The sequence below is a fragment of the Metabacillus litoralis genome (assembly GCF_007994985.1).
GTDB lineage: Bacteria > Bacillota > Bacilli > Bacillales > Bacillaceae > Metabacillus > Metabacillus litoralis.
Genome location: NZ_VOQF01000005.1, coordinates 230,687 through 288,357 on the forward strand (window position 1 = coordinate 230,687; position 57,671 = coordinate 288,357).

At 34.1% G+C, this 57,671-nt stretch carries 48 protein-coding genes, 1 other RNA gene and 1 pseudogene (2 of these 50 running past the window's edge); 35 read left to right on the forward strand and 15 right to left on the reverse strand.

Annotated features, from left to right (window positions below; genetic code table 11):
* The 5 genes from eno to rnr form a co-directional block, all read left to right on the forward strand.
* Positions 1-622: the final stretch of a phosphopyruvate hydratase gene (gene eno, locus FS935_RS09220; protein WP_146947811.1), read on the forward strand. 671 nt of this gene lie to the left of the window's left edge; only the last 622 of its 1,293 coding nucleotides appear in the window; the start codon falls outside the window, past its left edge; the stop codon is at positions 620-622.
* A 288-nt stretch (positions 623-910) separates the two neighbouring features.
* On the forward strand, positions 911-1,903 hold the full coding sequence (locus FS935_RS09225; RefSeq protein ID WP_146947813.1) for a nuclease-related domain-containing protein: 993 nt from the start codon (positions 911-913) through the stop codon (positions 1,901-1,903).
* A 456-nt stretch (positions 1,904-2,359) separates the two neighbouring features.
* Positions 2,360-2,593: a preprotein translocase subunit SecG gene (gene secG / locus FS935_RS09230; RefSeq protein WP_146947814.1), complete on the forward strand. Its 234-nt coding sequence runs from the start codon at positions 2,360-2,362 to the stop codon at positions 2,591-2,593.
* 231 nt (positions 2,594-2,824) lie between these two features.
* Positions 2,825-3,565 carry an alpha/beta hydrolase gene (locus FS935_RS09235; protein WP_146947816.1) on the forward strand — a complete coding sequence of 247 codons (741 nt, stop codon included), beginning with the start codon at positions 2,825-2,827 and terminating at the stop codon, positions 3,563-3,565.
* Between the two features lie 15 nt (positions 3,566-3,580).
* Positions 3,581-5,920, forward strand: a complete 2,340-nt coding sequence (rnr, locus tag FS935_RS09240) for a ribonuclease R (RefSeq protein WP_146947818.1) — start codon at positions 3,581-3,583, stop codon at positions 5,918-5,920.
* Positions 5,921-6,166: 246 nt separating this feature from the next.
* On the opposite strand, the gene FS935_RS09245 is transcribed toward rnr, so the two are convergent.
* Complete coding sequence (locus FS935_RS09245) at positions 6,167-6,619, reverse strand: DUF2383 domain-containing protein (RefSeq protein ID WP_240050865.1); 453 nt, start codon at positions 6,617-6,619, stop codon at positions 6,167-6,169.
* Positions 6,620-7,126: 507 nt separating this feature from the next.
* Between FS935_RS09245 and smpB the strand changes: the two genes are divergently transcribed.
* Both smpB and ssrA read left to right on the forward strand, forming a co-directional pair.
* Positions 7,127-7,594 (forward strand): SsrA-binding protein SmpB, encoded by a 468-nt coding sequence (smpB, locus tag FS935_RS09250; protein ID WP_146947820.1) that lies wholly within the window; start codon positions 7,127-7,129, stop codon positions 7,592-7,594.
* Between the two features lie 282 nt (positions 7,595-7,876).
* Positions 7,877-8,217: a transfer-messenger RNA gene (gene ssrA, locus FS935_RS09255) on the forward strand.
* Between the two features lie 594 nt (positions 8,218-8,811).
* Here ssrA and FS935_RS23870 read toward each other — a convergent pair.
* A complete protein-coding gene (locus FS935_RS23870) occupies positions 8,812-9,027 on the reverse strand; it encodes a hypothetical protein (RefSeq protein ID WP_240050867.1) in 216 nt (71 codons plus the stop codon).
* Positions 9,028-9,626: 599 nt separating this feature from the next.
* Positions 9,627-10,433 (reverse strand): zinc transporter ZupT, encoded by an 807-nt coding sequence (gene zupT / locus FS935_RS09265; RefSeq protein WP_146947822.1) that lies wholly within the window; start codon positions 10,431-10,433, stop codon positions 9,627-9,629.
* An 890-nt stretch (positions 10,434-11,323) separates the two neighbouring features.
* On the opposite strand from zupT, the gene FS935_RS09270 reads away from it, so the two are divergent.
* From FS935_RS09270 to FS935_RS09305, 9 genes and pseudogenes are all read left to right on the forward strand, one after another.
* Positions 11,324-12,343: a LacI family DNA-binding transcriptional regulator gene (locus FS935_RS09270; RefSeq protein WP_146947824.1), complete on the forward strand. Its 1,020-nt coding sequence runs from the start codon at positions 11,324-11,326 to the stop codon at positions 12,341-12,343.
* A 542-nt stretch (positions 12,344-12,885) separates the two neighbouring features.
* Positions 12,886-16,920 (forward strand): carbohydrate binding domain-containing protein, encoded by a 4,035-nt coding sequence (locus tag FS935_RS09275; protein WP_240050869.1) that lies wholly within the window; start codon positions 12,886-12,888, stop codon positions 16,918-16,920.
* A gap of 56 nt (positions 16,921-16,976) precedes the next feature.
* Positions 16,977-17,189 (forward strand): hypothetical protein, encoded by a 213-nt coding sequence (locus tag FS935_RS23875; RefSeq protein ID WP_240050870.1) that lies wholly within the window; start codon positions 16,977-16,979, stop codon positions 17,187-17,189.
* Positions 17,190-17,203: 14 nt separating this feature from the next.
* Positions 17,204-17,317: pseudogene (locus FS935_RS24465) on the forward strand (LPxTATN C-terminal sorting signal domain); the annotation flags it as partial.
* A 178-nt stretch (positions 17,318-17,495) separates the two neighbouring features.
* Positions 17,496-18,788 carry an ABC transporter substrate-binding protein gene (locus tag FS935_RS09285; RefSeq protein WP_146947826.1) on the forward strand — a complete coding sequence of 431 codons (1,293 nt, stop codon included), beginning with the start codon at positions 17,496-17,498 and terminating at the stop codon, positions 18,786-18,788.
* A 74-nt stretch (positions 18,789-18,862) separates the two neighbouring features.
* A complete protein-coding gene (locus FS935_RS09290; RefSeq protein ID WP_146947828.1) occupies positions 18,863-19,807 on the forward strand; it encodes a carbohydrate ABC transporter permease in 945 nt (314 codons plus the stop codon).
* Positions 19,804-20,646, forward strand: a complete 843-nt coding sequence (locus tag FS935_RS09295) for a carbohydrate ABC transporter permease (protein ID WP_146947830.1) — start codon at positions 19,804-19,806, stop codon at positions 20,644-20,646. Before FS935_RS09290 ends, FS935_RS09295 begins: the two co-directional genes overlap by 4 nt.
* Before the next feature lie 203 nt (positions 20,647-20,849).
* Positions 20,850-22,193, forward strand: a complete 1,344-nt coding sequence (locus FS935_RS09300; protein WP_146947832.1) for a GH1 family beta-glucosidase — start codon at positions 20,850-20,852, stop codon at positions 22,191-22,193.
* A gap of 323 nt (positions 22,194-22,516) precedes the next feature.
* On the forward strand, positions 22,517-25,726 hold the full coding sequence (locus tag FS935_RS09305) for a cellobiose phosphorylase (RefSeq protein ID WP_146947834.1): 3,210 nt from the start codon (positions 22,517-22,519) through the stop codon (positions 25,724-25,726).
* 225 nt (positions 25,727-25,951) lie between these two features.
* On the opposite strand, the gene FS935_RS09310 is transcribed toward FS935_RS09305, so the two are convergent.
* From FS935_RS09310 to FS935_RS09330, 5 genes are all read right to left on the reverse strand, one after another.
* Complete coding sequence (locus tag FS935_RS09310; protein ID WP_146947836.1) at positions 25,952-26,098, reverse strand: YjcZ family sporulation protein; 147 nt, start codon at positions 26,096-26,098, stop codon at positions 25,952-25,954.
* Between the two features lie 508 nt (positions 26,099-26,606).
* A complete protein-coding gene (locus FS935_RS09315; RefSeq protein ID WP_146947838.1) occupies positions 26,607-26,861 on the reverse strand; it encodes a YnfE family protein in 255 nt (84 codons plus the stop codon).
* Between the two features lie 222 nt (positions 26,862-27,083).
* Positions 27,084-27,665: a hypothetical protein gene (locus FS935_RS09320; RefSeq protein ID WP_146947840.1), complete on the reverse strand. Its 582-nt coding sequence runs from the start codon at positions 27,663-27,665 to the stop codon at positions 27,084-27,086.
* Positions 27,666-27,685: 20 nt separating this feature from the next.
* The gene (locus FS935_RS09325) at positions 27,686-28,312 is read right to left on the reverse strand and encodes a TetR/AcrR family transcriptional regulator (protein ID WP_146947842.1); all 627 of its coding nucleotides are present in this window, start codon (positions 28,310-28,312) and stop codon (positions 27,686-27,688) included.
* 191 nt (positions 28,313-28,503) lie between these two features.
* Entirely contained in the window at positions 28,504-30,195 is a 1,692-nt protein-coding gene (locus FS935_RS09330; protein ID WP_146947844.1) for a methyl-accepting chemotaxis protein, read from the reverse strand.
* Between the two features lie 356 nt (positions 30,196-30,551).
* On the opposite strand from FS935_RS09330, the gene FS935_RS09335 reads away from it, so the two are divergent.
* On the forward strand, positions 30,552-32,432 hold the full coding sequence (locus FS935_RS09335; RefSeq protein ID WP_146947846.1) for an LTA synthase family protein: 1,881 nt from the start codon (positions 30,552-30,554) through the stop codon (positions 32,430-32,432).
* 171 nt (positions 32,433-32,603) lie between these two features.
* Here the strand turns inward: FS935_RS09335 and FS935_RS09340 are convergent, their stop codons facing one another.
* Together FS935_RS09340 and FS935_RS09345 are read right to left on the reverse strand one after the other, a co-directional pair.
* Entirely contained in the window at positions 32,604-33,023 is a 420-nt protein-coding gene (locus tag FS935_RS09340) for a universal stress protein (RefSeq protein WP_146947848.1), read from the reverse strand.
* A 15-nt stretch (positions 33,024-33,038) separates the two neighbouring features.
* Positions 33,039-34,487 (reverse strand): SulP family inorganic anion transporter, encoded by a 1,449-nt coding sequence (locus FS935_RS09345; protein WP_146947849.1) that lies wholly within the window; start codon positions 34,485-34,487, stop codon positions 33,039-33,041.
* Between the two features lie 360 nt (positions 34,488-34,847).
* On the opposite strand from FS935_RS09345, the gene FS935_RS09350 reads away from it, so the two are divergent.
* Entirely contained in the window at positions 34,848-36,326 is a 1,479-nt protein-coding gene (locus FS935_RS09350; RefSeq protein ID WP_193559357.1) for a SulP family inorganic anion transporter, read from the forward strand.
* 30 nt (positions 36,327-36,356) lie between these two features.
* On the opposite strand, the gene FS935_RS09355 is transcribed toward FS935_RS09350, so the two are convergent.
* Positions 36,357-36,944 (reverse strand): cysteine hydrolase family protein, encoded by a 588-nt coding sequence (locus tag FS935_RS09355; RefSeq protein WP_146947852.1) that lies wholly within the window; start codon positions 36,942-36,944, stop codon positions 36,357-36,359.
* Between the two features lie 17 nt (positions 36,945-36,961).
* The gene (locus FS935_RS09360; protein ID WP_338036913.1) at positions 36,962-37,129 is read right to left on the reverse strand and encodes a DUF1272 domain-containing protein; all 168 of its coding nucleotides are present in this window, start codon (positions 37,127-37,129) and stop codon (positions 36,962-36,964) included.
* Between the two features lie 156 nt (positions 37,130-37,285).
* On the opposite strand from FS935_RS09360, the gene FS935_RS09365 reads away from it, so the two are divergent.
* Positions 37,286-37,705, forward strand: a complete 420-nt coding sequence (locus tag FS935_RS09365; RefSeq protein WP_146947856.1) for an Lrp/AsnC family transcriptional regulator — start codon at positions 37,286-37,288, stop codon at positions 37,703-37,705.
* A gap of 185 nt (positions 37,706-37,890) precedes the next feature.
* Here the strand turns inward: FS935_RS09365 and FS935_RS09370 are convergent, their stop codons facing one another.
* Positions 37,891-38,286 (reverse strand): hypothetical protein, encoded by a 396-nt coding sequence (locus tag FS935_RS09370; RefSeq protein WP_240050871.1) that lies wholly within the window; start codon positions 38,284-38,286, stop codon positions 37,891-37,893.
* Between the two features lie 267 nt (positions 38,287-38,553).
* Between FS935_RS09370 and FS935_RS09375 the strand changes: the two genes are divergently transcribed.
* The 5 genes from FS935_RS09375 to FS935_RS09395 are packed head-to-tail and all read left to right on the forward strand — an operon-like array spanning position 38,554 to position 42,709.
* Positions 38,554-39,753: a PP2C family protein-serine/threonine phosphatase gene (locus tag FS935_RS09375; protein WP_146947858.1), complete on the forward strand. Its 1,200-nt coding sequence runs from the start codon at positions 38,554-38,556 to the stop codon at positions 39,751-39,753.
* Between the two features lie 12 nt (positions 39,754-39,765).
* A complete protein-coding gene (locus FS935_RS09380) occupies positions 39,766-40,185 on the forward strand; it encodes an ATP-binding protein (RefSeq protein WP_146947860.1) in 420 nt (139 codons plus the stop codon).
* A 2-nt stretch (positions 40,186-40,187) separates the two neighbouring features.
* Positions 40,188-40,526: an STAS domain-containing protein gene (locus FS935_RS09385; RefSeq protein ID WP_158638579.1), complete on the forward strand. Its 339-nt coding sequence runs from the start codon at positions 40,188-40,190 to the stop codon at positions 40,524-40,526.
* Positions 40,523-42,217 (forward strand): methyl-accepting chemotaxis protein, encoded by a 1,695-nt coding sequence (locus FS935_RS09390; protein ID WP_146947864.1) that lies wholly within the window; start codon positions 40,523-40,525, stop codon positions 42,215-42,217. The genes FS935_RS09385 and FS935_RS09390 overlap by 4 nt, the downstream gene beginning before the upstream one ends.
* A gap of 39 nt (positions 42,218-42,256) precedes the next feature.
* Positions 42,257-42,709, forward strand: coding sequence for a chemotaxis protein CheX (locus tag FS935_RS09395; RefSeq protein ID WP_146947866.1), 453 nt, complete (start codon positions 42,257-42,259; stop codon positions 42,707-42,709).
* 764 nt (positions 42,710-43,473) lie between these two features.
* Here the strand turns inward: FS935_RS09395 and FS935_RS23880 are convergent.
* Complete coding sequence (locus FS935_RS23880; RefSeq protein WP_239589583.1) at positions 43,474-43,707, reverse strand: aspartyl-phosphate phosphatase Spo0E family protein; 234 nt, start codon at positions 43,705-43,707, stop codon at positions 43,474-43,476.
* A 416-nt stretch (positions 43,708-44,123) separates the two neighbouring features.
* Here FS935_RS23880 and FS935_RS09405 point away from each other — a divergent pair, with 416 nt between their 5' ends.
* Positions 44,124-44,663 carry a GNAT family N-acetyltransferase gene (locus tag FS935_RS09405; protein WP_146947868.1) on the forward strand — a complete coding sequence of 180 codons (540 nt, stop codon included), beginning with the start codon at positions 44,124-44,126 and terminating at the stop codon, positions 44,661-44,663.
* A 67-nt stretch (positions 44,664-44,730) separates the two neighbouring features.
* Here the strand turns inward: FS935_RS09405 and FS935_RS09410 are convergent, their stop codons facing one another.
* The gene (locus FS935_RS09410; RefSeq protein ID WP_146947870.1) at positions 44,731-45,093 is read right to left on the reverse strand and encodes a hypothetical protein; all 363 of its coding nucleotides are present in this window, start codon (positions 45,091-45,093) and stop codon (positions 44,731-44,733) included.
* A gap of 244 nt (positions 45,094-45,337) precedes the next feature.
* Here FS935_RS09410 and FS935_RS09415 point away from each other — a divergent pair, with 244 nt between their 5' ends.
* The 10 genes from FS935_RS09415 to FS935_RS09460 form a co-directional block, all read left to right on the forward strand.
* Positions 45,338-46,180, forward strand: coding sequence for an undecaprenyl-diphosphate phosphatase (locus tag FS935_RS09415; RefSeq protein WP_146947872.1), 843 nt, complete (start codon positions 45,338-45,340; stop codon positions 46,178-46,180).
* Between the two features lie 509 nt (positions 46,181-46,689).
* The gene (locus FS935_RS09420) at positions 46,690-46,992 is read left to right on the forward strand and encodes an ArsR/SmtB family transcription factor (protein WP_146948431.1); all 303 of its coding nucleotides are present in this window, start codon (positions 46,690-46,692) and stop codon (positions 46,990-46,992) included.
* Between the two features lie 238 nt (positions 46,993-47,230).
* A complete protein-coding gene (locus tag FS935_RS09425; RefSeq protein WP_146947874.1) occupies positions 47,231-48,625 on the forward strand; it encodes an aldehyde dehydrogenase in 1,395 nt (464 codons plus the stop codon).
* A gap of 57 nt (positions 48,626-48,682) precedes the next feature.
* Entirely contained in the window at positions 48,683-49,225 is a 543-nt protein-coding gene (locus tag FS935_RS09430) for a glycerol-3-phosphate responsive antiterminator (RefSeq protein WP_146947876.1), read from the forward strand.
* A 498-nt stretch (positions 49,226-49,723) separates the two neighbouring features.
* On the forward strand, positions 49,724-51,388 hold the full coding sequence (locus FS935_RS09435) for a glycerol-3-phosphate dehydrogenase/oxidase (protein ID WP_146947878.1): 1,665 nt from the start codon (positions 49,724-49,726) through the stop codon (positions 51,386-51,388).
* A 180-nt stretch (positions 51,389-51,568) separates the two neighbouring features.
* Entirely contained in the window at positions 51,569-52,501 is a 933-nt protein-coding gene (locus tag FS935_RS09440; protein WP_146947880.1) for an alpha/beta hydrolase, read from the forward strand.
* A gap of 42 nt (positions 52,502-52,543) precedes the next feature.
* Complete coding sequence (locus FS935_RS09445) at positions 52,544-53,632, forward strand: DNA alkylation repair protein (protein WP_146947882.1); 1,089 nt, start codon at positions 52,544-52,546, stop codon at positions 53,630-53,632.
* Between the two features lie 539 nt (positions 53,633-54,171).
* Positions 54,172-55,389: a coiled-coil domain-containing protein gene (locus FS935_RS09450; RefSeq protein ID WP_146947884.1), complete on the forward strand. Its 1,218-nt coding sequence runs from the start codon at positions 54,172-54,174 to the stop codon at positions 55,387-55,389.
* A 332-nt stretch (positions 55,390-55,721) separates the two neighbouring features.
* Positions 55,722-56,876 (forward strand): FAD/NAD(P)-binding protein, encoded by a 1,155-nt coding sequence (locus FS935_RS09455; protein ID WP_146947886.1) that lies wholly within the window; start codon positions 55,722-55,724, stop codon positions 56,874-56,876.
* Between the two features lie 35 nt (positions 56,877-56,911).
* Positions 56,912-57,671 carry the 5' portion of a GTP-binding protein gene (locus FS935_RS09460; RefSeq protein ID WP_146947888.1) on the forward strand. 431 nt of this gene lie beyond the right edge of the window, so 760 of the gene's 1,191 nt are visible here — the first part of the coding sequence; the start codon lies at positions 56,912-56,914; the stop codon falls past the right edge of the window.

The following is a 57,671-nucleotide window of genomic DNA, read 5'->3' on the forward strand; positions in this document are numbered from 1 at the left end:
AGCAATCGAAAAAGCTGGTTACAAACCAGGTGAGCAAGTTATGCTTGCTATGGATGCTGCTTCTTCTGAGTTCTATAACAAAGAAGACGGTAAATACCATCTTTCAGGTGAAGGTGTTGTTAAAACATCTGCAGAAATGGTTGACTGGTATGCTGAAATGGCTTCTAAATACCCAATCATCTCAATTGAAGATGGATTAGACGAAAACGACTGGGATGGTCACAAGCTATTAACTGAGCGCCTTGGCGACAAAGTTCAACTTGTTGGTGATGACTTATTCGTTACAAACACGAAAAAGCTTTCTGAAGGTATCGAAAAAGGAATTGCTAACTCAATTCTTATCAAAGTTAACCAAATCGGTACACTTACTGAAACATTCGATGCTATCGAAATGGCAAAACGCGCTGGTTACACAGCAGTAATCTCTCACCGTTCTGGTGAAACAGAAGACAGCACAATTGCTGACATCGCTGTAGCTACAAACGCTGGCCAAATCAAAACAGGTGCTCCATCACGTACTGACCGTGTTGCAAAATACAACCAACTTCTTCGTATCGAAGATCAACTTGTTGACGCAGCAAAATATGATGGAATTAAAACTTTCTATAACTTAAGTAAGTAATTTGAGTTAAGGGACTGCCACACTGGGTGTGGCAGTTTTTTTGTTTTGTTTTGGTTTGCGGCTAGTATGGCTAGAGGAGCGAAGTGGGGGGCGATTTTTGTCGAAAATAGTCTAATCGAAGATAAATCCGGAAAATCGAAGATAAATTTACAGAATCGATGATAAATCAGAAAAATCGAAGATAAATCGGCAGAATCGCCGATAAAGTTAAAATTCTCTCAACGAGTAGCAGGATATCCACCCTGAGATAGCGTATATTAAAGCGACAAAACAAAATGGAGTGAGAAAATGATCAAAAAAGACCATCAAACACCAGATATCATCCCCAAATTAACAGCTTTGCTTCAAAGAATCCCGAAAACTCATCAACATAAAATCCCTACTATTACCGAAGACCTCAGAATCAGAACCGCAGGCTTTCAGGGCGAAAAAGCAATCGATTATCCACTAAGTTTTCTAAACGAAAAGGACTATTATATCTTCCATGGTTTAAGACTACAGACAAAATCACACCATTTTCAAATTGACACCCTTATTTTCACCAAAAAGCTTGTCATTCTTATAGAGGTTAAAAATATCTCAGGAACCATTTACTTCGATCAGGAATTCAAGCAACTGATTCAAACAAAAGACGGCGTCGAAAAAGGTTACTCCTATCCACTAACACAGCTAGACAGACAAGTGGCCCTTTTTCAAGAATGGTTAAAACTCAATAAACTCCCAAAACTAAAGCTTGCCACATTAGTAGTCATTAGCAATTCTCAAAGTATTATCCGCACAGCCCCTAACAGTAACTCCATCAATCAAAGAGTTATCCACAAAGAAGATCTTCCAATGAAAATCAGACAAATCGAAAAATCTCACTCTCACATATCTGAAACTCTTGATGAGAAAGATATGAAAAAAATCTTCAAATGTCTCATCAAGCAGCATTCATCGTTAGAAACAAATGTATTAGAACGATATCAAATAAACGAGCATGAACTAAGAAAAGGGGTGTTTTGTCCGCGCTGTGAGTATTTTCCTCTAGAAAGGATTAAGGCAAATTGGTACTGCCCTCAATGTAAACATAAAGACAAATTTGCCCATATCCAGGCCTTGAAGGATTACTCACTTTTAATAAAACCAACCATTAAAAATTCTGAAGCTAGGGAAGCTAGGGAGTTTCTTGTTTTAAACTCATCTAGCACAGCTAATCGATTATTACATGGCATGAATCTTCAATCCTCAGGAGGAAATAAGAATCGGCAATATGATTTAACTCCTCTTAAATATTTGTGATATAGAAGGTGTTGCTTTGTGAGAGTTTTGTCGAAAATAGTCTAATCGAAGATAAATGCTGAAAATCGATGATAAATTTGCATAATCGATGATAAATTAGAAAAATCGTTGATATTTTTCAAGAATCGATGATAAATCTACTTTTTTACTCATGATAGAGTCCGAAATTAGTTGAGGAAGTATAAAATGTAAGGGCAAGACCCGAAAACTGTACTAGAAATGCTCAAAATGTAATTAAATGACCTCGAAACAGCTTTAAATCCTGAAACAAATTCCTAGGCACCCCAAGTCAGAGCACAAAGAGTATGAAAACATCCACCAATTCTATTCCAAAGCGCCAATATTTGAGAATATCAACCTCACTTCAACAATTAAGACAAATGTGTATTGTGATAATTCGTCAATTGTGATACATTAAAATTATCTATTTGTGCGCATTTCAGGAGGTGTGTTTTCATGCATACAGTATTAATTATCCTACTTGTTTTAGTTTCAATCGCTCTAATTACAGTTGTATTATTACAATCTGGAAAAAGCGCAGGTTTATCTGGTGCGATTTCTGGTGGCGCCGAGCAACTTTTTGGAAAGCAAAAAGCACGTGGTCTTGATTTAGTTTTACATCGAGCTACTGTTATTTTGTCTGTTTTATTCTTTATTCTTACAATTTTAGTATCATATGTTGTTCAATAATGGGTGAAAGCAAAGGGTCTGTACTTAACTACAGGCTCTTTTTTTGTTTTAAGATGTGGTTTTACTAAAGATTTTTGAAGTCACGATAAAAAAACATACATAGACAAGTAAACATCTTTGTAAGTAGTAACAGTGTTTGTTTTAATGGTAGTAAGGGATAACCAAACAGATTTGTAATACTACAAGAACATGTCGGACAAACTATACGAAAGATATTAAAGGAGTATAAAAATGAAAAGAGTTTTACCGAAGCCATTTACATTTGAGGGTGGAGACAGAGCTGTACTTTTATTACATGGATTTACAGGAAATACTGCTGATGTCAGGATGCTTGCGCGTTTTTTAAGTGAACGAGGATATACTTGTCATGCACCACAATATAAGGGACATGGAGTTCCTCCTGAGGAGCTTGTTTCGACAGGGCCTGAGGACTGGTGGAAAGATGTTGAAGAAGGATATCAGCATTTGAAGGATATGGGGTTTGAAGATATTGCCGTTGGCGGATTGTCACTAGGTGGAGTGTTTTCCTTGAAATTAGGTTACACTGTACCTGTAAAGGGTATTATCCCAATGTGTGCACCTATGTATATAAAAAGTGAAGAAGTCATGTATGAAGGTGTTCTCGAATATGCTAGGAATTATAAAAAATTCGAGGGGAAAACTCCTGAAGAGATTGAAGCTGAAATGAGAGAGTTTGAAAAATCTCCTATGAATACATTAAAAGCTTTACAAGAGTTGATTGCTTCTGTTCGAGATAATGTGGATATGATTTACTCTCCAACCTTTGTTGCACAGGGAAGACATGATCACATGATTAATACTGATAGTGCAAATATTATCTACAATGAAGTAGAAAATGATCATAAGAAGATTAAGTGGTACGAAGAATCTGGACATGTGTTAACTCTTGATAAAGAACGAGATCAACTTCATGAAGATGTTTATGAATTTTTAGAAAGTCTTGATTGGTAAAAAGGAGGATGTTAAATGGATCAAGAAATACAAGTACATATAAATAAGCTACTTGGTTTTATGAAGGAAGAAGCATATAAACCACTTACAGTACAAGAACTTGAAGAAGCATTTGGAATTGAAGATTCAGCAGAATTTAAAGAATTTGTTAAAGCATTAGTTGTGATGGAAGAAGAGGGATTGGTTGTTCGAACACGAAGTAACCGCTACGGTCTTCCTGAAAAAATGAATTTATTAAAAGGTAAACTGATTGGACATGCAAAAGGGTTTGCTTTTGTTGATCCTGATGACACAAGCTTAGATGATATTTTTATCCCACCAACTGAGCTAAAAACAGCGATGCATGGTGACATTGTTCTTGTTCGAGTAAGCCCGAAATCTGCGAATGGCTCACGCCAAGAAGGTTCGATTATTCGAATTCTAGAACGTGGAGTAAAAGAGGTTGTTGGAACATATACAGAAAGTAAAAACTTTGGATTTGTCATTCCAGATGATAAAAAAATTGCAAATGATATTTTTATCCCGAAGAATGCATCAAAGGGTGCTATTGAAGGACATAAGGTTGTTGTGAAATTAACGACGTATCCTGAAGGCCGTATGAGTGCTGAAGGTGAGATAATCGACATATTAGGTCATAAAAATGATCCTGGTGTTGATATTTTATCTGTTATTCATAAACACGGGTTACCAGGTCCGTTTCCTGTAGAAGCTCTAGAACAAGCAAATGATGTACCAGATGAAATTAAAGAAGAAGATCTAAAGGATCGCCGTGATCTTCGTAACGAAACGATTGTGACAATAGATGGAGCAGACGCAAAGGATTTAGATGATGCTGTTACTGTTAAAAAGCTTGATAATGGCAACTATAAGCTTGGTGTTCATATTGCAGATGTTAGTCATTATGTAACAGAGCAATCTCCAATTGATCGTGAAGCGGTTGAACGTGGAACAAGTGTTTATTTAGTTGACCGAGTTATTCCAATGATTCCACATCGTCTTTCTAATGGCATTTGTTCATTAAATCCAAAGGTTGATCGATTAACATTATCTTGTGAAATGGAAATCGATGCTGAAGGCCAAGTTGTTAAGCATGAGATTTTCCAAAGTGTGATTAAAACAACAGAGCGTATGACATATACAGATGTGAAAAAAATTCTTGAAGACAAAGACGAAGCTCTTCTTAAAAAATATGAAAACCTTGTTCCGATGTTTGAAGAAATGGCGGATTTAGCACAAATTCTTCGTAAAAAACGTATGGATCGTGGCGCGATTGACTTTGATTTTAAAGAAGCGAAGGTGTTAGTTGATCCAAAGGGGCACCCAACAGATGTTGTTATTCGCGAACGTTCAGTAGCGGAACGTCTTATTGAGGAGTTCATGCTGCTTGCAAATGAAACAGTAGCAGAGCATTTTCATTGGATGAATGTACCGTTCATTTATCGTATCCATGAAGATCCTAATGCTGAGAAGCTTCAACGTTTCTTAGAATTCATTACGAATTTCGGCTATTCTGTAAAAGGAACAGCAAATGAAATTCATCCAAGAGCACTACAAAACATTATTGAGGAAGTTGCCGGTAAACCAGAAGAAACGGTTATTTCAACGGTTATGTTACGCTCAATGAAGCAAGCAAAATATGATCCAGAAAGCCTTGGACATTTCGGTTTATCAACAGAATATTATACACATTTCACCTCACCGATTCGTCGTTACCCAGATTTAATTGTACATCGCTTAATCCGTACGTATTTAATTGAAGGTAAAGTTGATGAAGATACTCGTTCTAAATGGGCAGAAAGCTTACCTGTTATAGCAGAGCATTCTTCTAATATGGAAAGACGAGCGGTTGAAGCTGAGCGTGAAACAGATGAACTGAAAAAAGCAGAATATATGCTTGATAAAATTGGCGAGGAATACGACGGAATGATTAGCTCTGTGACAAACTTTGGGATGTTTGTTGAGCTTCCTAACACAATCGAGGGTCTAATCCATGTTAGCTATTTAACAGATGACTATTACCGTTATGATGAACGTCATTACGCAATGATCGGTGAACGTACAGGTAATGTTTATCGAATTGGTGATGAAATCACGGTTCGTGTAGTAAATGTTAATAAAGATGAACGTTCTATTGATTTTGAAGTTGTTGGGATGAAGGGTACGAGAAAACGACCTGATAAAGATGCTCCTAAAAAAGTCATCATTGCAGGTAAAGGAAGAAAGCCTGACAACTTAAAATATGGTAAGAAAAAAGAAGACGAAAAATCAGGAGACTGGTCAACTCGTCCTCCACGTAAAAAGAAAAAGCATTTCGAAAATGCACCAAAAGCAAAGCGTAAAAAGAAAAAACGATAATTTCCCTTGAGATTTGTACAACTTCATGTAGCTCAGTTAACATGGAGAAGCATGTTGAATATCTCTGTAATTAGCAGACCAAATCGCATTTGATTTGGTCTTTCCTTGTTCAAGGCTTAAGAGACCACATTGTCACAGCAGACAAAAATCAACTTGTCTTTTATGTTGCATTTGATTAGAACTGTAGAAAAAAGACTAGGAACTAGTCTTTAAAAGGTCGCTTCACTCATTTATCAATTCTATGTATCAGTGCAACTCAGATTTTAAATAATCGACATGCTCTCTTTGTTTATCTAAGATACGATCAACAAGGTTCAAACTTTTCTCATCAAGTTTATCACGAACCAATTTCTCAGTCATTTTTATTCCATAGAGATTTTCTCCCTTAATTGCATGTTTTAGAATTTCCTTTTCACTGTTTGAGTGATCAAATATTTGGCTAATATAAAGTTCGATCTTACCAACAACCCCTTCACTAGTAGCTGGTGTTCCTTTAAGCTCTTGAATTCGTTCTGAAAGTAGGTCTGAATGGTGTTTTAAGTCCTTTTGGATAGTAATAAAATTATTACGAAGTGGGGAAGAGTCATCAAGGTTTTTTATAAATTCTTCATAAGAATGTATTCCCATGTATTGTCCTTGCAGTAGCTGGTTCAAGGTTTTTACAACATTATGATTTTCTATTGAAATCATTCCTTTCATAATTTAATTCATGACATTCATAGTTTAAGCGTAAAAAATGAATTCATACAAAAGCTGCTTAATATTAGAGCGGGGAACATGTATCACTTGTATAAGTAGTAAATAACTTTCTCATCCGAGGAGTTAGTGAAGATAAAAAGACCCAAACCTTATCGAGTTAAGTGGTAAAGGAACAAATTCATAGGAATTCTTATGCTGATAGTGAGAAAAGTGCTAAATGAACAGAAGGATAGGATAATTAAAATGATCAAGCAAATCTTGAAACAGAACTGCAATGTGGTGCCGTCATCATTGTTTTTGGGATGGATGTTATTTCGTTTGTATTTTTCCCACGCGTATAAGTTATCTGCCCTTTATTGTCAGCTCTTGTTTTTCTAGGTGCTTAAAATCTCTAAGCAAATACCCTTTGAAAATCTTTAAAGTGCAATTCATTGAGTTTGCGTCCATTTTTTGTTAAAATATAAGTTACCGCTATAATGATAGGTACACCCGAGAGGAGGCAACACAATGCCTAAAGGAATGGGAAAAGTAGTTGCTCAAAACAAAAAGGCAAACCACGATTTTTCAATCGAAGAAACGTTTGAAGCCGGCATTGTTCTTCAAGGAACGGAAATCAAATCAATTCGAAATGGTCGTGCAAATTTAAAGGATTCTTATGCACGTATTGAACGTGGTGAAGTTTTTTTACTCAATATGCATGTTAGTCCTTATGAGCAGGGAAATCGCTATAACCATGATCCATTGCGTACAAGAAAACTACTTCTTCACAAAAAGGAAATTGTTAAATTAATTGGTGCAACAAAAGAAGATGGCTATGCACTTGTTCCATTGAAAATGTATTTAAAAAATGGATATGCGAAAGTGTTAATAGGTCTTGGTAAGGGTAAAAAGAAATACGATAAGCGTGAAGATTTGAAGAAAAAAGAAGCGAAACGTGATATCGAGCGTGCCTTTAGAGAACGCCAAAAGATATAAAAGGTAGGCTGTTTTCACAAACTTTGTTACTATTAGCAACTTGAAGGATAGTACCTTCTATACGTAAAACATTGTTTTTAAAAGATAATAAGGTTATGAACATCAATCTTTTAAAAATGAACCAATAGGTAAAAACTTACAATTGCATTCTTGTCTCAGTCTGTTATAATAGATTTTGTAAGACAGTCACTTACACACAATTTCATAAGCAATTAAGCTTATTCTACTTTTTTAATATCTCCCGTATTCCCAAGCTGGTATATACGGCTATCATGGGGACGTTACGGATTCGACAGGGGTAGTTCGAGCTTAGGTTGCGGGCCGAAGGGATCGTCTTCGTTAAAACGTCACGCCAATAATAACTGGCAAATCTAACAATAACTTAGCTTTAGCAGCTTAATAACTGCATAGCTAGTTCCTCCCTCCATCGTCCATGTGGTAGGGTAAGGGACTCACTCTTAGTGGACTACGCCTAATTCCTCCGTCTGGGGATGATGGAAGAGACCAATCAGACTAGCTGCTCTGACGCCTGTCGATAGGCATAGGAGTTAGCGAAACTGCGAATTTATCGACTACGCTCGTAGACGCTTAAGTGCCGATATGTCTGGACGTGGGTTCGATTAGTAATTAGTCGCCTTATGTGGTAACACATAAGTGAAAATTCGGCTTTATCGGTGAAACCTAAGTCACTTAAATGTGATAGGGCAATGCCGAGCGGTATGTAGAGCAATCTAACAGCCGTGTATCGACTTATAGGCTGCCAACTTGGTAGTACTAGGATACGAAAATCTGCCTTTTCTAAAGGTAAAACTACTTTTCGTATAAGACGCCGAAGGACCTAACAAGGTTCAAGATATAGTCAGTGCCATGACGAAAGCATGGAATAGCACGTCCCACCGTCTCCACCAAATACATATTTGGTGGTTTTTGTTTGTTTAATTTTTATACAATCTTTAATATCTATGTCATTAATTTATATAATGCGTTTCATAAAAAACCTGTCTATATTACTAAAGGTAGAGAGATTAAATTTCAAAAAAAGCGTCTTCAAATGCTAACTTTCTCTTTATTAAGTCTTGATTATACTTCCCATTCCGCATAGTTACCTTATCGTAGTTTTCAATAATCCATAATGCGCGTTTTCTTTTTTGAGGAACCCTTAGATATGGTTCTATTTTGGATAAAAGACTAATGACAGTTTCCTTTTTCTTGATATTTTATGTGAAGGAATCTTTATGTTTATCAGGATTATAATTCTTCTTACTACTAATTACTCCTCCAGTGAGGGAATGCGTGTAAGATAATAATTCTATATCAGTAGAAGCAATTGTAATACATGGTCTTCGATTTTCATTTTTATGTATTTTGGTTAAAGTAATAGAGCCTTCTCCATCGATAATACCAGCTAAATAAGCTACTTCCCAAATTTCCATATCTATCACCTCACATGTTGATGGGAACGCATGTTCTTGTTGGTGACTTAATTATACAAAAAATTCCCTTATTGTTCAATAAAAATATGTTTGGAAAATTGAGAAATAATTAAAGGTTAAATACTAAAAATGTCAGCAGGGTTTCTCAAAAACTTTACATAATGCAATTATCCAAGAAACGGTTATATTTATATTTTTCTTTAAGGCTGTTTTCGCAAACTTTGTTGCTTTTAAATACTCGAAGCAAATCAGCTCTGCATTACGTCTAGTGGCATCTTTTCTTCATATAATGGTATTTTTTATAGTGGAAAACACGTTTTCACTCCAAATTTTGGTTAAATAGCAACAATCGTTCAGAAAAGAGCCTTCTTTAAAGTCTTTTCATAGTTACTTCTAGCCCCTAACATATCTCTACTAACATCGTGTACAGATTTGAAAAACGCTAATTTAATCCTTTAGTATCAAGGGGTGGAAAGTTTATGTTTTACGTTACATTTTTGAAGCAAAACATTGTCACTCAGGCAATGCTTTGCTTCAAAAAAATACCGACATCAGCTTACATAGTTTGCAACAACATTAACCATAAATTTTAGATGCTCCTATATAAATAACAAAAGACTAATGGCCATCACAGCCATCCCCCCCACGAGGCCATAAATGGAAAGATGTGCTTCATCATATTTCTGTGCAGCTGGAAGTAATTCATCTAGTGAAATAAACACCATAATACCTGCTACTGCTGCAAATATAAACCCAAACAACATGTCACTTAAATAAGGCATTAAAACTAAATAAGCTACTATTGCACCTAAGGGTTCGGACATTCCAGACAAGAATGATAATTTAAATGCTTTTTTCTTACTACCTGTAGCAAAATAGACAGGGATAGAAACAGCAATACCTTCTGGAATATTGTGTATGGCAATTGCGACCGCTATCGCTATCCCTAAAGAGGGATCCTGTAGTGCAGAAGTGAATGTAGCTATACCTTCTGGAAAGTTATGAATCGCAATGGCTAGTGCTGTAAATGTTCCCATTTTTAACAAATCTGGATTTTTTGTCGCTTCTTTCTCATTCATTTCTTCTACTCTTTTTAGCTCATGGGGATTCCCTTGCTTAGGGATAAATTTATCGATTAAGGCGATGATTAAGATTCCTGTGAAAAATCCGCCAACTGTCATCCAATTCCCCAACACGTTACCCATGGATTCCACTAATGCATCCTGTGCTTTTACAATAATCTCCATAAAGGAAACATAAATCATCACACCAGCAGAAAATCCTAGTGAAATAGAAAGAAACTTTGTATTCGTAGTTGTTGTAAAGAAAGCCAAAACACTTCCTATTCCAGTAGCAAGCCCAGCCATTAACGTTAAACCAAAAGCTAACAATAAACCCTCAGTCATTAGGTTTACCTCCTCATTGCGTAATCAAATTATAATGGACTAAATTGTACTTATGACAGATAGTTTCCCCAAGGAAACTATTGTTCGAAAAAAAGAGATGATACATTTTATCGATCTCTTGTAGTGGCATTATTCTATAAAAAGAGTATGAATTTTTTTGCGTTTGTGTGACCAAATTTATGAAAAATATCCATTCTGATTGTGAACACGCTAGACTTTTCTTAATGCATTTATTTATCAGTTTTTATAAAATAACTAGTAGCTAATTATCACAAATCCTGGCCATTTAGATTTTCTAAGCATCAAAATAAAAAATTTGAAGATATAAATGAATTAGTAAATAATGTTGTTACAATAATAACACCTTTGGCAAATATGAAAAGCGTAACAATAATTACTGATTTTAGTGGGGGGATTTTAATAGGTGATAAGGATAAACTTTATCAAGCCTTTTTAAATCTTATTAAAAAGGCAGTTGAATCTATCTAGAATGTGGTATTTTATTGGGGATTTGTCATTTTCAATAATAAGTGATAAGAAATAATAACCGTTAGAACAATTGTCATTTTATGAGATGTCAAGTTCAATATCGTAGATGGGGGAGGTAGCATAAACAATGTAATGCTTAGTAATCTCTGAATTAGTTTTATTTTCTTTCCAAGCCTCATCTTTATTGATGATGTTACTATTTGCCTGTTTTACATTCTCAACCATATCAAAGTATTCTTATCAACCTTGTTTATGGAGTCAACATATTCAAGGGAAAAATTCACATACCAATAAATTTATTGGTATAATATACTTACATAGGTGATAATTGAAACTTAATGAGTAAATTATTTTATTTAATGTTCAGACATAGCCTTTAATGGATAAACAGGAGAGAATGTATGCAGCCTACAATATATGATATAGCCAAAAAGACAGGGTTTTCTATAACGACTGTTTCAAAAGTTCTTAATAATTATCCAGATGTAAGTGATAAAACTAGAGCAAAAATATTGAAGACAATAGAAGAGATAGGCTATCATCCTAATTCACATGCAAGAGCCTTAATGACTAAAAAATATTGGACAATTGGTGTAGTCTTTATCGAACAATTAGATATTGGTATAAAGCATCCTTTTTTTAATGCAGTCATTGAAAGCTTTCGCAAAAGAGTTGGTGGATTTGGATATGACCTTCTGCTCGTTTCTAAAAATATTGAAAATGAAAGAAGAAGTTATTTGGAGAGGTTTCAGCATCGAGGAGTAGATGGAGTTATTGTTGTGTCTCCGCAAAATTACGATGAAGAGGTAAAAGAGTTAGTTGAACATGAAATGCCTAGTGTATTTATTGATATTAATAGCAAGGATGTAAGTGTAGTTAATAGCGATAATCATTATGGAAGTATATTGGTAGTTGATTATTTATACTCACTTGGTCATCGTAAGATTGCACACATTGCTGGAGCCGAAGAAACACTTGCAGGTAAGGATCGACTCAAGGGATACCGAGATGCAATAGCAAAATATCAATTGAATCTTCCTGAGTCGTATATTGAAAATGGTGGTTACTTTGATAGTGTAGGTGGCCAAAAGGCTATGGATAAATTACTATTATTAAAAAACAGACCAACAGCTGTTTATGTTGCTGGAGATTTAATGGCACTTGGAGCAATGAAATCAATTAGGAAGCATGGTTTAAAGATTCCAGAAGACATATCGATAGTTGGATATGATGATATTGAATTGGCGGTTCATTCAACCCCTAGCTTAACGACGATAAGACAAAATACAGATTTAATTGGTGCTCAAGCAGCTGATTTACTATTACAACAAATTAATGCGAAGAAAAAAATTCCTATTGGTATGACTGTACCAGTAGAATTAATTATTCGTGAATCTACTATAGATATTAAGAAGTGCTAATTATGCACTTCTTTTTTTTGTGTAAATAATAACTTGTGTTCACAAATAATGAAATTGGTTCAGGTTTTTATTGAGCATAAAGATAAAGTACTATATATAATCATGTCTATTAAGTTTTTAGTAAGAAAATGACTAGTTTTCTCGCAAATTATCACCACTTGCTCTAATTCTCCAAATTATAAGTACTTCTGTTAAAACCACATACTATCCTAGATACATCATTATAAATGTATCAATTTATAATGATGTAACGAAAGGGAAATTCTCTAAATAATAGGTTAAATAAAAAGCGCTTTCGTAAATCTTAGTAAATTATTTGGCTTTTAAGTTTGTTTTATGGTGTTTTTCACAATTAAACTGGTAAAAATATAGTTATTTCATAAAAAAAAACAAAAAAATAATCGCATTGACAATTGATAGCGGTTTCTTATATAATTACTTTCGAAAGCGCTTTAGGTATTCTGGATCGATCTATACTTATAAAAAAGGTAGATTATCAGATTCTAAAATTAGTCATGTGCAAGGGGAGGGGATCTTTTAAATTGGTAACTCAATTAAGGAAAATGCAGATGGTGAAAAAATCGTTTTACGGATTTTTAGTACTCTTACTATTCATTTCGAATGTTGCATTTATACCAAATGTAAAAGCAACAGAGGTTGAATGGACGGAGACGGGTGATAATTTGTTGGTTGAAGGCGATTTTACTTCAACAACCGAATTTGGAAACCCTGATCAACTGATTAATGGATGGAATGTATATAGCCAGGGAGCTAACGAACAATGGGCAGGTTTAGCAAATTTCACAGTCAATGAGGGAGTATTACAAACTAGTATCCAACAAGTTGGCTGGGAGTGGTGGCATATTCAACTATTCCAAGATGTTGCTCTTCAAGCTGGTAAATATAAACTCCAGTTTGATATGAGCTCTGAGGTAGAAAGACCCGTTTATGTTCAATTAGATGATCAAGTGGCAGAGAAACAATTTACTGTTACTGAAGACACACAAACATATGAAATGCTACTAGATGTAACTTCTGAAGGAGACCACCGTTTTATGTTTGGTTTTGGAAGAACAGCTAGTGATATTGAGCCTTCAGTACCTTATAACATAACATTAGATAACGTTAAATTAGTTAAAGTTGAACAAGCAGTACTGGTACAACCAGAACAACAACCAGAACAACAACCTGCTACACCTACTGAAGGTGATACAGAAAGTGAAACAGCTGATTCCCAGTGGAACTTAGTTTGGGAAGATACATTTGATGGAAACGAGCTAGATACAACGAAATGGAACTATGATTTAGGAAATGGCTTTACAGGTTCAGATGGAACGTATGTATCTGGATGGGGAAATGAAGAGCTAGAGTTCTATCAAGAAGAAAACGTAAATGTTGAAGATGGAAAACTAGTGATTGAGGCTCGTGAAGAACCAGTTTCTGATACCCATGGAACGTATGACTATACATCAGGGAAAATACACACAAAGGGTAAGTTTTCTCAAAAATATGGAAAGTTTGAAGCAAAAATTAAGTTGCCAGAAGGACAAGGTTACTGGCCAGCATTTTGGATGATGCCTCAAGATGATGTGTATGGAGGATGGGCTGCTTCAGGTGAGATTGATATTATGGAAGCTGGCGGATCAGATATTAGCGCAATAGGTGGAGCGATTCACTATGGTAGCCAATGGCCGAATAATACGTACACAGCAAAAGACTACCATTTTCCAGAGGGACAAGATATTACGGGATATAACGTGTACAGTGTTGAGTGGGAGCCAGGTGAAATTCGTTGGTATGTAAATGGAGAGCTTTTCCAGACATTAAATAACTGGAATAGTACGAACAGTGCTAATAGCACAAAATATTCATATCCAGCACCATTTGATCAAGAATTTTATCTCATATTAAACCTTGCTATTGGAGGTTGGTATGATGGAAAACCAGGTTCTGAGACAGTATTCCCAGGCAAGATGGAAGTGGAATATGTAAAAGCTTACGAAAAGGATGCTTATGCTGAACCTGTTGAACCTTCATTTGATGCAGAAGAATTACCTGAAGGTTCAAAAGAAGCAATTAATGGAAACTATGTTTACGATCGTAACTTCCAAGAAGGTATAACAAGCATTACAAACGGAGAAGATGTAGCGAATAAATGGAGCCAAGATTATTGGAACTTAGTTTATTTGGATAACTTTAACGGCAGTGCAAAAGCTTCTGTTGAACAGATTGGAGATAGCAGTTTTGCTAAAGTTGATATCGCAAATGCTGGAAGTCAGCCATATTCTGTTCAATTAATACAAAACGTTACAATTGGAAAAGGAAGATGGTACAAACTAAGTTTTGATGCTAAATCTACTGCAAATAGAAACTTAAATGTGAAAATTGGTGGAGGAGAAGCTAGAGGTTATTCAGCATATTCACCAAGTAAAGACTTTGAGTTATCGAAAGAAATGGAAACGTATGAGATAACATTCCAGATGCAAGACGAAACAGATCCTCTTGCACGTTTAGAGTTAAATATGGGACTTGACCCGAACTCTGTATGGGTTGGAAATGTTGTTTTAGAAGAAACTGAAGCACAAGATCCTTACAATGAAAATGCACCAAAGACACCATTAGCTAATGGAAATCACATTTACAATGGTACTTTTGATCAAGGTCGTATGGATCGTATGACATATTGGAATGTAGAAACGACTGGTGCTGAAGCAACTGCAGCGGTTCCTGAGAATAATAGAATGCTCGCTGTTGATATATCCAATGGTGGTGAATCAACAGACTCAATTAAGGTTATTCAAAAAGGAATAAATCTCCTTTCAAATGATGAATACAAGCTAACCTTTAACTCCAAATCTGATGTTGAAAGAACGATCAACGTTGGAGTAGTAAGTGAAGATGGAACGGTAAAATTTGCAGAAGAACAAATAGCATTGACTAATACAATGGACGAAAAAGAAATGACGTTTACAATGGCAAATGTATCTGATGCAGCAGGACAATTAGTTTTCTATCTAGGTAATGATGATTCTAATGTCTATTTAGATGATGTGAAATTAGTTCGCCTAACAAATAACAATGCTGGTTTATCATTTGATGAGATTTTCCCACTTAAAAATGGTGACTTTTCAAATGGTTTAACGAAGTGGGTTAAGCACGTACAAGGTGAACATGACGGATCAAATTCAAATGCAAAACTTGAAGATGTGGATGGTGCAGCAAAATTAACTGTAAATGCTGTAGGGACTAATCCATGGGATGTTCAACTATTCCAACCGGAACTATCTTTAAAACAAGGTGAAACGTATATTGTTGAGTTTGATGCAAAATCAACAATTGATCGAAAATTAGAAGTAGCTTTAGATAATGGAGCGCCAGAATACAAACGCTTCTTTAATGAGATTGTTAACTTAACAGATTCGTATGGAACGTACTCGTTTGAATTTGAAATGACACAAGATGATAGTACGAACTTACAATTTATGTTAGGTAACGTTGAAGGTCAAGCGATTGAGGGATCACATGAAGTATTTATTGATAATGTTCGCCTGGAAGTAAAGGATCAAGGGAAAAAATACTTTCCATTACAAAATGGAGATTTTTCAACAGGATTATCTAACTGGGGCAAACACGTTCAAGGAGAGCATGATGGATCAAGCTCAAGTGCATCGTTGGAAGAAGAGAATGGTGCAGCGAAATTATCCATTGCAAATGTAGGACAAAACCCTTGGGATGTACAACTATTCCAATCAGAGCTTTCATTAGATCAGGGTCAAACTTATGTTGTAGAGTTTGATGCTAAATCATCTATCGATCGAAAGCTGGAAGTGGTGGTCGATAACGGAGCTCCTAGCTATCAGAGATTCTTCCAGAAGATTGTCTCGTTAACGGACACTTTTAAAACTTATTCTTTTGAATTTACTATGACGGCAGAAGATGTTACGAACCTGCAGTTCTTAGTAGGAAATGTTGATGCTCAAGGTATTTCTAGTGCGCATGATGTTGTGATTGATAATGTAAAACTAGAGGTGAAAGGTTCAAGAGAAGAGTTATCTGGACCGATAAATCCTGAAGAACCACCGGTAGATCCAAAAGACCCGGTAGATGAGAGTGTCGTACCAGAAAATAAAGATTCATTTGAATACAAAGCAGATAAAAAGCTATACGTGTTAAAACAATCTGCTAAAGCGATAACATTTACTAAAGATCTATTAAAACAATTGGAAGAAGGCTCTTCTATTGAAATTTCTAATGAAAAAATTAGAGCAGTAATTCCAACAAACCTTTTAGTAGGAAATACAGACTTAACATTTAACTTTGGTGATGTATCTGAAGACATCAAGAGTAAAAATGGAGACGCAGTTTCTGAAATGTATAACTTTACAATCACAGGTGAGGATGGAACTAAAATAACAAACTTTGGTAACAATAAAGTTGAACTTATCTTCTCTGTGAATTTGGATGATGTAAAAAATGTGAAAGATTTACAAGTAATATTTATCGATTCAGATGGAAACAAATCTGATGAACAGATTGAAACAACTTTTGATGAAGTAAAAAAAAGAAGCATCAGCTAAAGTTTCTCACTTTAGTACGTATGGAGTATTTGAAATTGCTTCGGATGGACCAGGAGATGGAAGTGAGCAACCAGGAGATGGAAGTGAGCAACCAGGAGATGGAAGTGAGCAACCAGGAGATGGAAGTGAGCAACCAGGAGACGGAAGCGAGCAACCAGGAGACGGAAGTGAGCAACCAGGAAACGGAAGCGATCAACCAGGAGATGGAAGTGAGCAACCAGGAGATGGAAGCGAGCAATCAGAAGATGGTACTAAGACTCCAACTGTAAGTAAAGAAAAAAATAATAAAAACCAATTACCAGAAACAGCAACTGCATCTTATAATGCACTTCTAGTAGGATCACTACTACTGTTAATTGGTGGAACGATTTACCTTAAAAGAAGAAGAGTAGAGTAGGGGAATTGATTCCGCAAGATTATCGTTTCGTATTTTTGAATGTACAGTATCTGTATCTTGTCGGAATCACCTTGCAACTCATTTTAAGTATTTTTACGAGTGATATTTTATCTATCAACATTTAAGTAGATAGATAAAATTTACTAATAGATTTATAAAAAAATTAGGGGGAACAACAATGAGTAAGATGAAAAAAATATTTTCAATAGGTTTACTTTTCACTCTAGTATTTACATTAGTTGCTTGTAATGGAAAAGAAGACAAAGCAGGAACAACAGATGCTGGAGATGAAAAAGTTACGTTAAATTTTTGGGGCTTTGGTGCAACTGGATATGAAGAGCTAGTAAAAGAATATATGGAAGAAAATCCAAATGTAACAATTAAATTCAAAACATCTGAGAATGCTGAGCATCATGATGCATTGTTTACAGCTCTTTCAGCAGGTAGCGGTGCTCCTGATATTGCGATGTTAGAAGTTGATCAGTTAGATCGTTTTAAGAAAGCAGAAGATCGTTTTGTAAACTTGTATGATGTAGGTGCAAAAGATGTTCAAGATCAATATTTAGATTGGAAATGGAATGGTGGACAAAACACAGCTGGAGATTTCTTAATTGGATTACCAACTGATATTGGTCCTAAAGCGTTATATTATCGTACAGATGTGTTTGAAGCAGCTGGATTACCAACTGATCCTGCTGAAGTTGAAGCATTAATTAATTCTCCTGAAGCCTTTAAGGATGCGGGTATTCAAGTGAAAGAAAAAACTGGAAAACCATTTGTGGATAGCATGGAAATGGCGTACAGAGCTTACTTGGATGCTGCTAATGAATCACATTTAAACCCTGAAGGTGAACTTTTACTTGAGAATGAAGGAAATGCAGTTAAGCAAGCGTATGATTTCGCTGTTGATTTAAATGCAGCAGGTTTAGTTGGAAAGTTTGAAATGTGGACACCTGAGTGGGCAAATGCAGTAAATAATGGTGATTTTGCAGTTGAATTAGGTGCTGGCTGGTTAAAAGGCTGGATGGAAGGAAATGCTCCAGATGCTTCTGGTAACTTTAAAGTTGCAACATTACCAACTGAGTTTGCTGCAAACTGGGGAGGATCATATTTAGCTATTCCAGCTGAAACTGAAAATTCTCAAGCTGCGTTTGATTTTATTAAGTGGTTAACATCACCTGAAAATCAATTATCATCATTCCAAACGAATGGTTTATTCCCATCTGCTCCTGCAGTATATGAGATGGAAGAATTCAAAACAAGTGAAGATAAATTCTTTGGCGGTCAAGTAACTTCTGTTGTATTTGCTGAAGCAGCTAAAGATATTAATGGTGCTGTGTACAAAGGTGAAAAATATGTTCCTGTAAATAACGAGATTTTAAATGCATTAAGGAATGTACAAGAAGGTGCTGACCCTAAAGAAGAATGGGAAGCAGCAGTTAAGCGTGCGAAAGACTTAGTAAGTCGTTAATAATGGTAACAGCTTGAATATGGTGTTCTTTTAGAACACCATATTCAGTTTTTACTTAGAAACGGGGAGTAGAAATGATTTCTCTTAAACAAAGCAAAAACAGTAAGAAAACGGCTATATCTGAAGAAAAAAAGGATATGATTTCAGGTTATGTTTACATCGCTCCATTTTTCATTATCTTTGCATTAGTAGGTCTATATCCTGCTCTTTATAGTATATTTTTAGCTTTCCAAAAGTGGGATGGCTTAAGTCCGAAGGTGTTCGTAGGGTTGGATAACTTTAGAGTAGTTTTGCAAGATCCACTGTTTTGGAAGTCGCTTTATAACACGATTATTATGGGTTTAATGGGAACTGCACCACAACTAGTGATTGGGATCATCTTAGCCTTCTTATTGAATCTATCGTTTCTCCGTTTTAAACAATTCTTCAGAGTAACGATCTTCATGCCATATATTACGTCAATGGTTGCGGTAGCACTTATCTTCAGTGTGCTTTTTAGCAATCACGAATCTTCATTGGCAAACTATGTATTAGGCTTATTTGGTATCGATCCGGTTAACTGGGCTTCCTCAGAATGGGGAACTAAAATTGCGATATCATTTATGGTGTTTTGGAGATGGGTAGGGTATAACACAATCATTTACCTTGCTGGAATTCAAAGCATTTCTAATGATTTATATGAAGCAGCAACAATTGACGGGGCTAACAAATTCCAACAATTAATGTACATTACTATGCCACTTCTTAAACCATTTATTTTATTAACTGTATTTTTCTCAACAGTGGGTGCACTCCAATTATTTGCTGAACCAACTGTGTTTTTAGGGGCAAGTGCATTTACTCGAGATGAAGCAATGACAGTTGTTATGTATTTATATCGTGATGCTTTTAGATTACAGTCCTTTGGAACAGCTTCAGCTACAGCGATTATTTTATTATTCATCATCATTGCCGCTGCAGCAATCAATGTATTCCTAACTTCTGGTATGAAACTAAAGAAAAGGGGTGTTAGTAAATGAATCGTGCAGCAGGAGCAAAAAAACTTTCGTTAAGTAAAATATCGATCTATCTATTTTTAGGACTAGCATCACTTTTATCTTTATTTCCGTTTTACTGGATGTTTGTTATGGCAACAAGTCCAAGTGCGGCTTATAATTCAATACCGCCAACTTTGACACCAGGTAACATGTTGGTGGAGAATTTCCAAAAAGTGTTAGGACAAATAAATTTCTTCCAATCTATGTGGAATACGATTATTCTTTGCACAGTTGTTACACTTGTTGTGTTAATTATTAGTTCTTTAGCGGGCTTTGCATTTGCTAAATTTAAGTTTCCGGGAAAAAATGCATTCTTTATTGCGATCCTTTTGACGATGGTAATTCCGCCGCAACTGGGATTGATTCCACAATACTATTTAATAGCTAATGCAGGTTTGCTTGATACACTTCAAGGGGTTATGATTCTGTTTTTCCTTAATCCTTTAGGTATTTTCTTGATGAGACAATATATAAGTGAGTCAGTGCCTGATGAGTTAATTGAGGCTGCAAAATTGGATGGTTGTTCGAACTTTAGAATTTACAGAAGTATTGTTTTGCCAATTATTCTCCCTGCGTTTGCAACTCTAGGTATTATTGTATTTACAGCTGTATGGGGTGAATTTCTATGGCAATTTACAGTTCTTCGTGATCCAGAAATGTATACGATTCAAGTTGCATTAGCATCATTAAGTAACACATTTAAAGTAGACTTTGGAATGCTACTATCTGGTGTATTCTGGGCAACTGTACCGTTAATCATCATCTTCTTATTCTTTAATCGCTTATTCATATCTAGTATTACAGATGGTGCTGTTAAGTAATAGATATTGATTCGGATAAAAAGGAAAGAACCTCGATGTAAATTTTAGTAACTTAAATTAGAAGTAAAAAGTTGAAAGAAAGCTATTACCTAATTTTTTTACATGAGTGTAATAGTTTTCATAAAGATTAATAGATTCCGGTGAAAGTAAGGTCATATATATAAAACCTATATTCGCTAGGTAGAAAAGTGGAGGACGAAAAAGTGGCTAACATAACATTTCCAAAAGATTTAAGGTGGGGGGCAGCAACTGCAGCTTATCAAATAGAAGGTGCTTCAACAAAAGGTGGAAGAGGATTATCTATATGGGATACGTTTTCTCATACACCTGGTAAAGTTCGGAATGGGGATAATGGGGATATCGCTTGTGATAGCTATCATCGTTACAAAGAAGATATTCAGATTATGAAAGAACTTGGAATTGATATTTACAGATTTTCTGTATCTTGGCCAAGAATTTTCCCAGAGGGTACTGGTGAGATCAATCAAGAAGGCCTACAATATTATCATAATTTTGTAGATGAGTTGCTTGCAAATGGTATTGAACCGATGTGTACACTATACCATTGGGATTTACCTCAGGCTCTACAAGAAAAAGGTGGTTGGAATAATAGAGAAGTAGTAGATGCCTTTGCTCACTATTCAAAGGTGATGTTTCAAGAGTTTCATGGAAAAATTAAAAAATGGATTACGATCAACGAACCTTGGTGTGTATCCTTTCTTTCAAATTATTTAGGTGACCATGCTCCTGGAAACACGGATCTACAATTAGCTGTCAATATTTCACATAATTTGATGCTTGCACACGGAAAAGCAGTAACAGAATTTAGAAATTTATCTATTGATGGGGAAATTGGGTATGCTCCTAATGTAGAGTGGATAGAAGCTTTTAGTAGAAAACAAGAAGACATTGATGCATGTAATCGTGGTATGGGCTATTTTATGGAATGGTTCTTTGACCCTGTGTTTGAGGGGAATTATCCGACATTCATGTTAAATTGGTTTGAGAAAAAGGGAGTTACCTTAGAAATTGCTGATGGAGATATGGACATCATCAAACAACCAATTGATTTCCTTGGAATCAATTTTTACACAGGAAGTGTGGGAAGATATAAAGAGGGAGAAGGATTATTCGATTTAGAAAGAATTGATATCGGTTATGAGAAAACTGATTTTGATTGGAATATTTATCCTGAAGGGTTTTATAAAGTTCTATTGAAAATAAAGGATCAGTACGGTGATGTGCCAATTTATATCACTGAAAATGGTGCTTGTTATAATGATGGAGTAGAGCATGACCGAGTGAAAGATGAAAGACGTATTGAATATCTTAAACAACATCTTGTATCAATTAAGAGAAGTATAGATTCAGGCGTGAACTTAAAAGGATACTTAACATGGTCGCTTTTAGATAATTTTGAATGGGCAGAAGGATATAATAAACGTTTCGGTCTTGTACATGTTGATTTTGATACGTTGAAACGAACTAAAAAAGATAGTTATTTTTGGTATGAAAAAGTAATACGAAATGGTGGTTATGAAATTTAATCATTTCGTTGTTTTCATAAAATTTATTTAAAAAACAACCTATAGATAAGAATTTACAATTTTAACCCTGATGGATGAGTAATCTGCTCTTCCGTCAGGGTTAAAACAGGATATGATAACGTTTTCAATAGAATGGAAAGAAAAACTAAATGAACTGGCTACGGAATGAAGAATCTGAATAATTGATTTAAGGTTTAAGGAATCTTAACTTACTTAATAAAAGGCTGTGTTAAAGATTGTTATTGAATTTGAGTACTTTGTTATATGTCTGCAACGGTCCTCAACAACCAACTATAACTTGGCCTAATTAAAAGGAGATGCCAATGAAAAACTACTACTTTGATGAAAAAAAGAGAATGGTAATTGAAGACTATGATAAGGCAAAAACATTTTCCAGCTTTCTCCCTGGGGTAGCAGGAATAAAAGGGGTGCCAATGTGGACTTTTTACGTGAATAGAGGTCAGGGTATCTCAAGCTTTGGAGTGAGAGACAAACATTCACCGATCATGGAATTTTCACCAGCCAATATTGCCTATAAAAATGTATCTACAACTGGTTTTAGAACATTTATTAAACTCAATGATCGTAAAATGGTGTATGAACCGTTTCAACCGACTTTAAATAAAAAAATTAAAAGAAAAATGTATATAGAAGCGAACCAAATAAGTATAGAAGAAGTAAATGAAGAACTTGGATTGAGTACTGTGATTGAGTACTTTAATATGCCAGAAGAAAGCTTTGCTGGATTAGTTAGAAAAGTTCAAATAAGAAACTTAACGAAGAAACAGTTGAATATTGAGGTATTAGATGGAATGCCGGAAGTTCTACCATACGGTGTAGAAAATCAACTATACAAAGAAATGGGAAATTTACTTAGAAGCTGGATGGAAGTTTATAACCTTAATAATAAAATACCGTATTATCATGTTCGTGCAAGTATCGGGGATGAAGCAGAAGTAAATGAAGTAAAAGAGGGACACTTTTTCCTTACGTTCTCAAATGATGAAAAAATAATATCTCCTATTGTGGATACAGAAATCATCTTTGGCAGTGATCATTCGCTTTTAAATCCAGAGAACTTTGTAAAAAAACCACTAGAAGATTTAGTTGAAAAACTACAAGTAACAGCAAATAAAGTGCCATGTGCTTTTACTCCGATTCAAAAAAGCATAGGAGAAGAAGAAGCGATTGAAATCTTCAGTATTATTGGACATGTATCTAACATAGATCTTATTAATAATAGAGTGAATGATTTAGTGAATGTAGATTATATTAACCAAAAACAACTTTTAGCAAACAGACTGATTAGACAGTTAACAGATAAGATAAATACTAAAACAGGTTCAGAAATGTTTGATGAATATGCTAGACAAAGTTATTTAGATAATTTCTTACGTGGTGGATATCCATATCTTTTAGATAATAAAAAAGACGGTTTTGTTTATCATCTTTTTTCACGGAAACATGGAGATCAGGAAAGAGATTATAATTTCTTCTCAATAGCACCAGAGTACTTCTCTCAAGGAAACGGGAATTTCAGAGACATGAATCAAAATAGAAGAAATGACATCTATTTTGAACCAGCTGTTGGTAGTTTCAATACAAAAATGTTCATGAGCCTTATACAAGCTGATGGATACAATCCTTTACTCGTAAAGGGATGTTCTTTTGAAATCGCAGCTAATCAACAAGCTCAGTTAAAAGAGTTAATAAAAGAGCATGTTCAAAGCCATCAAGAACAAATAATAAACCTCTTGGATAGTAAATTTACTCCAGGACAATTGATCAACTATATAGCAAATGAAAATGTGCAGCTAACAATAGATGACCAAGCTTTTTTAACAGATATTTTAAGCATATCGCAACAAAATATTGAAGCAGGTTTTGGAGAAGGCTTTTGGGTTGACCATTGGACATATAATCTAGATTTAGTCGAAAGTTATCTTGATGTTTACCCAGATCACTTTGTAGACTTTATGTTTAAGGATAAGAGCTACAAGTATTTTGATAGCCCTGCCTATGTTCTTCCTAGAAGCGAAAAATTTGTCTTATCAAAAGGAAATGTAAGGCAATTTGGCTCTGTTATTGAAGACAAAGAAAAAATGTCTAAACTTGGAATCGCAATTAATGATACGAACTGGTTAAGAATAGAAAATGGCTCTGGTGAAGTTTATCACACAACTTTATTTGTTAAGCTACTTTCTCTTTCATTAATGAAATTCGTCACACTTGATCCACTAGGTATTGGTGTTGAAATGGAGGCGAATAAACCAGGTTGGAATGATGCGATGAACGGCCTACCTGGTCTTATAGGTTCTGGAATAAGTGAAACATTTGAATTGAGAAGAATCGTCGAGTTTTTACTTACAACAACTGAAGAGTATAAAAACAACCAAGTAGATGTACCGGTAGAATATGCTGAACTTTTAGAGGGAACCAGTGGTTTAGTAGATCAATACTTTAAAGGAAATGTAGATGATTTTCACTACTGGGATCAAGTTGCTTCAATGAGAGAATCTTTCCGTGAAAAAATTCGTTTCGGTATAAACGGTGAAGAATCAAGGCTTTCACTTAGTGAATTAAAAGGTGTGTACAAGAATTTCTTAAATAAGATTGATTTAGGAATAAAAAGAGCTGAGGAGCTTGGAGAAGGCTTATACCCAACATATCTTTCATACGAAGTGAATGAATTTGACGTTTTAGAAAATAATCTTAGTCAATATGGACTGCCTAAGGTCAAAATATATGGGTTTTCCAACCCAACTGTTCTCCCTTATTTCTTAGAAGGACCAGCCAGAGCGCTAAAAGCGATTTCAGATCAAGATAAGGCGAAAACAATTTATCAAAAAGTAAAAAAATCAGATCTGTTTGATAAGAATATTAAGATGTATAAAACATCTGTGAGCCTTGATAACGAATCTTTTGAAATCGGAAGAATAAAAGCATTTACACCTGGGTGGCTGGAAAGAGAGTCAGTGTTTCTTCATATGTCTTACAAATACCTTCTAGAGGTATTAAAATCAGGTTTATATGATGAGTATTTTAATGATATTCAAACATCACTCATACCATTCTTGGATCCAGAGACATACGGAAGAAGCACATTAGAAAATTCATCATTTATTGCAAGCTCTGTAAATCCTGATCCTTCTGTCCATGGTAGGGGGTTCATTGCAAGATTGAGTGGTTCAACGGCTGAATTTTTAAGTATGTGGAAAATGATGATGATCGGTAAAAAAACATTCCATATAAGCGAAGGTCAGTTAGTTCTAACTCTGTCACCAAATCTGCCTAGTTGGATGTTTGACGAATCAGGTAGAGCATCCTTTACGTTTTTAGGGGACACAAAGGTAACGTACTACAATACAGAAAGAAAAAATACGTATGGAACGGATAAAGTTGAAGTGAAATCTTTTAACTTAAAATACAAAGATGGAAGTTCCAAAAAAATTGAAAGTTCTATAGTAGTTAATGAAGATGCGAAGGCAATTAGAAATGGTGAGATAAAAGAAATAGATATAGAACTTTGTTAAAAATATACCCTTTTAAATAGGAAGTTAGATAGAAAAGCTCAGAGTTTTTAAGCTCTGGGCTTTTTTGTGCGTATACATTAGTTTTTTGTTGCAAGGCTTCACCGACCTAGTAACAAAATTACTTAAGCTTGTTTTCATATAACAGGTCACACAGTCCTTGTATATTTTGCTACAAAAATGAATCTCATCTGTTTACAGTCTTTAAAAATCTTTTTAATTATCTAACTAACAATAAGCAGCTCCGACAATGATAAGAAGAATGAATAAAACAACGATTAAAACAAAAGGATTGACACCAACTGGTGCAGCAACAGGAGCTGTGTTTCCGTAGCCGCATAAGCCACCGCCAAATCCGCCATATCCGTAACCCATAAAAAAGCACCTCCATTTCACATTAGATCAATACATACTATGGATATATCCCAAAACTGTAATAGACAATAACACATTTTTGAGAAATTTAAATTCAAAAGGAGAGAGGGAGAGGTCGGGTGATTTTGGGTATGAAGACATAAAAAAGACTGTTTTTGTAAACTTTGTTGATATTAGTATCTTAAAGGAAAAGCACTGTATAAAGTCTGAGGCATCTTTTCTTCTTAGAAGGTTACCTTGTTAAACTTTGTTGTTGATTTCCGTTACAGGCATTCGCTTTCCGTGGGCGGTCTGGGAGCCTCCTCGGCGCAAGCGCCTGTGGGTCTCCCTTTGACACGCTTCTCCCGCAGGAGTCTCATATATTCACCTCCAATCAACAAAGTGCTAAAAATAAACATTAAGCTTTAATATAGCCTTCTAAAAAAGCACTGTTTTCTAAGAGGAAATTAAGTCAAATAGCAACAATTTTTCAGAAAAGAGCCTAAAAAAAAGACACCCCGAAGGATGTTCATTTGATACTTTGTTTGTAGATTTCATCCAATTCTGGTTGTGATAGTTCATTGTTTACGAAACAAACTGTAGCATCTACAAGTTTATCAAAATTTTCTGATGATCTACTTTTCATCTTCAGCTCGTGCTCATACATTTCTAGGTCTTCCTTTTGTCTGAGTAGATCTTGTTCTCTTCCATCATAATCTGGTCCATTCATTGTTTCGGAATTTTTCTTAATAATATCAATATATTGTTGTAATTGATCATCCATATTTCCTTCAACCTCCTTTGCGCAAATGTTCTCAATTTAGTATGTGCTAAATTGAATGACTCATTCTAAAAGGTTGTTTTCTCATACTTTGCTATGTTTTATGCATTGTTAAATGGTAGCGAATTTGCTCCAGACACTTCAAAAATGTGTTGTTAAGAATAGTCTACTCAAGCATCATCAAAAAAGGGATAAAGACCTGAACAATTTTCTCGAAATCACAGCCTATTTCCCAATACTCTCTTTTTTCTTCTCTAATTTCTTAAATCCCCAATATATAAAAGCAACACAAAGTAGTAATCCAACTACAGCAGGAATCATGATTGATTTTCCAGATTCACCTGCAGAAGTTACACTCCACATCATTTTACCTAAAGCCATCATGACAATAACGGATAAACCGATCCACAAATTTCTCTTCCAAAACCCTAACCCTAATAACAAGAAAGAGATGGGGACTAATAAAGTTAACAGGATTTTTGATAAGCCCCATTCGCTTGTTAAATATTCAACTTCATAATCAAGAAATAATTCAACCTGTTTGCTTACCATTTCTGGCTCAGGAAACCAAAACATACTTGTGAAAAGACTAAAGATCGTAATTGAAATACCACTCCAGCTTCTTTTATAAGCAAAATAACAAAAAGGAATTAAAAAAATTGGTCGAATAAACCAGCTTAACTGATTGTGATGACGAGCAAAGGCCCAATCTAAAAAATCCCTATTTGTTATGGCTAAGATAAAGAATATAAAAGTGAGGAAAGCAAATAGTGATGCGACTAATTTATCATATTTTTTAAAAAACATGTTCAACACTCCTATCTGATTTAGTTTGAAACTATGCCATTTTGTAAGATGAATAGTAATCGATCGATGTACTTGATCAACTCTTCATTGTCAAAACCCATGTCTTGATGCTCTAAGAAATAATTTGCAAATGTTGCATTGATTGTATTAATCAAATAGATGAGCATTTCTGAATCAATTTCTTCAGATATTTCGCCAGTTTTTTTTCGGCTTTCTATCATGCTCATAAAAAATTGCTGACTAGCTTTTTGACTGTTACCTTCTATTTCTTTTTTTAATTCTTGATTCCTGATCGTAAGAAAATCTGTTGCTATTGCTGCAAGCTTAGGCTCATTTTTATAGAATTCAAGACCACTTATAAATAATGCACGAATGAAAGGGATAAACTTCATTTCATCAGTTCTTCCTGCCAATCGAGTAGAGTAGTGACTTTTCCTGTTTCCGATAATCTCGATAATAATAAATTTATAAAGCTCATCTTTGTCTACAAAGTACTGATAAAAGCTTCCTCTTGGAATATTAGCTTTACTAATCATTTTTGAAATACTCATCTTTTCATAGCCTTTATCAAAAAACTCATCGACGGCAGCATTAATTATTTGGTTTTTCTTATCATTAGGTAAATTATAAAAGGTTTGTGTTGGCATTACAGTTTCTCCTTTTTGTTTATGACATTATTGTCATATGACGATACTGTCATAATAAATGATTTTAAAGCAATTGTCTACTAAAATTAGGAAAATATTAGTTAACCATTTTTTTACTGAAAGATACAGCTGTAAATAAAAAAGGGAGCAAGCTAAAACTTGCTGTCCCTTTCACATAAAAATTTCGCTTATTAAATTTTAAATTTACCAACTATCTTCTGTAGCTCTTCAGCCATGTGAGATAGGGTAGAGGATGAAGCAGTAATTTCCTCCATTGCTGCAAGCTGCTCTTCTGTGGAAGAGGAAACACTTAATGTTCCACTTGCTGTAATATCAGAGCTTTCAGCAATTTGATCCATTGATTGGACGATTAATTTTGTCCCAACAGACATCTCTTGAACGGCTGAAGCTACCTCTTGAATCTGCGAAGATACTTCAACAATTGATTTCTGGATTTGTTCAAACGAATCACCTGTTTCATTGACTGAGGTAATTCCCTCTGCCACTTTGATTGTTGTTTCTTCCATTGTCTTTACTGTGTTATCAGTATCGATTTGTATGGTTGATATTAATTGTGAAATCTCTGAAGCTGATTTAGTTGATTGTTCAGCTAGTTGACGTACTTCATCTGCAACAACGGCAAAGCCTCGCCCGTGTTCACCAGCTCTTGCTGCTTCAATTGCTGCATTTAATGCAAGTAGATTTGTTTGTTCGGCAATTTCTGTAATGACTTTAATAATTTCGCCGATTTGACTTGAACGTTTTCCTAAGGTTTTCACTTTTGATGAAAGCTCAGTAACAGTAGAGTTAATATCACTCATTTGTGAAATAACAGTTGTTACGGAATTGTTCCCTTTATCAGCCATGTCTGATGCATGATTAGCTGTTGTTGTAACAGCAGTGGAACTTTCCGCGATTAACTGAACGGATTTTGAAAGATCGTCAACTATTTTAGTTGCATCTTTCACACTGTTCACTTGTTTGTCTGTTCCGTATGCTACTTCTTGGACTGTTGTGGAAATTAATTCAGTTGCTCTCGTTGTTTCTTCTGAACTTGCTGTTAATTGTTCCGATGCTGCAGCTACTTGCTCTGAATAAAAGCTTACTTGCTGAAATAGATCTCGTAATTTTTCTATCATCTTATTAAACGATTGAGCCATTTCACCAAGTTCATCTTTTGTATTCAAATTGATTGATTGAGTAAGATCTCCTTCACCTTCAGATATTTCTTTTAAGCGATTATTCATAATACTAATCGGTTTATTAATTGATCTAATAATAAAAAGTGAAGCAATAACCCCACCTATAATCGACAACGCAATAGTAGAATATAAAATTAAGTTTGCAAAGCTTTGATGCTTATCTAATAACTGCTTATCTTCCTCAATTTCATTTGTTAGCTTATTGATAAAAGCTTCTATACTCGGATCAACTAATTCTTTTCGAATGCTTCTTTGTTCTTCCATATGAACGACAAGAGCTGCTTCTATTTCACCATTCAAATAAGTATTGACCATTTTTTCATTTGCTTCGCTATAAGTTAACAAATTGCTTTTTATAGAATCGAGAGCTTCTTGATCAGCATTATCAAGAGTGGAAATAGTTTTTAGCTCATCAAGGTATTCAAATATTTTCTTTTCCTTTTCTTCTATACCTGTAATTAACTCATTATCTCCTGTCAGTAAGAAGGCTCTTTCATCATTAGATAAACCTGTAAAACGATATTGTAAGGATTTTAGTATTAATTGAACCTTTTCATCTTCTTGCATTTCAAGATATGATTTTTCTGTTGATTTTAATTGCAGAGCTGATAATGTCCCTATAATGGCTATCCCTGAAATTAATAATGAAACTAATAAAAGCAGTTTAACTTTAATTTTCATAATTTCCTCCTGTATTTTCTAGATTACCTGACAGAAAACGTTATAATTCGACAAATTTCTATTTTTCTAATAATAGCACATAGTGACATTAATAAACTATATGAATATGAGCTTTCATAGAGGTGGGTGAAGTTACCATAAAACTAGTTCGATCTAGTTTATAATTATGATAGAAGTAATTATGTAGTGGATTGAAAAAAGCTGTAATCACTTGCTAATTACCTTCTAATTTGATATATTTATTCCGTTTATGAACCTTTTCAAACTACTTAAATAGCAAATAACTTCGAATAACAATATTTGTATGTTATTCTATAATAATAAGGTGATTTTGAACGATACTTGAGGAGGATAAGATGTTAAAAAGTTTAATAAGCAGATATTCTTTTCTATTTTTAGCTGTTGTCCTCATGTGGGTAAAAACGTATATTGTCTATCGAACTGGTTTTGATATAAAAATAGAAAATATGCTGCAATCTTTTATTCTATTTATGAACCCACTTAGCTTCTTTTTGTTGATTTTTGGTTTCGGCTTATTTATGAAGCAAAAAGCAAGGAACATTTATATTCTCGTGATCAGTACGTTGGTGACAATTATACTGATTTCAAATATGATCTTTTACGGTTTTTATAATGACTTTCTAACAATTCCTCTTTTATTTCAGTCAAGTAATATGGGGGATTTAGATAGTAGTGTTCAAGAGTTAGTAGATCCTATTTATTTTCTTTTGTTTATTGATGTTTTACTTTTACTATGGATAGCACTAAAGCATAAATTTCAGCAAATAGATGTTGTACCCTCAAAAGAGAGAAAAGCTTACTTTTTGTTAGTTTTAGCTGTGTTTGTGATTCATTTAGGTCTTTCTGAGATATCACGTCCACAGCTATTAACTCGTTCATTTGATCGTGAGGTATTAGTAAAAAATATTGGGATTTTTAACTTCCATATTTATGATGCTGTAGTCCAATCAAGTACATCGGCACAAAGAGTGCTAGCTGATAGTGATGAGCTTGTAGAAATACAAAATTATATTAAAGCAAATAAAAAAGAACCTGATGAAAAGATGTTCGGTATCGCTAAAGATCGTAATGTGATTTTTGTTTCGTTAGAATCTACACAAAGCTTTGTTGTCAACGAAACATTAAATGGGGAGGAACTTACACCTTACCTAAACGATTTTATCAATGAAAGCTATTACTTTGAAAACTTCTATCATCAAACAGAGCAAGGCAAAACATCTGATTCAGAATTTCTAGTGGCAAACTCACTGTATCCTCTTGGTCGTGGAGCGGTTTTCTTTACACATAATGATAATGAGTATAACTCAATGCAAGAAATTCTAAGAGAAAACGACTATTACTCTGCAACATTTCATGCCAATAATGCGAGCTTTTGGAACAGAGATATTATATATGAAGCATTTGGTGTGGATAAGTTTTATGACTTAGAAAGCTATGATGTGAATGAGGCAAATTCAACAGGATGGGGATTGAAGGATAAAGAGTACTTTGAACAGTCTGTGGATTTAATGAAAGGGTTACCACAGCCGTTTTATAGCTACTTTATTACGTTAACAAATCATTTTCCATTTGAATTAGACGAAGAAGACAAGTTGATCGATGAATTTGATTCTACTAGTGAAATACTAAATCGATATGTAACAACGATTCGCTATCAAGATGAAGCGTTGAAGAGATTTATTGAGAAGCTAAAAGAATCTGGACTTTATGATAACTCCATCATTGTACTAATGGGTGATCATTATGGTATTTCTCAAAATCATAATGAAGCAATGGCGAAGTTTTTAGGGAAAAATGAAATAACAGCTTATGATAACGTGCAATTACAGCGTGTTCCATTTGTGATTCATATGCCTGGTATAACAGATGAAGACCCGAAATTGATAACTGATGTTTCTGGTCAAATTGATATTAAACCAACACTTTTACATTTGCTTGGTATTGATACAACAGAAATGATTCAATTTGGAAATGACTTATTTTCACCTGATCGACAGTCATTTGCCGTTTTGAGAAATGGTAGTTTTATAACGGAGAAGTATGTTTCCATATCTGATGTTTGTTATGATCGTCAAACTCAGGAAGTAATTGAAGCTGAAGGAGCTTGTGATTCATATGAAGAAAAAGCACATAGTGAATTAAGTTTCTCTGATAAAATTATTTATGGTGACTTATTACGATTTTATAATGAAGAAAAAATGAGTACGGGGAAGTAATTTCTCCGTACTTTTATTATTTAAGGCTGTTTTATAAACTTTGTTGCTCTTAATAACTCTAAATAACATAACATAAAGCAGGGTGGTATCTTTTCTTCATAAATTAGTACTTATTTTGCTATAACTAATAAATAACTAGGACAATTAGCAACAATCTTTCAGAAAAGAGCCTTATTTAACAATCAAAACAGGACAGTTCGCTCGTTTTGCGACCTTATGACTAACGCTTCCTAATACAAACTCTTGAAGTCCATTCAACCCACGACTACCAATGACTACAATATCAATGTTGTTATCGCTTACATATTTAACGATGCAAGGTCCTGGCTCTCCATGAAGAATCTTAATCTCAAAAGATACACCGGCTTCAATTGCTTGTTTTTCAACATCCTTCATTCGTTCCTTACGCTTATCGTTAATATCTACCGAATTCCAATTGCTTAGAACATCTGATTTGGCCTTTTCAGCATCAACAACATATACCACATCAATTGTTGATCCTTTACTGCATTTTGCAATATGAATGGCATTTTCTGCTGCTCGTTTAGAATGCTCTGAACCATCTGTAGCTAATAAAATTCTTTTATACATTCTTCACACCTCCTGCTAATGGGAGTTCAGTTTATTTGCTAGTTTTCCAATTAATTCTGTGCTTTCTTCATTTAAGCCTGTTACCTTTACACTTTTACCTGTTTCTTCAAATTTTGATACAATTTTATCAATTGCAGCAACGGCTGAATCATCCCAAATATGTGATTGAGTTAAATTTATTTCAACAGACATAATGTTTTCTTTATAATCAAAAAATGTTAATAATTCTGTGACTGATGCAAAAAATAACTCTCCATTAATTCTATATATTCTTGTATCTCCTTTTAAGTGACTTTCTACACGTATCTTTGATATTTTCGAAACAAAAAAGATCGCACTTAAGAAAATACCAGTAAATACACCAATAGCTAAATTATGAGTATAAATCACAGTAATGACTGTGACAATCATCACAATTGCATCACTTTTTGGTACAATACCTAGCGTCTTAATGGAATTCCAGTCAAATGTACTAATTGAAACCATAATCATCACACCAGCAAGAGCAGCCATTGGAATTTGAACAACAATATCACCTAAAACGATAATTAAGAACATAAGGAAGACTCCTGCAACCAAAGCGGATAGACGCCGACTACCTCCAGATTTAACGTTAATAACAGATTGTCCGATCATGGCACACCCAGCCATTCCACCAAAAAAACCTGTAATGATATTTGCAATACCCTGTCCACTACTTTCAACATTTTTATCACTTGGTGTATCTGTCATATCATCCACAATTGTGGCAGTTAAAAGAGATTCTAATAAGCCGACAACTGTAAGTGCTATTGAGTAAGGAAAAATGATTAATAAGGTTTCAAAACTGAATGGTATATTAGGTATTAAAAACATAGGTAATGTTCGTGAAATTTCTCCCATATCACCAACTGCCCTCACATCGATATTCATCATGATAACTAAAACTGTTATAGCAACAATTGCTACTAGGGTAGATGGAATGATTTTCGTTAAATATGGTAGTAAATAGATGATCGCTAATGTAAGACCAACTAAAATATAAATAACATAGCTTTCTCCTTCAAAATGCTGAAGTTGAGAGGTGAAGATTAAAAGTGCTAATGCATTAACAAATCCTACCATAACTGATCTTGGTATGAACTTCATATATCTTGATAATTTAAAGATCCCAAAAAGAATTTGAAGAATACCAGTTAATATTGTTGCAGCAAGAAGATACTCTAAACCATGATCTTTGACCAAATCTATAAACAATAGAGCCATTGCACCTGTTGCAGCTGAAATCATTCCTGGTCTGCCACCAACAAAGGCAATTGTAACAGCAATCGTGAAGGAAGCATAAAGCCCAACCATTGGGTCAACACCTGCAATGATCGAAAAGGCAATCGCTTCAGGAATGAGTGCAAGTGCAACGACTAATCCTGATAAAAGGTCACCTTTGATATTACCAAACCAAGAATCTTTATAAGAAAGATGCTCCACTTTTTTTACCTCCTTTCCATAATGCTTATTATGTACAAGAGGTTTTTTAACAACTCATATTCTCATAAAAGAATAAATAAAAGGGGACTAACATTGTTTGATGTAGGTTGAGATGCGTTTTTATAACAACATTAAGTGTAAAAGATAAAAAGGGCATCTATTACCTTATTTTTATGTTTTGTACGTGTTATTGTTCGATAAATAAAGAATGATAGAGAATTCAATTAATGTTTCCGCTTACATCAAATTTCACAAATTCGTCAAAACCATATATAATTCTTTATGTTAATAACGGACCCGACTTTCATGAGAGTTGAAAGTCATAAAAAAATAAAAAATGTTAAAGGGAGAGTGTCTTTTTTGGATTTAAGTACAATTAAATATTCTTGGTTTGGAAATATCAAAGGTGATGTATTAGCAGGTATCGTGGTTGCTCTTGCATTAATTCCTGAAGCAATTGCGTTCTCAATCATTGCAGGTGTAGATCCGATGATAGGATTATACGCATCTTTTTGTATTGCGGTGACAATTGCTTTTGTTGGAGGACGTCCTGGAATGATTTCAGCTGCAACAGGGGCTACTGCTCTGTTGATGGTAACTTTAGTTGCTGATTATGGATTGCAATATTTACTTGCTGCAACCATTCTTACTGGTATCATTCAGATTATTATGGGTGTTTTAAAATTAGGAAGGTTAATGAAATTTGTTCCTCGTTCGGTTATGACAGGTTTCGTTAATGCATTAGCTATTTTGATTTTTACATCACAATTACCACATTTTGCAGGTGAATCATGGCCGATGTTTGCTATGGTAGCTGGAGCACTAGCTATTATTTATATTTTGCCACGCTTTACAAAGGTTGTGCCATCACCACTAGTAGCAATTGTTGTGATCACACTCATTGCATTTATGACTGGAAGTGGTGTCAGAACTGTTGGTGATATGGGTGAATTAACACAGGCATTACCACTATTCTTATTACCTGATATTCCATTAAACTTTGAAACATTGAAAATCATCTTTCCATATTCTCTTTCTATTGCGATTGTAGGATTAGTGGAATCTTTATTAACGGCACAAATTGTAGATGATATGACAGATACAGATAGTGACAAAAATAAAGAAGCACGTGGTCAAGGTATTGCCAATATTGTTTCAGGATTTTTTGGCGGTATGGCAGGGTGTGCGATGATTGGTCAATCAGTAATCAATGTTAAGTCAGGTGGTAGAGGACGATTATCAGCATTAGTTGCAGGGGTTTTCTTAATGGTGTTAATTTTACTATTAAATGACTTCCTTGTTCAAATACCAATGGCAGCTCTTGTTGGAGTTATGATCATGGTTTCTATCGGTACATTTGATTGGACTGCATTAAAAACTCTGCACAAAGTACCTTTAACAGATACGTTAGTTATGGTTGTTACAGTCATTACTGTTATTATGACTCATGACTTATCTAAAGGTGTTCTTGTTGGGATTATTTTAAGTGCGATATTCTTCGCTGCAAAAATATCAAAAGTAAAGGTAACAAGCTTATCTTCTGATGGATCTAGTAAGAAGATTTACCGAGTATCAGGTCAATTATTCTTTGCTTCTGTTACAGATTTTGTTAAAGAATTTAATTTTAAAGAAAATGTAAAGGAAATTGATTTAGATTTAACACAGGCTCACCTTTGGGATGATTCTGCCGTTGGTGCTATTGATAAAGTTGTCATTAAATATCATCAAAATGGTGTGAAGGTGAATTTAATAGGTCTAAATTCCGAGAGTAACAAGCTTATTGAGAAAATAGCCGTTCATAATAAACCAGGCGGACTTAATAAAGTAGCAAATCACTAATGAATTAGGATTAGTAAACAGAACATCGAATTATTTGATGTTCTGTTTTTTTATGCTTTTGGGGTCAGACCCCAAATAGGTTCTAATATACTCATCTGTCGTTAAAACTGTGGCAAACTCTTTATGTAATGTTGCTAGTGAGACATTTTGGATTGTTTCTGCATCAATATATTGGTCATTATGATCATATAAACCAAATGATGCTGTTGCATCTGAAATTAGGAATGTATTAAAGCCTAAGTTCCCGCTCATCCGAGTTGTCGTAGAAACACAGTGAGCTGTTGTTAACCCAACGATTACGACATCTGAAATTTCCTTCTTAACAAGATGCTCCTTAAGTGAAGTATTGATAAAAGCGCTATTAACTTCTTTTTTGATGATCATTTCATCTGCTGCTGGCTGGACTATATCTTTGATTTGAGAGCTGGATTTTTTTTGATAAAAAAGCGAGTTGGGATTTTTAGATATATGCTGAATGAAAATAACTTCTTGTTTACTTTCTCTCCATAAACTTAATAGCTGACTAATGTTAGCTTCTGCTTGAAGATTATTACGCGTGCCCCAACTTGGATCAAAGAAAGCATTTTGTACGTCAACAATAATAAGTGCACTTTTCATTTTAATTCCTCCTTTTATTACCTTATTTTGTTAAGATGTTTAGGTCTCTTAACTAACTCCCCCTTACAATTTGGGCAAATAAAGATCATTTTCTTTGTGCAATCATGACAAAAAGTACATTCATGAACACAAATATACGCATCATCACGAATAGAATCATGAAATTTTTCACAAATATTCTTCATCTCTAATCCCACTGTATAGCTTCCTTTATATGTATTAATTCAATTTTAAGTTATATAAAATGTAAGATATATACTATTTATAAGGAGTTTGAACTGCTATTCTTAAGAATATAAGGAAATTAAGGAATTTATAAATAGAATTGAAGGTGAGCTTATATGGATAAAGTAAATCGTGAAATTTTAACCATCCTTCAAGATGAAGGTAGAATTTCAATGACGGACTTAGGAAAAAAAGTTGCGTTATCAACACCAGCTGTAACAGAAAGAGTACGAAGATTAGAAGAACAAGGTGTAATTGAAGGGTATAAAGCGAAAATAAATCCAGATAAAATAGATAAACCAGTAAAAGCTTTTGTTTTAGTTGAAACACATCAGTGTAAGGCGTTTAGAGAATATTGCATTAAAAATCCTGTTGTGACCGAGTGTCATAGATTAACAGGTCAGTATAGTTATTTAGTGAAAGTTGTTACAAATAACAATGAAAGTTTAGAGAGATTTATAGATGAAACAATGGAATATGGTCAGCCATACACAATGATTAACCTTTCCTCACCATTATTACATAAAAGTATATAAATGCTTAGTTGGTAAATAAACTGAACGAAGGTGATAAGTTAACTTCTTTTAATCTGTTTAGAAAAAAGATAAAGCTTGAACATTAGAAGCGGTTCCAAAAAGAAAAGGCTGATTTCAATGGACGTTGATTCCAACACCTTCGAGTCAGCTTATTATGTATAAAAGCTTCCACCTCTTGACACCTATTAGCTAAGTATTAAAACAAATAAGCAAGATATAAATGTTACAAATGCTAAGGGAGTCATGACCATTCTTTCTTTTTTACTTTTTGATGCTAAATTTCCTAAAGTGTTTAACCCCATAAAAATTGTTATGAACCAAACAAAAATATACGTTGGTAGAACGAACTCTATCGTTAAAACATTCGTATGAATCAAAAATATAAATCCAATCAAAAGTAAAATCATTGCTGATAGCAAGCTCATGCAGCGCATTCGTTTAGGTAGTACACCTTGATATTTACCACCCCAGCTATATTCCGCCAGTGGTAATTTTATAAAAAGCAGAAATTGAAAAATGGCAATTAAAATTGAAACCACAGCAACAGCAATTCCTGCAACCTGAATATATACAACCTCCAAACTAGAGCCCTCCAAACATATTGTGTTTATTTCATTTAGTAATTCGGTGTTTCATTGATTTTTCCTTGTTACTACCAAAATATATACAAACCTCTAAGGTAATTTCCTACTAACTCATATTTTATTCGTTCTTTATATCTATATTAGGTAAATAGCTTCAAAAGTTTCTTAATACCTCCTGTCAACCCCTATAATATTGTAGAATTTTGTCGATATAGTAGTTAAGTGTTTTTTTACTATAATAAAGTTGAGGTAGAGTGGCGAATTGTGGAAAAACTAAAAAAGTTTGATAAAGCAGCATATAATGTTCTCCAATTAATCAGTGAGAGAATTCCGGGTAGCTCTTTCTTTGTTGCCACAACAAGAAATAATCGATTTAAAATTTTAGAAAAGCTTGTTATGCAAGATGGCTGTATCATTCCGGATGGAGTTAATAAGCCTCTTGAAGAATCTTATTGTAATATTGTGGCAAATAAGCGAGAACCTGTATTAATAAGTGACACATCTACCAATTTTCTTGTAAAAGATTTAGCTGTGACAGATGAACTTAAAATCGGTTCATATATTGGTGTGCCGATTATGTTAGAAGATGGATCAGTTTTCGGAACTTTATGTGCTTTAGATCCTAAACCATACGTATTGAAACAAGAAGATATTCATGTATTAGAATTGTATGCAAGTTTCATTAGTACAACAATTGAATTAGAAGAAGTATATTTTAGATTGACTGATTATGAACAGCAAATGAAGAAAGAGCTTAATTTAGCAAGAAACATACAAAGATCTTTTATAAGTGATGATATGAACGATGAAAGAATAAAAATTGACTTTTTATATACTCCATCTTCTCATTTATCAGGTGATTTATGTCGATGGGAACAAGTGAATGATGGCATTTATATAGCTGTTGTACTGGACGTAATGGGACATGGTGTTTCTTCAGCTATGATTGGTATGGCAATAACTCCAATATTGAAATCCATTTCAACTGAAAAAAATAGTCCGTTTGATGTAATGAATGAGTTAAATAAATCAATTAAAGATTGGTTTAAAGATAATGATCACATCTCACCTTTTGTCACGGGCATTTACTTATTAATCGATACAAATAAACAAGAAATTAAATATTATAATGCGGGGCATCCAGCAGGCTTTTTATTAAATAATGATGCAACAGTTACATTACTCAATGAGGGAAGCTTACCTTTAGGGATTGTATCTGATTTACCAAATATAGAAACAACTATTTCATACAAGAAATCATCGGAAATTCTCTTGTATTCTGATGGTGTATTAGATCAATTTATGGAAAAGGGTAATAACAACAAAGTGATTCCACGATTAATGGATAAATATCAACAGTCAGTTTTAAATGGAATAGCTTTTATTCCATACTTAAAAGAAAAAATTAATGCTATCGACTTTCTTGAAGATGACGTCTGTGCGGTAACGATTACGTTGAAATAATGGGGTGTGATTATGTTTAAATGGGATGTTCAGCTGCCTTGTGATCTTGACGAAATTGAAAGTTTTGATGATGCACTTAGGGATAAATTTGAGGAATATTCTTGTTCATTACAAGAGCATATTTGCTTTATTACTCATGAGCTTCTTGTTAATTCTTTTGAAGCAACGATTAACAAATATGGAGATGATGCTCATCAATACAATCTATATGCTGAAGTGGAGATGAAGGAAGATGAATATATTATTCAAATTTCTGATGAATGTGGTGGTGTTCCACAGGAGGCTTTAACATATGATTTAGAAGATTTTCTTCATAATGAAAGAGGACGAGGACTTCTTCTTATAAAAGAATTAGTGGATTCTATCTCTTTTCATCGAGAACATGAAGAAGAATTATATACAGTTTTGGTGAAAAAGAAAAGGAGCGGTTAATTTTGAATCCTACGATTAAAATAAATCAGTTTGATGGAAATCAACTATTTGTTATTGAAGGTAAGCTTAGCTATGGTCGAACACAGTCAATAAAAGAAGTCTTAATTGAAGCAATTGACCATGAATCACCTGCCTATGTGTTTGATTTAACTGAGCTTAAAGCAATAGATAGCACAGGCATGGGGTTATTTGTCACATTTTTAAAATATATTGAAAATGAAAAACAAGTGCATCTTATAATCCAAAAAGGATTTATAAAAGAACTATTTCACATTGCAAAGCTAGATCAGCTTTTCATCATAAGTGAGAACATAGAAGATTGTAAAGGAGAAAGTGGATGAGAAAACTAGGTGTTAAGGGGAAGTTAACTTTTTGGTTTTTATTGTTGTTTCTTATTGGAAGCTCAATATTAATTTTCGAATCAGTATGGACAATCAAAAAGGAAGTATTACATGTTGCTGAAAAGAATTTAGCTAATGATTTAAATGTGGCAAAAGGTCTAATTGATGAACAACACCCTGGCTCATGGACAGTAAGTAATGGTGATCTTTATAAGGGTGAAACAAAGGTTAATGATAATAACGAAATGGTTGATTCCATTGGTGAATTAACGAATAATGCTGTTACGATTTTTCTAGATGATACACGGGTTTCAACAAATGTGAAGGATGAAACTGGAACAAGAGCGATCGGTACAAAGGTCTCTGACGCAGTTGCAGATGTTACATTGAAGCAAGGAGAAACATATATCGGTGAGGCCATTGTTGTAGGAGAAAAACTCGTTACAATTTATGAACCGATTAAGAATGCATCAGGTGAAATTATTGGTATGGTTTTCGTGGGGCACTCAGCAGAAACATATGACTCAATGGTTTCTAGCTTTACAAACAATTTAATTTTAACAGGTGTTGTTGAGTTAATTGTTATTGCACTAATCATGTTATTCATCATTCATAGACAAATTCAGCCGTTAAGAAAAATGACGGTTTTATCTGAGCAAATAGCTCGAGGTGATTTAACAGGTGAAGTTATTGAAACGAAACTAAAAGATGAAATCGGCGATTTGTCACAATCAGTTAATTTAATGTCTACTAATCTTAAAAACTTAATCACCAATGTGAAGGATACGGCCGAACAAGCTGCTGCTACTTCTGAAGAGTTGGCTGCAAGTGCTGATGTTACAGGGGAAATGAGTAACCAAATTGCTTTAACAACAACTGAAATTGCCTCAGGAGTATCAAGACAAACAACAGAGGTTAATAATATCTTAGATAATATGAGGATAACAACAGATCGAGTTGATAGTGGTGGGGAAATCATAGAAGGAACGTTAGATCTTGCAATGCGATCCACAAAAGAAGCGGATTATGGTAACAAAGCAATTAACGAAGCTATCCAACATCTTGGGAAAGTGACAAGTACTGTAGAATTTGCTACTGAATCGATCCAAAAATTAGGTAGTCGTTCTGAGGAAATCGGCAGTATTATTACCGTTATATCTGATATCTCTAATCAAACAAATTTATTAGCTTTAAATGCAGCGATTGAGGCTGCTCGAGCCGGTGAAAATGGTAAAGGTTTTGCTGTTGTAGCAGATGAAGTGAGAAAGCTTGCTGAACAATCAAACTCTGCTGCAAATCAGATCACAACACTTATTGAGGATATTCAGTCTGAAACAAAGGTAACAGTCAACACAATGGAGACAAACCTTGTTTCTGTAAAAGAACAGGTACAATTAATTGAAAAGGGTGGAGAATCTCTTCATAAGATTGTTGAAAATGTTCAAGAAACGGAAAATGGAGTACTTTCAGTGAAGGAGATATTCCAAGAACTGAAAGGCTATGCAGAATCTGTTTTGCAATCGATCGAATCCATGTCAGAGGTAATTGAAGCATCTGCAGCTCTATCTGAAGAAGCAGCAGCATCAACAGAGGAACAAAGTGCAACAATTGAAGAAGTAGCTCATAGTGCGAAGGATTTAGCAAAAATTGCAGAAAAACTTCAAGAGGAACTGAAGCAATTTAAACTATGACCATGACTAGTTTTAACTAATGTGGAGGGCGGTGTAGGAATGAGTGCAACAGATTTAAAAATAGTAACAACTATTCAAGAAGCAATGATGAATTCAATTAAACAAATTATTCCTCTACAAACTGTTAAAGTGGATTCAAAAACTGGCAGTAAAGAAATCACCTTGAATTTTGCTGTTCTTGTTGGTTTAACAGGTGAAATAAAAGGTAAAATTCTATACAAAGGTGAAGTATCACTATTTAGTTCAGTTGGAAACATAATGTTTGGTATGGAGATTGAAGGAGATATGTTAAAATCCTTTGCTGGAGAGCTTGGTAATATGATTTCTGGAGGATTTTGCACAAATGTTTCCGCAAATGGCATGACTGTTGATATAACATCACCAACAATTCTAGATGGAAACTCAACAATTTCAGGCTTTAAAGAAGCGGTGGAGCTAGACGTTTTATTTCAAAACAATGAAACATTGAATATAGCTGTGATGATTGATTAATTTATATGCAATAAACACGCATTGTTAAAAATTAATGTCTTTTAAAATATACTAAGATTAGTAGTACAGACCCTGGTCAGGGTTTGTACTACTATTTTTTTATAGTAGAAGTGAAGTAAGGTTGACCAGCCTCTGGGACCATATAGAGGCTGGGACATAATGAAAGATGTCTTACAAAAAGACGTATACATCTAAATTCAGTTAAATTGAAATAAACAAGTTCGTTCCATTGCGCTGCAGACATAAGATTCGCCGGGGAGGAAGCTAAGCCTCCTCGGCGCATGCGCCTGTGGGGTCTCAGCCTTTCCTCTTCACCCGCAGGAGTCAAATGTCTTCCGCTCCATTCCACTAGTTCTTAAAAATAGTATGCAAAATCAAAAAGTCTACTGAAGACAGCAAATAAAAACCCGAAATATCTCCTAATATTTCGGGTTTATCATTAGCTTAAATACTAATGTCCTAGACTCTTTTTCTTTACAGCAGTAATGCAGCTTTTAAGAACTAGATATAAAGTTATTCTTTTAAATAACAGGAAATTATCATGTTAGCCAGTAGATTGAAAAGAAACAATGGGTGAGGGGCATTGTATACATATGTATGAACGCCAAGGTGAAGTGTACTTATGATGTTTTTACTAGTAGTAGTCTTAACTATCAGTTTAGAATGTTGAAGGAATCTCTCTTTTCAGTAATATGTTAACATGAATATGTCTGAATTATCTTTTTTAATAGAAAAGTGGGGTTCCTTCATAGATCGTAAGTAGGTTATTCTTTAATATAAATATACATGTTTCGCTTTTGGTGAAATTGGTTAATTAACTGATCAACTTGACAGCTTAATTCAATTGTTTCTTTACTAGTCATGCCAGTACTTGCAGCAGAATTTATCATTTTTGAGCTTGCTTCCATAATCTTTCTTCCAATTTTCAGCAATTCTTTCTTTTTCCTCTTTTTTATTCTATTATCCTCTATTAACAAATAAAACCGTTCCTCAATCAATACAACCACCTCTATTAGTCAGATTTTGATAAAATTATTAAACCAAATTAATAGTTAAAAGGGAAGCTATTCGACAAAAATAGAATTTATATGATAAAAAACTTCATAGTTTGTAAAAAGAAAATCTAGCAAATTTTATTTCAAAATAAAATATAAAGGCTTTTTTCGCAAACTTTGTTGCTTTTATATACCCGAAGAAATCAGCACAGCATTAAGTCTGGTGGCATCTTTTCTTCATAATATTGTATCCCTGTATGCAAAAACACAATGTTTCTACTGGATATTTTGGTTACATAACAACAATCTTTCAGAAAAGAGCCAATATTAAATATGAAAGTAACGATTTTCTTATAGTATTGTACATAAAAGAAGTAAGAATATTATGTAGAAATAAAGTGATAGGAGAGGTTGAGTAAATGTCTCAAATTTTGAAATTAAGAAAAAAGACAGAAGAAGATACATTAATACTATGGAACTTTATTTATGGAAGTGACAATCCTGAGTGGAAAAAATGGGATGCCCCCTATTTTTCATTAAACCATCTTTCATATGATGAATATGTTCAACAATTTTATAAAGAAGATTTAGAAAAAAGTAGACTAATTGAAGTAGATGGAACGGTTATTGGATATGTCGGTTATTATTGGGAATATGAAAAAACGAAATGGCTTGAAGCAGGAATTGTTATTTATGATCCTGCCTATTGGAGCGGTGGATATGGTACAAAAGCACTTTCTCTTTGGATTGACCATTTATTCCAAACATTGGATATACCTAGAGTTGGCATTACGACTTGGTCAGGCAATGAACGAATGATGAAACTAGCACAAAAGCTTGGCATGCAATTAGAAGGTCGAATGAGGAAATGCCGTTATTATAATGGAGTGTATTATGACTCAATAAGAATGGGGATTTTAAGGGAGGAATGGGAAAGCGGGAAAAAACCTATGAAATAACATTATAATGTAGGTTTCTGTGTACACTAATTTAGCAGGACTTTTTAAGTTACGTTATATCTATTTATTAACGCTCAACATAGGGTTCTATTTTCTCAATCATCAGACCTCCAGGACCCTCAATAAAATAGACATTGATTTTCATACCGACAACAAGTTCATCTTTATAGGAAGTGTATAATTTTGCGGGATCAAAGGAAATAATTGTTTGATCCTCACTTATGCCTTGGACAGTATTATCGACTATTTCTGTTATTGTATAGATTTCTACTTTTACATAATCCTTCTCATTAGTAATAATGGTTTCATCAGCACTAACACTACTAACCTTTTTGCTAATATTTATAATAGATTTATTAGTAGAATAATTAGCTAGTAAAAGTAGCAAAATAAGTGTCAGAATACATAATAATGCAATTTTCTTTATCATCATTTAATCTCCCTTTAGTTTCCACACTGTTTACTTTTATTCTTCCCAACTAGTAATAAGGTAAACATGTAAAAAAAATGAAACCGTTTCATTTAGAAAAAAGATTTCCACTTCTGAGAATTTGCCGTTATACTAAAGTTTGTTGCATGATAGAGCTATTGTTTTAGTCTTTCTGTAAGAAGAAAGCTAAGTAGGAAAATAAGTTAACGGATTTTCATTTAATAGGTGAATGGAGAAAAAGAACATGGATATTCTTACACTGTTGAAAGCGTTGATTCTTGGCGTGGTTGAAGGATTAACAGAATTCGCCCCAGTATCATCAACGGGTCATATGATTATTGTTGATGATATGTGGCTGCAATCTGAGAAATTTTTAACAAAATATGTTGCGAATACATTTAAAATTGTTATACAGTTAGGATCAATTTTGGCAGTTGTTGTCATATTTAAAGATCGTTTCATCCAGCTGCTTGGCTTAGGACGATTAAGCAAGAAAACAATCAACACACAGCAATCTAGTGGAAATCATTTGCGACTTTCACAGGTTATTGTCGGGTTAATTCCTGCTGGTGTTCTTGGTGTGCTTTTTGAGGATTATATAGATGAATATTTATTTTCAATAGAGACGGTTTTAATAGGATTAGTAGTAGGAGCTATCTTAATGATTATAGCTGACATCTTTGGACCAAAAGAGCCTAGAATTGTTTCAGTGGATCAGATTACTTATAAACAGGCACTTTCTGTAGGGCTTATTCAATGTTTATCATTATGGCCAGGATTTTCTCGTTCAGGATCAACAATTTCAGGCGGAGTTTTATTAGGAATGAGTCACAGAGCAGCAGCAGACTTTACATTTATTATGGCTGTTCCGATTATGGCTGGTGCAAGTGCATTATCATTACTAAAAAACTGGCAATACTTTACACTTGATGCCATGCCATTTTTTATAACAGGATTTATTAGTGCATTTGTTTTTGCGTTAATTTCAATTCGCTTCTTTCTAAAGCTTATTAATAAGATTAAATTAGTTCCGTTTGCGATATATCGTATTGTTTTAGTTGTTGTTATCTGGATCGTTTATTTTTAAGAATGTAAGAGGCTGGGACATAATTAAAGAAATCATTCAAAAAGACGAATAAACCTAAATTCAGGTTGAAAGAAACAAGTTCGTTCCATTGCGCTGCAGACATAAGATTCGCCGGGGAGGAAGCTAAGCCTCCTCGTAAGCTGCGCGCCTGTGGGGTCTTAGCCTTTCCTCTGCACCCGCAGGAGTCAAATGTCTTCCGCTCCATTACACTAGTTCTTAAAAATAGTATGCAAAATCAAAAAACATTGAAGACTGCAAATAAATACCCGAACTATTAGGCGAATGTTTAATTGACATATCACCTAATAATTCGGGTTTTTCATTAGCTTAAAAATTTATGTCCCATCCTCTTTTTTGTACTATAAAAAATTATTATAGGGTAGATAAAATCTTAACAGGCTTGTTGCTATCGTCCTAAGGAACCTATCGTTATTTGACATGACGTTGTTTAAAATAATATATTATGTTTAACATTTTAAACATTTGGAAATAAGGAGCTAAACGTTTTGATAACAGAGAAACCGGTTGATACTTTCAGAGCTTGTATACCACTATTTCAAGTGTTAGGAGATGTGTATCGTCAAGATATTATTTTGCTTCTTGCAGAGAAAAAAAGCTTAACCGTTAATGAGATTACAGATCATTCTACATTATCTCGTCCAGCGATTTCTCACCATTTAAAACTATTACGACAAGCCAATTTAGTGACAATAGAACAAAAAGGTACACAACGATTTTATTCTCTTTCTTTAGAACCCTCTATAGATCAGTTTAAAAAGCTAGTTTCTATTGTTGAAGAAAAGTGTCTTTAATATAGGCTCTTTTCTAAAAGATTGTTGCTATGTAACCCAAATATACAGTAGTAACAGTGTATTTTCGTATATTAAGCTACCATTTTATGAAGAAAAGATGCCACTAGACTTTATACAGAGTTGTGTCCATCATGATTCTAAAAACAAAAAAGTTTATGAAATTGCATTACTTTATGAAGAACAAATTTACAATTAGATACTATTTTTTAGATCACATTAAACTAGGAGGGAATACTCCATGATCGAAATTAAGGAGCATTCGCAGGATTCAGTTGAAAAGCATGTAAAGCTGCAGAAGCAATACTTTAAAGCAGGAAAAACTCGATCAAAAGAATATCGAGTAAACATGCTACAAACACTTGAGAAGCAAATTAGGAAACATGAAGCTAATATATCTCAAGCTTTAAAGCTTGATTTAAATAAATCTGAAACAGAGGCATATGTAACTGAAATTGGTTTTCTATTAGAAGAAATACGTTTTACGATCAAACATATCGATAAATGGATGAAACCTAAAAAGGTAAAAACAGCTAAAACACATATTGGCTCAAAGGGCTACACAATTGCTGAGCCATATGGTGTGACACTTATTATCGCACCATGGAATTATCCGTTTCAATTGCAAATTGCACCGCTAATTGGAGCTATTGCAGCAGGAAACACTGCCATTCTTAAGCCTTCTGAAATAACACCAAATACATCAAATGTAATTACTTCTATCATTAATGAGGTATTTGATCCAGCATATATAGCAGTACTAGAAGGCGGAGTTGAGACAACAACGCATTTACTCGACCAGCGCTTTGATTACATTTTCTTTACAGGAAGTGTTTCTGTTGGCAAAGTGGTGATGGAAGCTGCTGCGAAAAGGTTGATTCCTATAACGTTAGAGCTTGGTGGTAAAAGTCCTTGTATTATAGATGAGTCAGCAAATTTAGAGCTAGCTGTAAAGCGGGTCGCATTTGGTAAATTTATTAATGCAGGTCAAACCTGTATTGCGCCAGATTATTTATTTGTTCATAAAAAGGTGAAAGAAAAATTCATAAGTGAATTTAAGAATGTGATTCATGAATTTTATGGAGAGAATCCACTAGAAAATGAACAGTTCGCAAAGATCGTAAATGAACGTCATTTTAATCGAATTAAGAGCTATCTATCTCATGGTGAAGTTCTTCATGGGGGAAATGTAGACGAAAAACTTCATAAAATTGAGCCTACATTAATTGTCCCGAAAGAGATGTCATCAGCATTAATGACAGAAGAAATTTTCGGCCCAATTCTTCCGATAATTGAATATGAAGATATTCAGGAAGTAATCGATTTTGTTACTGATCGACCAAAACCGCTTGCATTATATCTGTTTACTAAAAATGACCGTATTGAACAGCAAGTAACTGAAACAATTTCATTTGGAGGCGGCTGTATAAATGACACATTAATGCATATTGCCACACCTTATTTACCATTTGGAGGAGTAGGAGAAAGTGGGATAGGGGATTATCATGGGGAATCAAGCTTTCAAACATTTTCTCATATGAAAAGTATCTTAAAGCAAACAACTCTTTTTGATTTTCGCTTTAGGTACCCTAATGCGAAAAATGGGTTGGCAACGTTAAGGAAACTAATGAAATAGTGATTTTAATAGCTAGTTCTAGATCATACTGACAATTTAGAAAAGATAGGAGTTTTTATGCAAAAAATAGTTCCTGCATTTTCATCAATGAAGCAATATGAAAGATTTTTAGAAAGTGATTATGAAATTGGTGTTTTTTTAGAAACTCATATTTCTCAATTAAATAGTATTCATAAATTGGCAGAACAGCATCAAAAGAAAATTATTTATCATGTGGATTTAATACATGGATTAAAGAATGATGATTATGCAACCGAGTATGTTTGTCAGGAGTATAAGCCTTATGGTTTAATCTCAACAAAATCGACAGTCATTATGAAGGCTAAACAAAAGGGTGTTGTAGCAATTCAACGAATGTTTTTAATTGATTCACACGCTCTTGAAAGAAGCTACCGCCTTGTTGACAAAACAAAGCCTGATTATATTGAAGTTCTTCCTGGTGCCATGCCATGGATGATAGAAGAAGTAAAGAAGCGTACAAAAACCAAAATCCTTGCAGGAGGTCTTATCAGATCTGTTGCTGAAGTTGAAGCAGCCCTTGAAGCAGGTGCAGACGGAATTACAACTTCAAATAAAGAATTATGGGATCATTTTAAATAATGGTTTTGTGGGATAAATTAGAATTGCTTAATTGCTTCTTTGATTAAGATTAATATCAAAATATTATTCAACAAGGAGCAAAAAATCTCATTACGTTTTAACTTATTTGATAGCTAAAGAAGTTGTTTTCTTAAATTCACTATAGTGGAATGGAGCGGAAGGAAATTGACTCCTGCGGGTGTAGAGGAAAGGTCAAGACCCCACAGGCGTAGCCGAGGAGGCTTGACTTCCTCCCCGCGGAAAGCAATTTTCTGAAGCGAAATGGAACGAATAAATTACTATAGAATATTTCCTATTATTATTTAATCATTGAAATACGCGTAATGAGTGTTATAATAAAGATAAGTTAATAAAAGCGGTAGGAGACATGGAGAGACCATTCTACATTATAACAATTGTTATAATGCTAGTTTTGGTCTCTTTTTTTGTACCATTTTATAGATATGGCTATATGGACATATAAAAATCAGATTTCACAATATAATTGGAGGTTATCACATGGGGAATTTCTCTAGTATGAATAGAACAGAGCAGTTAAAGACAATGAGTGAAACAAAGTATGATTTATTAGTAATCGGTGGTGGAATCACAGGTGCTGGTATTGCATTAGATGCGGCTTTACGAGGAATGAAGGTTGCAGTTGTTGACATGCAGGATTTTGCTGCTGGAACATCAAGTCGTTCAACAAAACTTGTTCATGGTGGTTTACGATATTTAAAGCAATTCCAAGTAGCGATGGTTGCTGAGGTTGGGAAAGAGCGAGAAATCGTTTATGAAAATGGACCACATGTAACAACACCTGAATGGATGCTACTTCCAATGCATAAAGGTGGAACATTCGGAAAATTTTCAACATCTATTGGTTTACGAGTATATGACTTTTTAGCAGGTGTGAAAAAATCAGAACGCAGAAAAATGCTTTCAGTAGAAGAAACGTTAAAGAGAGAGCCGTTAGTTAAGAAGCAAGGTCTTGCTGGTGGAGGATATTACGTTGAATACAGAACAGATGACGCTAGATTAACTATAGAGGTTATGAAAGCGGCGGTGGCAAATGGAGCAAATAGCATTAGCTACACTAAAGCAGAGGAATTAATTTACGATAATAAAAAAGTTGTAGGCTCAAAGGTAAAAGATTTAATTTCACAAAATGAATACAATATTTCAGCTGACATTGTCATTAATGCTGCAGGTCCTTGGGTTGATCAAGTTCGAAATCAAGATTATTCACGAAACAATAAAATGCTACGCCTAACAAAGGGGGTACATTTGGTTATTGATCAATCTGTGTTCCCACTTCAACAAGCCATTTATTTTGATACACCAGATAAAAGAATGGTGTTTGCTGTTCCTAGAGAAGGAAAAGCATATGTAGGAACAACAGATACATTCTTTGATACAGATATTACAAACCCGAAAATGCTGGCAGAAGATCGTGATTATATATTAAAAGCAATTCGATATATGTTCCCAGATGTAAATGTCACGGAAAAGGATGTTGAATCAAGCTGGGCTGGGGTTCGTCCGTTAATTTATGAAGAAGGAAAAGATCCTTCTGAAATATCTAGAAAAGATGAAATATGGGAAGGTGACAGCGGGTTAATCACAATTGCTGGAGGAAAATTAACAGGCTATCGTAAAATGGCTGAAAGTGTTGTTGATCTTGCTTCAAAACGAATTACAGAACATAATCCATCTGTTTCTTTTAAACAATCAAAAACAAAATCTTATCCAATATCAGGAGGAGATGTTGGTGGATCAAAAGGTTTTGCAGTATTTGTTTCAAAGAAGCAACAAGAAGCTATTCAATATGGCTTTACGAAAGAAGAAGGTCAGCACTTAGCACAAATGTATGGATCGAATGTTGATACATTATTTCAATATGGAAAACAATATGATGAGCTTTCTGTCACTTTATCAAGAGACGTTTATGCAAAGCTTATGTATTCAATCGAACATGAAATGGTAACAAAACCAGTTGATTTCTTTATTAGACGCACAGGTGCACTGTTTTTCCATATAGATTGGGTTAACCAGTGGAAAGATGAAGTTATAAGCTTTATGGAAAATAAATTATCATGGACAGCTGAACAAACAGAGGAATATAAAGTACAATTAGAGAAAGAGTTAAAAGATGCAGTTACACCGTATGATTTGAAAGCTTAGAATATCCATCTTTACTTTTAAAGGATTTTTTTAAAAAGTTATTTGATTAGTTCCTTTTAAATCGAGTTATTAGTACAAAACCTTCCATTTTGCTGGGAGCACTTTTAATAATGTTATTGCTAGATAAATTTAAAGGAGTTAGACGATATGTCTAGCTCTTTTTTTAAAAGGAGAAATTAAATGAAAACAACTAATTGGTTAAAGATGTCAGATGGTGAAGAAGTATTTGTTAGCACGTGGTCAGAAGAGGGTATCTCGCCAAAAGCAATCCTTCAACTATCACATGGTATGGGTGAGCATATTGGACGTTATGATGCATTTGCACAATTCTTAGTTGGTAAGGGAATTATTGTAGTGGGCAATGATCATCGAGGTCATGGTGAAACAGGAAGTAAAAGTGGACAGCTAGGTTTTTTTGCAGCTGAGAGAGGCTTCGAAAGAACTGTAGAAGATTTGAAAGAGATTAATACTAGCATTCAGCAGCAATACCCAAATACACCCATTTTAATTATGGGTCACAGTATGGGATCATTTTTAGTTCGACGCTTTTTACAGCGCTTTCAAACAGGTGTTGATGCTGTGATTTTATCAGGTACTGGTGGAAATCCGGGATTTATGGGAAAAATAGCAAAAACAATTGCTAAATCTCAAATCCGCAAGCATGGTCAAACATCAGAAAGTCACTTAATGAATAAGTTAATTTTTGGTCGTTATAATAAAAACATTCCGCAATTGAAAACAAGCTCTGATTGGCTGACAAGAGATCATCAAGAAGTTCAGAAATATATTGAAGACAAGTATTGTGGATTTATCCCAACAACAAGCTTTTTTTATGATTTGATGGATGGATTAGAAAGTATTCACAAAAATGAAGAAGTAGGAAAAATAAACAAGCACCTTTCATTTTTTATTTTTAGTGGTGATCAAGATCCAGTAGGTAATTATACAAAAGGTGTAGTAGAAGTGATAGAGCAATATAAAAATAGTGGAATCAATAATATTGAACATAAATTTTATAAAGAAGGTCGTCATGAAATGTTAAATGAACTGAATCGAAAAGAAGTTTATCATGACATTTCCACATGGATTGAAAAACAATTAAAAACCCAATAAGTGATATAATGTTCGTAATGAATGTTGATTAAAGGAGCAAATATGGCTGAGGAACTAAGATATATTTATAATGAACAGTTTATTAAATCACTTTCTACTTATATAAATGAAGAGTATCAGAATTTTGATTGCGCTCTGTTTGAATCACTAATATATGATGATAGTTGGAATGAACTTCCTCTAAAAAGGCGTATGCGCCATATTACGAACTGCTTACATGAAACTTTACCGAAGGATTATGATGAAGCAATTGCGATTTTAAGAGCTGTAGCACCAAGAGTGAATGAAAGCTTAGCTGGGATCATCTTTCCGGATTATGTAGAGGTATATGGTCTAGAAGAATGGGATTTATCAATTGATGCTCTTGAATTTTTCACAAAATACTCCACTGCTGAGTTTGCGGTTCGGCCATTTGTTATAAAAAATCAATCTGCAATGATAGAGCAGTTCCTTATATGGAGTAGAAGTGACAATGAGCATGTGCGAAGGTTAGCAAGTGAAGGATCTCGTCCAAGATTACCTTGGGGAATATCATTAGTGAATTTAAAACAAAATCCATCCCCTATTTTTCCTATATTAGAAAATTTAAAGGAAGACACATCACTATATGTGAGGAAAAGCGTTGCAAATAATCTTAATGACATTTCAAAAGACCATCCTGAAGCTGTGATCAAAATCGCTGAGAAATGGAATGGACAAAATGAAGTAACAAATTGGATTATTAAAAAGGGATTACGAACATTATTAAAAAAGGGAAATGAACAAGCTCTTGAATTAGTAGGGATACAGAGGAATGAAAACATAAACGTTTTACATTTAACAGTGACAGAATCTGTGAAAATAGGAGATTACCTCTCATACACATTTAATCTTCAATCTAATGATCAGCAAGCACAAAGAATTAGAATTGAATACGCAATAGATTATGTCAAGGCTAATGGTAAGCTTTCACCAAAACAGTTTAAAATATCAGAAATCACATTATCTCCTGGAGAATTAAAGAGCTATAAACGCAATCATAACTTTAAAGATTTATCTACACGAAAGCATTATCCAGGAAAACATACTGTTTCCGTTATTATCAATGGGGAAGTAAAAGCAACAGCAGAGTTCAGTGTAATAAGCATGTGATAAAAATCAACAAGGCGACAATATAATTGTTAAGGCTTGTTGATGGATACTAATAAAGTGTATCAAAAGGCGATTCCTAAAGTTTAGTCCTTAGAATATACTTATAAAGTTTTTTGTAAGTATAAAAATTGAGGAAATTTACTTCTTAGTTGAGTCGTCCTTTTTTTGTTTTGTAACCATTTAAAGTCAAATAATTACAAAATATAACATAAAAACTAAAATTAAACAGATAATGTGAAATAATAGTCGATATCTAAAAGGATTTTCAATATTTCACTGTATTTTTTTATACTGTTTTCCATATTTTAATAATACTAGAATTTGATTGTAAATTATGATAGAGTTAAAAAAGTGTTCTTTTTTAGGGGAAAAAGGGTCATATGTTACATAATGAAATATAATTGTAATATTAAAAACATAGATTTGTCATTTTTTGATGATATACTTCTAATTGTGGCTAAGTAGTTAAATAGTAATATTAATAGATAGTTAGATATACATACAACTTGATTCAGATAGAATGGAAAGTAGGGAAAAGGATGTCGAAAAAGAAACTAGTAATTATGAATCTAGCATTCATGATTGGATTAGGAAGTTCATTTGCTATTCCTTCGGTAAAAGCTGAAACTAATGTTCAGCAGCAACGCTCCGAAATTCAAAACGATATTGCTAATGCAGATCAAGAACTACAAAAAGTAAAAGCAGAGCTTGATAAATTAAATGAACAAATTGTTCGTGTTGATCAAGCAATCGCTGATAACAATAAAAAGATTGAACAAACGAAAAAAGATATAACAGTTGCTAACGAGGAAATTTCTACTATGGAAAGTGAAATTACTCAGTTAGAAAAATCAATTGAAAATAGAACAGAAATCCTAAAAGAGCGTGCAATTTCTTTCCAACACAGTGGTGGAAATATTGACTATTTTGATGTGCTTATTGGTTCATCAAGCTTTGGAGATTTTGTTAACCGCGCTATAGCAGTAGGTAAGATTGTTGAAGCAGATCAAAATCTAGTGGACGAGTATGTGGCTGATGAAGAAACATTAAAAGAATCAAAAGCTTCTAAAGTAAAGAAACTTGCTGACCTAACGAACATGAAGGAAGAGTTAGAAGGTATGCAAGCACTTACATTAGAGCAAAAAGCACAAAATGATGAATTGAAGAAACAACTTCAAAATGAAGAGACTGCAACTCTAGCAGCAAAGAATAGTTTACAGCAAAGAGATATGAATCTAGCATCACAATTAGTTGTTAATGATGATACTACAACAAATGACGCTCAAAGTTCAGAGTCTTCTTCTGTAGAATTAGCTAGTGGTACTAAATCAATTGCCAAAATAGAAAACACACCAGTTAATCCAAATGGTACGGTAAATGACTTAATTACAGCAGGGTATAAGTATATTGGTAATTCTGTGTATGTATTTGGTGGCGGACGTAATTCATATGATATAGCTAATGGTCGATTCGATTGTTCTGGTTTTGTTCATTGGGCATTTTCAACGATCGGTGTTAGTGTTGGTGCTAGTACAGATTCGTTAAAATATGGTGGTACACAAATCTCAACTAGTAATATGCAACCTGGAGATCTTGTTTTCTTTAATACGTATAAAACAGATGGACATGTAGGTATCTATATGGGTGGCGGTAAATTTATTGGCTCACAAAGCTCTACAGGTGTAGCCATTGCAAATATGTCTAGTGGTTACTGGGCTGATAAATTTAATGGTCGTGTAGTACGAGTTAATTTATAAAAAGCAGAGCTGGCAGAGATGTCAGCTTTTTTGTTTGGTTATTTAAGAGTTTCCCGAATTGATTAAGAGTTAAACATCATTTATAAAGGTTATTTTCGCAAACTTTGTTGCTTTAATATTCCGAAGAAATCAGCACAGTATTAAATCTAGTGGCATCTTTTCTTCATAAAAAGGTAGCTCTAGATACGAAAAGAGACTGTTAATACTGCATATTTTGATAACATAGCAACAATTTTTCAGAAAAAAGCCTTTATAAAACAAATGTTGCAATGAAGATAATTTTAGTTTACAATTTAAATCGTAACAATTACGTTTTGTAAGGAGTTAAATAATTGAATGAATGGATTATTATTGGTGGAGGGCTCCATGGGTGTACAATTGCTACAGCTTTAATAAAGAATCATTTCACAACAGCAGGTGACCTCAAAGTTATTGATGAACATGAAGAGCCCTTAATGGAATGGAAAAGAAAGACGTCACTTATAGGTATGGAATTTCTAAGATCACCTTCTGTACATCATATTGATGTTGATCCCTATAGTCTTCAAAGGTATGCAAGGAAGCAACATTTTAAAGCAACATTTTTAGGTCAATATAAAAGACCATCATTAGAACTTTTTAATGATCATTGTGATGATGTTTTAAGAAGTATCAATATTTCACAATCATGGATAAAAGGCAAAGTTAGAAATATGGAAAAATGTGATGATCATTGGAATCTACATTTAGATAATGACAAGATTATAAAAGGGAAGAAAGTTGTCATTGCGGTTAGTGTTAATAAGCAGTTACTTATTCCAGAGTGGGCAAATGAGTTAAAAGAAAATGAAAACTCTCAATTTCATATTTTTGATGATAGCGTTAGTAATCTTGATAGGATAAAACCTCCAGTAGCTGTTATAGGTGGAGGAATAACAGCAGCTCATCTTACAATTAAACTTGCTAGGATGTTTCCTGGAAAGGTCATGCTAGTCATGAAGAATGATGTTGAAGTAAAAGATTTTGATAGTGATCCTGGTTGGCTAGGCCCAAAATACTTAACTGATTTTAAAAAGTTAGATTGTTATAAGAAACGAAGAAATATAATTAAGAAAGCTAGAAATAAAGGAACTGTTACTGGAGAACTTTTTAGACAGCTCAGAAAACTGGAAAACAATCATAAAATAGAAATGAGGCAAGTAGCTACTGAAAGTCAATTGTCTTTTCTAAAAAAGTGGCAAAAGGAGAGTCAAGAAACTCTTTCTATATTATTTGCTACAGGATTTAGCTCCACTTTACCTGAAAAAAATATGGTCGCTGATTTAGTATCCAGTGAAGAACTAGCTTTATCTGATTGTGGCTATCCAATTGTTACTTCCTCACTAGAATGGTGTCCAAATTTATTTGTGTCTGGGCCACTGGCTGAACTAGAGATAGGTCCAATTTCAAGAAATATTGCGGGAGCAAGGCATGCTGCTGAAAGAATTATTAAAAAGTATGCTCATTAAATCGTAATAACTTCGATTTAAAAGGAGGGTTATTTATGGGGAATTCAAAAATTCCAGTTACTGTTTTAAGTGGTTACTTAGGATCAGGTAAAACAACATTACTAAATCATATTTTGAAAAATAAAGAAGGTATACGTGTGGCAGTTATTGTTAATGACATGAGTGAAATTAATGTAGATGCTTCTTTAATAAAGCAAGGTGGGTTTACACGCACTGATGAAAAGCTTGTAGAGCTTCAAAACGGGTGCATCTGCTGTACACTTCGTGAGGACTTAATTTTCGAAGTGGAAAGGTTAGTAAAGCAAGGAAACATAGATTACCTTGTTATTGAGTCTACGGGAATATCTGAGCCAATTCCTGTTGCTCAAACTTTTACGTATGTTGATGAAGAACTTGGAATTAATCTCTCAGATTATTGTGAATTAGATGCAATGATTACGGTAGTTGATGCGAATCGATTTTGGCATGATTTTTCTTCCGGAGAAACATTACTAGATCGAAAGCAGGCAACAGATGAGAGAGATACAAGAGAAGTTGTTGATTTATTAATTGATCAAATTGAGTTTGCCAACATCATTCTTCTAAATAAAGCGGATCTTGTGAAGGGAGAGGATATGAATGAATTAAAGGCAGTAATGAGGAAGTTGAATCCAGAAGCTAAAGTCATTGAGAGTGAATTTTCAAAGGTTCAGCTAGATCAGGTTTTACATACTAAATTGTTTGATTTTGAAAAATCGAGTCAGGCTGCAGGCTGGATACAGGAGTTGACGGGAGAACATGTTCCCGAAACAGAGG

Coding starts and splice junctions, on each gene's coding strand:
- FS935_RS09290 (WP_146947828.1), top strand. CDS start 18,863: ATGATTTCTCTTAAACAAAGCAAAAACAGTAAGAAAACGGCTATATCT.
- smpB (WP_146947820.1), top strand. CDS start 7,127: ATGCCTAAAGGAATGGGAAAAGTAGTTGCTCAAAACAAAAAGGCAAAC.
- FS935_RS09245 (WP_240050865.1), bottom strand. CDS start 6,619: ATGAAAGGAATGATTTCAATAGAAAATCATAATGTTGTAAAAACCTTG.
- FS935_RS09430 (WP_146947876.1), top strand. CDS start 48,683: ATGCAAAAAATAGTTCCTGCATTTTCATCAATGAAGCAATATGAAAGA.
- FS935_RS09360 (WP_338036913.1), bottom strand. CDS start 37,129: ATGAAGAATATTTGTGAAAAATTTCATGATTCTATTCGTGATGATGCG.
- rnr (WP_146947818.1), top strand. CDS start 3,581: ATGGATCAAGAAATACAAGTACATATAAATAAGCTACTTGGTTTTATG.
- FS935_RS09320 (WP_146947840.1), bottom strand. CDS start 27,665: ATGTTTTTTAAAAAATATGATAAATTAGTCGCATCACTATTTGCTTTC.
- FS935_RS09445 (WP_146947882.1), top strand. CDS start 52,544: ATGGCTGAGGAACTAAGATATATTTATAATGAACAGTTTATTAAATCA.
- FS935_RS09435 (WP_146947878.1), top strand. CDS start 49,724: ATGGGGAATTTCTCTAGTATGAATAGAACAGAGCAGTTAAAGACAATG.
- FS935_RS09225 (WP_146947813.1), top strand. CDS start 911: ATGATCAAAAAAGACCATCAAACACCAGATATCATCCCCAAATTAACA.
- zupT (WP_146947822.1), bottom strand. CDS start 10,433: ATGACTGAGGGTTTATTGTTAGCTTTTGGTTTAACGTTAATGGCTGGG.
- FS935_RS09335 (WP_146947846.1), top strand. CDS start 30,552: ATGTTAAAAAGTTTAATAAGCAGATATTCTTTTCTATTTTTAGCTGTT.
- FS935_RS09315 (WP_146947838.1), bottom strand. CDS start 26,861: ATGGATGATCAATTACAACAATATATTGATATTATTAAGAAAAATTCC.
- FS935_RS23875 (WP_240050870.1), top strand. CDS start 16,977: ATGGAAGTGAGCAACCAGGAGATGGAAGTGAGCAACCAGGAGATGGAA.
- FS935_RS09305 (WP_146947834.1), top strand. CDS start 22,517: ATGAAAAACTACTACTTTGATGAAAAAAAGAGAATGGTAATTGAAGAC.
- FS935_RS23870 (WP_240050867.1), bottom strand. CDS start 9,027: ATGGAAATTTGGGAAGTAGCTTATTTAGCTGGTATTATCGATGGAGAA.
- FS935_RS09285 (WP_146947826.1), top strand. CDS start 17,496: ATGAGTAAGATGAAAAAAATATTTTCAATAGGTTTACTTTTCACTCTA.
- secG (WP_146947814.1), top strand. CDS start 2,360: ATGCATACAGTATTAATTATCCTACTTGTTTTAGTTTCAATCGCTCTA.
- FS935_RS09295 (WP_146947830.1), top strand. CDS start 19,804: ATGAATCGTGCAGCAGGAGCAAAAAAACTTTCGTTAAGTAAAATATCG.
- FS935_RS09380 (WP_146947860.1), top strand. CDS start 39,766: ATGTTTAAATGGGATGTTCAGCTGCCTTGTGATCTTGACGAAATTGAA.
- FS935_RS09330 (WP_146947844.1), bottom strand. CDS start 30,195: ATGAAAATTAAAGTTAAACTGCTTTTATTAGTTTCATTATTAATTTCA.
- FS935_RS09405 (WP_146947868.1), top strand. CDS start 44,124: ATGTCTCAAATTTTGAAATTAAGAAAAAAGACAGAAGAAGATACATTA.
- FS935_RS09235 (WP_146947816.1), top strand. CDS start 2,825: ATGAAAAGAGTTTTACCGAAGCCATTTACATTTGAGGGTGGAGACAGA.
- FS935_RS09355 (WP_146947852.1), bottom strand. CDS start 36,944: ATGAAAAGTGCACTTATTATTGTTGACGTACAAAATGCTTTCTTTGAT.
- FS935_RS09270 (WP_146947824.1), top strand. CDS start 11,324: ATGCAGCCTACAATATATGATATAGCCAAAAAGACAGGGTTTTCTATA.
- FS935_RS09390 (WP_146947864.1), top strand. CDS start 40,523: ATGAGAAAACTAGGTGTTAAGGGGAAGTTAACTTTTTGGTTTTTATTG.
- FS935_RS09415 (WP_146947872.1), top strand. CDS start 45,338: ATGGATATTCTTACACTGTTGAAAGCGTTGATTCTTGGCGTGGTTGAA.
- FS935_RS09395 (WP_146947866.1), top strand. CDS start 42,257: ATGAGTGCAACAGATTTAAAAATAGTAACAACTATTCAAGAAGCAATG.
- FS935_RS09340 (WP_146947848.1), bottom strand. CDS start 33,023: ATGTATAAAAGAATTTTATTAGCTACAGATGGTTCAGAGCATTCTAAA.
- FS935_RS09410 (WP_146947870.1), bottom strand. CDS start 45,093: ATGATAAAGAAAATTGCATTATTATGTATTCTGACACTTATTTTGCTA.
- FS935_RS09440 (WP_146947880.1), top strand. CDS start 51,569: ATGAAAACAACTAATTGGTTAAAGATGTCAGATGGTGAAGAAGTATTT.
- FS935_RS09310 (WP_146947836.1), bottom strand. CDS start 26,098: ATGGGTTACGGATATGGCGGATTTGGCGGTGGCTTATGCGGCTACGGA.
- FS935_RS09425 (WP_146947874.1), top strand. CDS start 47,231: ATGATCGAAATTAAGGAGCATTCGCAGGATTCAGTTGAAAAGCATGTA.
- FS935_RS09365 (WP_146947856.1), top strand. CDS start 37,286: ATGGATAAAGTAAATCGTGAAATTTTAACCATCCTTCAAGATGAAGGT.
- FS935_RS09450 (WP_146947884.1), top strand. CDS start 54,172: ATGTCGAAAAAGAAACTAGTAATTATGAATCTAGCATTCATGATTGGA.
- FS935_RS09325 (WP_146947842.1), bottom strand. CDS start 28,312: ATGCCAACACAAACCTTTTATAATTTACCTAATGATAAGAAAAACCAA.